The 56,790-nt window shown below is 63.0% G+C and carries 56 protein-coding genes (2 of these 56 cut by a window edge); 20 read left to right on the top strand and 36 right to left on the bottom strand.

Going from position 1 to position 56,790, the window contains the following annotated elements:
* A protein-coding gene (locus VGE08_RS00935) for a L,D-transpeptidase family protein (protein ID WP_331065968.1) crosses the window boundary here: on the top strand, positions 1-1,461 show its 3' portion. Its footprint begins 12 nt before the window's first position; the window shows 1,461 of its 1,473 coding nt (coding positions 13-1,473); its start codon lies beyond the left edge, outside the window; the stop codon is at positions 1,459-1,461.
* Between the two features lie 52 nt (positions 1,462-1,513).
* On the opposite strand, the gene VGE08_RS00940 is transcribed toward VGE08_RS00935, so the two are convergent.
* Together VGE08_RS00940 and VGE08_RS00945 are read right to left on the bottom strand one after the other, a co-directional pair.
* Entirely contained in the window at positions 1,514-1,852 is a 339-nt protein-coding gene (locus VGE08_RS00940) for a TraR/DksA family transcriptional regulator (RefSeq protein ID WP_331065969.1), read from the bottom strand.
* A gap of 141 nt (positions 1,853-1,993) precedes the next feature.
* Positions 1,994-2,473: a universal stress protein gene (locus VGE08_RS00945; protein WP_331065970.1), complete on the bottom strand. Its 480-nt coding sequence runs from the start codon at positions 2,471-2,473 to the stop codon at positions 1,994-1,996.
* Positions 2,474-2,682: 209 nt separating this feature from the next.
* Between VGE08_RS00945 and VGE08_RS00950 the strand changes: the two genes are divergently transcribed.
* The 3 genes from VGE08_RS00950 to VGE08_RS00960 all read left to right on the top strand — a co-directional run bounded on the left by VGE08_RS00950 (position 2,683) and on the right by VGE08_RS00960 (position 5,370).
* Positions 2,683-3,075 carry a GFA family protein gene (locus VGE08_RS00950; protein WP_349258581.1) on the top strand — a complete coding sequence of 131 codons (393 nt, stop codon included), beginning with the start codon at positions 2,683-2,685 and terminating at the stop codon, positions 3,073-3,075.
* Between the two features lie 220 nt (positions 3,076-3,295).
* Entirely contained in the window at positions 3,296-4,978 is a 1,683-nt protein-coding gene (locus tag VGE08_RS00955) for a phospholipase D-like domain-containing protein (RefSeq protein ID WP_331065972.1), read from the top strand.
* Complete coding sequence (locus tag VGE08_RS00960) at positions 4,975-5,370, top strand: c-type cytochrome (protein WP_331065973.1); 396 nt, start codon at positions 4,975-4,977, stop codon at positions 5,368-5,370. The genes VGE08_RS00955 and VGE08_RS00960 overlap by 4 nt, the downstream gene beginning before the upstream one ends.
* A 37-nt stretch (positions 5,371-5,407) precedes the next feature.
* Here VGE08_RS00960 and VGE08_RS00965 read toward each other — a convergent pair whose 3' ends face one another.
* Positions 5,408-5,599 carry a DUF2380 domain-containing protein gene (locus VGE08_RS00965; protein ID WP_331065974.1) on the bottom strand — a complete coding sequence of 64 codons (192 nt, stop codon included), beginning with the start codon at positions 5,597-5,599 and terminating at the stop codon, positions 5,408-5,410.
* Between the two features lie 388 nt (positions 5,600-5,987).
* Between VGE08_RS00965 and VGE08_RS00970 the strand changes: the two genes are divergently transcribed.
* Positions 5,988-6,359 (top strand): UrcA family protein, encoded by a 372-nt coding sequence (locus VGE08_RS00970; protein WP_331065975.1) that lies wholly within the window; start codon positions 5,988-5,990, stop codon positions 6,357-6,359.
* Between the two features lie 21 nt (positions 6,360-6,380).
* On the opposite strand, the gene VGE08_RS00975 is transcribed toward VGE08_RS00970, so the two are convergent.
* The 7 genes from VGE08_RS00975 to VGE08_RS01005 all read right to left on the bottom strand — a co-directional run bounded on the left by VGE08_RS00975 (position 6,381) and on the right by VGE08_RS01005 (position 13,544).
* On the bottom strand, positions 6,381-9,224 hold the full coding sequence (locus VGE08_RS00975; RefSeq protein WP_331065976.1) for a cation-translocating P-type ATPase: 2,844 nt from the start codon (positions 9,222-9,224) through the stop codon (positions 6,381-6,383).
* A 426-nt stretch (positions 9,225-9,650) separates the two neighbouring features.
* Positions 9,651-9,860, bottom strand: coding sequence for a hypothetical protein (locus VGE08_RS00980; RefSeq protein ID WP_331065977.1), 210 nt, complete (start codon positions 9,858-9,860; stop codon positions 9,651-9,653).
* Positions 9,861-10,013: 153 nt separating this feature from the next.
* Complete coding sequence (locus tag VGE08_RS00985) at positions 10,014-11,453, bottom strand: saccharopine dehydrogenase C-terminal domain-containing protein (protein ID WP_331065978.1); 1,440 nt, start codon at positions 11,451-11,453, stop codon at positions 10,014-10,016.
* A gap of 39 nt (positions 11,454-11,492) precedes the next feature.
* A complete protein-coding gene (locus VGE08_RS00990; RefSeq protein WP_331065979.1) occupies positions 11,493-11,774 on the bottom strand; it encodes a DUF2934 domain-containing protein in 282 nt (93 codons plus the stop codon).
* Between the two features lie 109 nt (positions 11,775-11,883).
* Positions 11,884-12,483 carry a cupin domain-containing protein gene (locus tag VGE08_RS00995; protein ID WP_331065980.1) on the bottom strand — a complete coding sequence of 200 codons (600 nt, stop codon included), beginning with the start codon at positions 12,481-12,483 and terminating at the stop codon, positions 11,884-11,886.
* Positions 12,480-13,130: an RNA polymerase sigma factor gene (locus tag VGE08_RS01000; RefSeq protein WP_331065981.1), complete on the bottom strand. Its 651-nt coding sequence runs from the start codon at positions 13,128-13,130 to the stop codon at positions 12,480-12,482. Before VGE08_RS01000 ends, VGE08_RS00995 begins: the two co-directional genes overlap by 4 nt.
* A 6-nt stretch (positions 13,131-13,136) precedes the next feature.
* The gene (locus VGE08_RS01005) at positions 13,137-13,544 is read right to left on the bottom strand and encodes a hypothetical protein (RefSeq protein WP_331065982.1); all 408 of its coding nucleotides are present in this window, start codon (positions 13,542-13,544) and stop codon (positions 13,137-13,139) included.
* 417 nt (positions 13,545-13,961) lie between these two features.
* Here VGE08_RS01005 and VGE08_RS01010 point away from each other — a divergent pair, with 417 nt between their 5' ends.
* The 3 genes from VGE08_RS01010 (at position 13,962) to VGE08_RS01020 (ending at position 16,451) form a co-directional block, all read left to right on the top strand.
* Entirely contained in the window at positions 13,962-14,159 is a 198-nt protein-coding gene (locus VGE08_RS01010) for a hypothetical protein (RefSeq protein WP_331065983.1), read from the top strand.
* 270 nt (positions 14,160-14,429) lie between these two features.
* Positions 14,430-15,605, top strand: coding sequence for a hypothetical protein (locus VGE08_RS01015; protein ID WP_331065984.1), 1,176 nt, complete (start codon positions 14,430-14,432; stop codon positions 15,603-15,605).
* 75 nt (positions 15,606-15,680) lie between these two features.
* Entirely contained in the window at positions 15,681-16,451 is a 771-nt protein-coding gene (locus tag VGE08_RS01020) for a ferritin-like domain-containing protein (protein ID WP_331065985.1), read from the top strand.
* A 75-nt stretch (positions 16,452-16,526) separates the two neighbouring features.
* Here VGE08_RS01020 and VGE08_RS01025 read toward each other — a convergent pair whose 3' ends face one another.
* Positions 16,527-18,497, bottom strand: a complete 1,971-nt coding sequence (locus VGE08_RS01025; protein WP_331065986.1) for a cytochrome c/FTR1 family iron permease — start codon at positions 18,495-18,497, stop codon at positions 16,527-16,529.
* A gap of 150 nt (positions 18,498-18,647) precedes the next feature.
* On the opposite strand from VGE08_RS01025, the gene VGE08_RS01030 reads away from it, so the two are divergent.
* Positions 18,648-20,243 (top strand): PAS domain-containing sensor histidine kinase, encoded by a 1,596-nt coding sequence (locus VGE08_RS01030; protein ID WP_331065987.1) that lies wholly within the window; start codon positions 18,648-18,650, stop codon positions 20,241-20,243.
* A gap of 84 nt (positions 20,244-20,327) precedes the next feature.
* On the opposite strand, the gene VGE08_RS01035 is transcribed toward VGE08_RS01030, so the two are convergent.
* Genes VGE08_RS01035 through napE form a run of 5 tightly spaced genes read right to left on the bottom strand, consistent with a single transcriptional unit; the run spans position 20,328 to position 24,431 of the window.
* Positions 20,328-20,960, bottom strand: coding sequence for a cytochrome c3 family protein (locus VGE08_RS01035; RefSeq protein WP_331065988.1), 633 nt, complete (start codon positions 20,958-20,960; stop codon positions 20,328-20,330).
* Positions 20,957-21,451: a nitrate reductase cytochrome c-type subunit gene (locus VGE08_RS01040; protein WP_414717435.1), complete on the bottom strand. Its 495-nt coding sequence runs from the start codon at positions 21,449-21,451 to the stop codon at positions 20,957-20,959. Before VGE08_RS01040 ends, VGE08_RS01035 begins: the two co-directional genes overlap by 4 nt.
* Complete coding sequence (gene napA, locus VGE08_RS01045; protein ID WP_331065990.1) at positions 21,451-23,943, bottom strand: periplasmic nitrate reductase subunit alpha; 2,493 nt, start codon at positions 23,941-23,943, stop codon at positions 21,451-21,453. The genes VGE08_RS01040 and napA overlap by 1 nt, the downstream gene beginning before the upstream one ends.
* Positions 23,915-24,256 (bottom strand): chaperone NapD, encoded by a 342-nt coding sequence (locus VGE08_RS01050; RefSeq protein ID WP_331065991.1) that lies wholly within the window; start codon positions 24,254-24,256, stop codon positions 23,915-23,917. Before VGE08_RS01050 ends, napA begins: the two co-directional genes overlap by 29 nt.
* 7 nt (positions 24,257-24,263) lie before the next feature.
* Positions 24,264-24,431: a periplasmic nitrate reductase, NapE protein gene (napE, locus tag VGE08_RS01055; protein WP_349258582.1), complete on the bottom strand. Its 168-nt coding sequence runs from the start codon at positions 24,429-24,431 to the stop codon at positions 24,264-24,266.
* Between the two features lie 220 nt (positions 24,432-24,651).
* On the opposite strand from napE, the gene VGE08_RS01060 reads away from it, so the two are divergent.
* The gene (locus VGE08_RS01060; protein ID WP_331065992.1) at positions 24,652-25,758 is read left to right on the top strand and encodes a glycoside hydrolase family 43 protein; all 1,107 of its coding nucleotides are present in this window, start codon (positions 24,652-24,654) and stop codon (positions 25,756-25,758) included.
* Between the two features lie 99 nt (positions 25,759-25,857).
* Here VGE08_RS01060 and VGE08_RS01065 read toward each other — a convergent pair whose 3' ends face one another.
* From VGE08_RS01065 to cyoA, 7 genes are read right to left on the bottom strand one after another with little or no spacing between them, the layout of a single operon-like run.
* Positions 25,858-26,418, bottom strand: coding sequence for a response regulator transcription factor (locus VGE08_RS01065; protein WP_331065993.1), 561 nt, complete (start codon positions 26,416-26,418; stop codon positions 25,858-25,860).
* Positions 26,411-27,748 carry an ATP-binding protein gene (locus VGE08_RS01070; protein WP_331065994.1) on the bottom strand — a complete coding sequence of 446 codons (1,338 nt, stop codon included), beginning with the start codon at positions 27,746-27,748 and terminating at the stop codon, positions 26,411-26,413. The genes VGE08_RS01065 and VGE08_RS01070 overlap by 8 nt, the downstream gene beginning before the upstream one ends.
* On the bottom strand, positions 27,745-28,497 hold the full coding sequence (locus VGE08_RS01075; RefSeq protein ID WP_331065995.1) for an SURF1 family protein: 753 nt from the start codon (positions 28,495-28,497) through the stop codon (positions 27,745-27,747). The genes VGE08_RS01070 and VGE08_RS01075 overlap by 4 nt, the downstream gene beginning before the upstream one ends.
* Before the next feature lie 2 nt (positions 28,498-28,499).
* Positions 28,500-28,892 carry a cytochrome o ubiquinol oxidase subunit IV gene (gene cyoD / locus VGE08_RS01080; protein WP_331065996.1) on the bottom strand — a complete coding sequence of 131 codons (393 nt, stop codon included), beginning with the start codon at positions 28,890-28,892 and terminating at the stop codon, positions 28,500-28,502.
* The gene (gene cyoC, locus VGE08_RS01085; RefSeq protein WP_331065997.1) at positions 28,889-29,521 is read right to left on the bottom strand and encodes a cytochrome o ubiquinol oxidase subunit III; all 633 of its coding nucleotides are present in this window, start codon (positions 29,519-29,521) and stop codon (positions 28,889-28,891) included. The genes cyoD and cyoC overlap by 4 nt, the downstream gene beginning before the upstream one ends.
* A 4-nt stretch (positions 29,522-29,525) precedes the next feature.
* Entirely contained in the window at positions 29,526-31,535 is a 2,010-nt protein-coding gene (gene cyoB / locus VGE08_RS01090; RefSeq protein ID WP_331065998.1) for a cytochrome o ubiquinol oxidase subunit I, read from the bottom strand.
* Positions 31,536-31,546: 11 nt separating this feature from the next.
* Positions 31,547-32,689: a ubiquinol oxidase subunit II gene (gene cyoA, locus VGE08_RS01095; protein WP_331065999.1), complete on the bottom strand. Its 1,143-nt coding sequence runs from the start codon at positions 32,687-32,689 to the stop codon at positions 31,547-31,549.
* Between the two features lie 154 nt (positions 32,690-32,843).
* Here cyoA and VGE08_RS01100 point away from each other — a divergent pair, with 154 nt between their 5' ends.
* The 3 genes from VGE08_RS01100 to VGE08_RS01110 all read left to right on the top strand — a co-directional run bounded on the left by VGE08_RS01100 (position 32,844) and on the right by VGE08_RS01110 (position 36,881).
* The gene (locus VGE08_RS01100; RefSeq protein WP_331066000.1) at positions 32,844-34,187 is read left to right on the top strand and encodes an MFS transporter; all 1,344 of its coding nucleotides are present in this window, start codon (positions 32,844-32,846) and stop codon (positions 34,185-34,187) included.
* Positions 34,188-34,328: 141 nt separating this feature from the next.
* The gene (locus VGE08_RS01105; protein WP_331066075.1) at positions 34,329-35,702 is read left to right on the top strand and encodes a PhoPQ-activated pathogenicity-related family protein; all 1,374 of its coding nucleotides are present in this window, start codon (positions 34,329-34,331) and stop codon (positions 35,700-35,702) included.
* A 21-nt stretch (positions 35,703-35,723) separates the two neighbouring features.
* Positions 35,724-36,881 carry an aminotransferase class V-fold PLP-dependent enzyme gene (locus VGE08_RS01110; RefSeq protein WP_331066001.1) on the top strand — a complete coding sequence of 386 codons (1,158 nt, stop codon included), beginning with the start codon at positions 35,724-35,726 and terminating at the stop codon, positions 36,879-36,881.
* Positions 36,882-36,891: 10 nt separating this feature from the next.
* On the opposite strand, the gene gorA is transcribed toward VGE08_RS01110, so the two are convergent.
* The 12 genes from gorA to VGE08_RS01170 all read right to left on the bottom strand — a co-directional run bounded on the left by gorA (position 36,892) and on the right by VGE08_RS01170 (position 49,461).
* Positions 36,892-38,235 carry a glutathione-disulfide reductase gene (gene gorA, locus VGE08_RS01115; protein WP_331066002.1) on the bottom strand — a complete coding sequence of 448 codons (1,344 nt, stop codon included), beginning with the start codon at positions 38,233-38,235 and terminating at the stop codon, positions 36,892-36,894.
* Positions 38,236-38,274: 39 nt separating this feature from the next.
* Positions 38,275-38,529 carry a YheU family protein gene (locus tag VGE08_RS01120; RefSeq protein ID WP_331066003.1) on the bottom strand — a complete coding sequence of 85 codons (255 nt, stop codon included), beginning with the start codon at positions 38,527-38,529 and terminating at the stop codon, positions 38,275-38,277.
* Between the two features lie 12 nt (positions 38,530-38,541).
* Complete coding sequence (locus VGE08_RS01125) at positions 38,542-39,489, bottom strand: OmpA family protein (RefSeq protein ID WP_331066004.1); 948 nt, start codon at positions 39,487-39,489, stop codon at positions 38,542-38,544.
* A 357-nt stretch (positions 39,490-39,846) separates the two neighbouring features.
* Complete coding sequence (locus VGE08_RS01130) at positions 39,847-40,626, bottom strand: TIGR04290 family methyltransferase (RefSeq protein ID WP_331066005.1); 780 nt, start codon at positions 40,624-40,626, stop codon at positions 39,847-39,849.
* 20 nt (positions 40,627-40,646) lie between these two features.
* Positions 40,647-41,780 carry a CgeB family protein gene (locus tag VGE08_RS01135; RefSeq protein WP_331066006.1) on the bottom strand — a complete coding sequence of 378 codons (1,134 nt, stop codon included), beginning with the start codon at positions 41,778-41,780 and terminating at the stop codon, positions 40,647-40,649.
* The gene (locus VGE08_RS01140; protein WP_331066007.1) at positions 41,767-42,903 is read right to left on the bottom strand and encodes a CgeB family protein; all 1,137 of its coding nucleotides are present in this window, start codon (positions 42,901-42,903) and stop codon (positions 41,767-41,769) included. The genes VGE08_RS01135 and VGE08_RS01140 overlap by 14 nt, the downstream gene beginning before the upstream one ends.
* Complete coding sequence (locus VGE08_RS01145) at positions 42,900-44,033, bottom strand: CgeB family protein (protein WP_331066008.1); 1,134 nt, start codon at positions 44,031-44,033, stop codon at positions 42,900-42,902. The genes VGE08_RS01140 and VGE08_RS01145 overlap by 4 nt, the downstream gene beginning before the upstream one ends.
* Complete coding sequence (locus tag VGE08_RS01150) at positions 44,030-45,202, bottom strand: glycosyltransferase family 4 protein (protein ID WP_331066009.1); 1,173 nt, start codon at positions 45,200-45,202, stop codon at positions 44,030-44,032. Before VGE08_RS01150 ends, VGE08_RS01145 begins: the two co-directional genes overlap by 4 nt.
* Positions 45,199-46,251, bottom strand: a complete 1,053-nt coding sequence (locus VGE08_RS01155; RefSeq protein ID WP_331066010.1) for a Gfo/Idh/MocA family oxidoreductase — start codon at positions 46,249-46,251, stop codon at positions 45,199-45,201. Before VGE08_RS01155 ends, VGE08_RS01150 begins: the two co-directional genes overlap by 4 nt.
* The gene (locus VGE08_RS01160; protein ID WP_331066011.1) at positions 46,248-47,231 is read right to left on the bottom strand and encodes an MDR/zinc-dependent alcohol dehydrogenase-like family protein; all 984 of its coding nucleotides are present in this window, start codon (positions 47,229-47,231) and stop codon (positions 46,248-46,250) included. Before VGE08_RS01160 ends, VGE08_RS01155 begins: the two co-directional genes overlap by 4 nt.
* Complete coding sequence (locus VGE08_RS01165) at positions 47,228-48,331, bottom strand: NAD-dependent epimerase/dehydratase family protein (RefSeq protein ID WP_331066012.1); 1,104 nt, start codon at positions 48,329-48,331, stop codon at positions 47,228-47,230. Before VGE08_RS01165 ends, VGE08_RS01160 begins: the two co-directional genes overlap by 4 nt.
* A complete protein-coding gene (locus tag VGE08_RS01170; protein WP_331066013.1) occupies positions 48,328-49,461 on the bottom strand; it encodes an SDR family NAD(P)-dependent oxidoreductase in 1,134 nt (377 codons plus the stop codon). Before VGE08_RS01170 ends, VGE08_RS01165 begins: the two co-directional genes overlap by 4 nt.
* Before the next feature lie 361 nt (positions 49,462-49,822).
* On the opposite strand from VGE08_RS01170, the gene VGE08_RS01175 reads away from it, so the two are divergent.
* The 7 genes from VGE08_RS01175 to VGE08_RS01205 are packed head-to-tail and all read left to right on the top strand — an operon-like array spanning position 49,823 to position 56,578.
* Complete coding sequence (locus VGE08_RS01175) at positions 49,823-50,968, top strand: inositol-3-phosphate synthase (RefSeq protein ID WP_331066014.1); 1,146 nt, start codon at positions 49,823-49,825, stop codon at positions 50,966-50,968.
* Positions 50,916-51,515: a histidine phosphatase family protein gene (locus tag VGE08_RS01180; protein WP_331066015.1), complete on the top strand. Its 600-nt coding sequence runs from the start codon at positions 50,916-50,918 to the stop codon at positions 51,513-51,515. The genes VGE08_RS01175 and VGE08_RS01180 overlap by 53 nt, the downstream gene beginning before the upstream one ends.
* Positions 51,512-52,696 (top strand): CgeB family protein, encoded by a 1,185-nt coding sequence (locus tag VGE08_RS01185; protein WP_331066016.1) that lies wholly within the window; start codon positions 51,512-51,514, stop codon positions 52,694-52,696. The genes VGE08_RS01180 and VGE08_RS01185 overlap by 4 nt, the downstream gene beginning before the upstream one ends.
* Before the next feature lie 2 nt (positions 52,697-52,698).
* On the top strand, positions 52,699-53,484 hold the full coding sequence (locus VGE08_RS01190; RefSeq protein WP_349258592.1) for a sugar phosphate nucleotidyltransferase: 786 nt from the start codon (positions 52,699-52,701) through the stop codon (positions 53,482-53,484).
* Positions 53,481-54,425 (top strand): hypothetical protein, encoded by a 945-nt coding sequence (locus VGE08_RS01195; RefSeq protein ID WP_331066018.1) that lies wholly within the window; start codon positions 53,481-53,483, stop codon positions 54,423-54,425. The genes VGE08_RS01190 and VGE08_RS01195 overlap by 4 nt, the downstream gene beginning before the upstream one ends.
* On the top strand, positions 54,422-55,642 hold the full coding sequence (locus VGE08_RS01200; protein ID WP_331066019.1) for a phosphopentomutase: 1,221 nt from the start codon (positions 54,422-54,424) through the stop codon (positions 55,640-55,642). The genes VGE08_RS01195 and VGE08_RS01200 overlap by 4 nt, the downstream gene beginning before the upstream one ends.
* Before the next feature lie 6 nt (positions 55,643-55,648).
* Positions 55,649-56,578 (top strand): hypothetical protein, encoded by a 930-nt coding sequence (locus VGE08_RS01205; RefSeq protein WP_331066020.1) that lies wholly within the window; start codon positions 55,649-55,651, stop codon positions 56,576-56,578.
* Here the strand turns inward: VGE08_RS01205 and VGE08_RS01210 are convergent.
* Positions 56,526-56,790, bottom strand: partial view of a sigma-54 dependent transcriptional regulator gene (locus VGE08_RS01210; protein WP_331066076.1) — the 3' portion only. Its footprint extends 818 nt past the window's final position; only the last 265 of its 1,083 coding nucleotides appear in the window; the start codon falls outside the window, past its right edge — the gene reads right to left on this strand; its stop codon occupies positions 56,526-56,528. The two genes, VGE08_RS01205 and VGE08_RS01210, sit on opposite strands and share 53 nt — an antisense overlap.

The following is a 56,790-nucleotide window of genomic DNA, read 5'->3' on the forward strand; positions in this document are numbered from 1 at the left end:
GCGGACTCACTACAGTGGGTCCGCAACGGTGCGCCCACGTCCCAAGCCCTGCAGCTGAGCAAGGCGCTCACTGAAGCCGAGCGTTTTGGCCTCGCCCCGAACGCGTACCAGAGCGGATTGACTGTCGCGCAGTTGCAGACGGTCGCCACTGGCGCTGCCAACGCCGACCTGCTGCATCGCTACGATCGGGATCTATCGCAGCGAGCGTCACGCTTCGCCACTCATCTGCGCTATGGACGCGTCAATCCTCGTCAGGCGGGCTTCGATCTGCCGGCAAGAACCGTGACAATGGATGAGGACATCATCGCGAAGCTGGCCCACAGCAACGATGTCGAGGCGGCATTGTCCGCGCTGGAGCCGACACCGGCGCCCTATCGAATGCTGAAGCAAGCGCTGGCGCGTTATCGGCAGTTGAGTGATGAACGACTGGAACCGTTGCCCGCGCTCGCCACTCGCGCCGTTCGGCATGGCGAAGCCTATGCGGACGCCGAGCTATTGCGACGACGACTCACCATGCTGGGCGATCTGCCCGCCGATGCTGCTCCCGGCGATGCCAAAGTGTTCGACGAGCCGCTGGTGCAGGCGCTGAAGAGCTTTCAAACGCGACATGGGTTGCTCGCGGACGGCATCCTGGGAAAACAGACCCACGCGGCGCTGAACGTGCCGTTGCAACGGCGTGTGCGACAGATCGAGTTGTCGCTGGAACGCTGGCGCTGGCTGAACGGCATGCCACGCCCGGACATCGTCATCAACGTTCCTCAATACATGTTGTATGCCCTGCCGCGAGCCGGCCGGCCCGGCGAAACGTTGCTGGAGATTCCCGTGATCGTCGGCCGTACCCGCGATCGCACGCCCCTCTTCACTTCGTCGATCAAGGAAGTCGTGTTCAATCCCTATTGGGACGTGCCAAGAAGCATCATGCGCAACGAGTTGCTGCCCAAGATTCGCAAGAACCCGAGCTACCTGCGGCGCAACCACTACGAGATCGTGCAAGGCGCGAGCGACAATGCGGCGGTCCAAGAGCCGACGCCCGAAGCGATCGCGGGCCTGGAGGAGGGAAAGTTCCGGCTGCGCCAGCGGCCGGGGCCGGACAATGCGCTCGGACCGGTGAAGTTCATCATGCCCAATCCCTATTCCATTCGCCTGCATGGCACCTCCGAGCCCGGCTTGTTCCAGTTGCCGGAACGCGCCTTCAGTCACGGCTGCATCCGAGTCAGCGATCCCGCGGCGCTAGCGGAGTATGTGCTGGTCAATGCACCTGGCGATTGGAATAGCGAGACGGTCGCGACCGCTCTTTGCGGGACCGAGCCACGACGCGTCGTGCTCGACGTTCCCGTTCGGGTTCTGGTGTTCTACGCGACGGCGGCGGCAACGACATCGCGCGGCATGCTGTTCTCAGCGGATGTCTATGGCTTGGATGCCCGGCTCGAAAAGTTGCTTGCGGCCCAGCCGCAATCCTGATCGATCGCGATCCTGATCGATCAGGATCCTGACCAATCAAGCGGCGGAGATATCATTTCTCTCCGCAGCGCTGACATACCGTGGCGTGCGGTATGGCTGCCAGCCGTGCCGCGGAGATTTGCTCGCCACAGGTTCTGCACTGGCCGTACAAACCCCGCGCCATTCGAGCCAGCGCCAGATCGATTTCCTCCAGCTCGCGAGCCGCGGCATGCCCGATGGCCTCCAGGGTTTCGTCGTTCTCCAACTGGATCGCCTGGTCGGAGAAGTCCTTGCTGAGCGGCTCGTGCTGTCTTTGCAGATCCAGATCGATCCGCTGCTGACGCCGCTGCAATTCGGCACGCCGGGCCAGCAGGCGGTCTCTTATCTGTTCCAGCGCGGTGTCATCGGTCATTGAACCTGCCTCATCGAAAGTCGCGCAGCACGCGATTGTACTATCGTCCCAGCATGAACGCAGGTCTCGCCATGCGGGCTTGGCCGTAGCGACTACGTGCCGCGCCCGGGCCCGAACGGCGCCGCTCAGCGTTGCAAATCGTCAAGCCGTGCTAACGCCTGGAACCCACGTCGACTCCGTGTGTTCGCGCACCAGCATGACCGGTACCGGAGAAGATCGCAGTACCAGCTCGGCATCGCTGCCCATGAGCAGGCGATTGATCCCGCGCCGGCCGTGGGTTCCCATCACGATCAGATCCGCAGGCCATTGCTTCGCCTGATCGATGATGATGTCGGCGGCACGCTTGCCGACGGTCTCGGCCAGAATGGCTTCCGCGTCCACGTGCCGCTCGCGGCAGAACGCCTGAGCTTCGCGCAGGATCTGCTGGCCCCGCACTCGCACGCTCTCCACCCATCGATTGTAGTAATCGGTCCCCAGCGGCACGTCGCCCATCAGCAACTCGTCCACCGAGTGCAGAATGCGGAGGGTCCCATTCACTTGTTTCACCAGGCTGACGGCCTCGGCCAGTCCGCGCATCGAAGTCGAGCTGCCGTCCACTGGAGCCAGAATCTTGCTGATCATTGAGGCACTCCTTTCGAAGTGACGGTGACTACGGTGATTCGATGCTGCATGCATCTACCCGACGGCGCAGCGTGTCTTCCCGCGAGGGACTAGGTACTACCCAGACAAATACCACCCCGGACAAATACCGACCAGGTGAGCGCGCCGCACGCGATTGCAATCCCGGGCCAGCTCGCCAACCATCGCTGGATTCCGCGAGGACACCTGGCATGGATCAATTCACCGGCGGCTGCCTTTGTGGCAACGTGCGAATCGTGGCGGCCGGGCGCCCCTATCGGGTGGGCCTTTGTCATTGTCTGGACTGCCGCAAGCACCACGGAGCGCTTTTTCACGCGTCGGCCATCTTCCCTCAGGAGGCGGTGACCATCGAAGGCGAAACTCGCGACTATGCCGGGCGGCATTTCTGCCCGCGCTGCGGTTCGTCCGTCTTCTCGCGCAGCCGCGATGAAATCGAAGTGAACCTGGGCGCGTTCGATGCCCCCAATCAATTCGAGCCCAGCTACGAGCTTTGGACGATCCGGCGCGAATCCTGGCTGCCGCCCTTTCCGCTGGCGAAGCGGTACGACCGCGATCGGGATACTGCCAGCCGTTTCGAGCCGTAAGACGAAGACCGACGCCCCCTATCCGGGTCTGGCTCGCAGCCAGCAAGCACTTGTAGGAAAGACCCTCGGTCGACCGCGATCATGGCTTGGCAAAGCCGGCGCAAAGCGTTGCCATGGAACGACTGCGGGCCGCTTGAGTTGGGATGACGTGACCTCGATTTCGCCGCTCGCCAGGCGCAACTCGAGGTAGCTGCCCACCCATCATCGCCGTCTGAGGGCCATGTCTGCGAACCGTCTCGACCAGGCATTCGAATCGCTGCTCCGCCCCGGAGAAACGTGCTGGCGCGCTTCGCTGGCCGAACGAGCCACGCTGCTGGTCGATGGACAGGAGTATTTTGCCGCGCTCAGGTCGGCGCTGCTGCGTGCCCGCAAGTTGATTGTCATCGCCGGATGGGATTTCGATACCCGCGTCCATCTGCCGCCGCGCGCGGCTGCGAGAGGTGAGTCACTGAGCGCGCCGGTGCAGTTCGGCGAGTTGCTGGGATATCTGCTGCAAACCCGGCCCGGGCTGCAGATTCACGTCGCACGCTGGAATTATCACTGGCTGTATCGCGACGACCGCGAGACCGACACGCGCCAACAGTTGGAATCCCGTGGAATCCGCTTCTATGAGGACTCCAATCATCCGACCACCGGCTGCGTGCACCACAAGGTCGTCGTCATCGACGACAAGCTGGCATTCATCGGCGGGATCGATCTGACTCACAACCGCTGGGACACGCGCGAGCATCTGCCTGGCGAAGCGCGCCGTCACAACGCCGATGGCGAGGCCTACATGCCGGTGCACGATACTCAATTGTGCGTCACCGGTCCGGTGGTCGCCGACATTGCCGCTTATCTGCGCGAAAACTGGCCTGAAGGACCGCCTCCGGAACGGGTGAACGTACCGGAAAATTGCTGGCCCGAAGGTTGGCCGGTGCATTTCGAGCACATCAATGCGGCAGTCAGCCGCACGTTGCCGGCGTGCGAATCCAGGCCGGCAATCAGGGAGGTCGAGGCGTTCTATCTCGCCGCGATCGCTCGCACGCAGCGCTCGCTGTATCTGGAGAATCAATACTTCACCAGCACTCGCATCGCCGAAGCCATCGCGCAGCGCTGTCGAGAAGTGCCCGAGCTGCAAGGACTGCTGGTCGGGATGGAGCGCCCGAAGACCACGGTCGAGCTGCACACGATGGGTCACGGCCTGCAGCGCTTCTTTCGCATTCTCACTGCCACTGGAGCAAGCGATCGCGTGCCGCTGGTCGGAGCCCTCTGTGACGGCCAAGGCATCAACCTGCACTCCAAGCTCGGGGTGTTCGACGATCGCTGGCTGACGGTCGGCTCGGCGAACTTGAATCGCAGGTCCATGGGCTTCGATGTCGAATGCAATCTGCTGCTCGAAGCCACCACGCCCGGGCACCGCGCGCGTATGTCCGAGCTTCGCAACGATCTGCTCGCCGAGCATCTGGGTTCGACATCCAACGCGATTGCCACGCATCTGAGCTCGAAGGGGCTGGCCAGTTTGCCCGATCTCGGCCGCGGTCGGCGGCGCTTGGTTAGATTGCGCCCCGACACGCTAGCCGCGCATTTCGGGCCATTGCTGGTGCCGCTGTTCGACCGCGATTGCCATTTGATTCCGCCAGCCCGAATACGCACAGCGCCGAAGTCACGGGTCGCCGTTCCGCAACGAGCCGCGGTTGCCCTGTTGGCAATCGGCAGCCTGGCTGCGTGGTGGGACAATGCACCTCCCCTGCATACGTTGACTCGCAGCGTCGATGCGGTACTCGGCGAAGTGATCCATCAGTTGCAGATCGAAGCCGCCGCTTCGCTGCTCCCCAAGACCAAGCCGCAGCCGGTGCATGCACACCAGCCTGGCACTGGCTGCGACAGATCGTGCGCAGCGACGCGGGAGGAATCTTCATGACTTCCATGATGTCCAGTGCCAACAGACTCGCACTGGCTCTGTGGCCGACGCTTTGGCTCGCCCTACCCGCCCGGGCTGCCGATAGCCCGCCGGCAGCCTTCAACAATCACTGCCGAACCTGTCACTCCGTGAAAGAAGGGGACAATCGGCTCGGACCGTCGCTGCACCAGGTCCATGGCCGCAAAGCCGGCTCGGTGGCCGGCTACGCCAATTACTCGCAAGCGATGAAAAGCGCCGGCATCACCTGGGACGAAGCCACCCTGGACAAGTTCATCGAGGATCCGGAGCAGGTCATCCCCAACAACAACATGAAACCCTACAAGGGCATCCCCGATGCGGCCGTGCGCGAGCAGATCGTGGCTTACTTGAAATCGCAGAGCACCGCAGAGTGAGCTCCAAGCGCTAGCGATTGCCGGTCAATGGCAAGGGCTATTGCGACGCGCGCGCATCGAGTGTCCCTTCCACCAAGCGCGCCTTGACCAACTTCGCCGCGCCTCGACTCCAGGAATAGTCGGCACCCATCTGCAGTCCGCTCTCCCCGGCAGCGATGACCGCACCCGTCCGGGTATCGCGAACTTTGAACCTCACGACGTACTCCGTGCGGCTGATTCTGCTGACCACACCGACCAGGGATCATGCAATCGCGGCTTTGATCTTGCCGATTTCTCTGTGCTGCTGAACCATGGCGACACTCCTTGCACGGCCTGCCTGGAAGTGAACTGCGTTCCTGCTGCCGCAGTCAAGCAGCGCGCGGTTGTTCATCGCTTCCCTGGCCATCGTGCTGACAGCGACACAGCAGGGATCGGCACTCACTAAAGTAATCTTCGCGCAACCCTCAAGTGCGACCGGCCAGCGCGTGACCACACGCGCTGGCGCCTGGTCGCGGCGGATTCACGAAGCTATCACGGCCGCCATCACGTCTTTCGCACGCCGCTCTCTGAAACTACTCCTGACTTGAACAGCCGCGCTGCTCCACAGCAGCACGGTCAACTCAACTAGGAGATCGATCATGAAGCGCATGTTGGGATCTGCATTGCTGACGAGCACGGCATCGGCGGCATTCTTGTTTCTTGCCATCCAGCCCGTCAGTCAGGCTGCGGTACCGTCGCAGGCAAAGCAGTTGGTGGGAAAGGTGCGTGTGTCGTTCGCCGACCTCGATTTGAGCCGGCAGGACGATGCCCGGACTCTGCTGGACCGCATTGAAAAGGCGGCCTACCTGGCCTGCGGCGGCAATCCTCGCCGGCACCCCGGCTATGGCTTGATGCCAGATCGCACCGAGGAAGTGTTCGAAGAGTGCCGACAGGAAGCCATCGCGCGCGCGATCCGAGACGTGGACGCACCCGTGCTGGCGCAGGCTCGCCTGCAGCCTGTCAGCAACTGAAGCAAGCAAGCGGGCTGCCAACTAACGTTGGCGGCCCGCAATCCGTCGCACGGCTTTCAGTCCTTCCATCAGCCAGATCACCGAGCTGCCCACGGCTGCACACAGCAACCAGTCGCTCAAACTCAGCGGCACGGTCGAGAATGCATGCTGCAGAAACGGTACGTACACCACGGCGACCTGGAGCGCCATGGAGAGCGTCAGCGCTCCCCACAACCACGGGTTCGTGAATATCCCAACGAATGCGCTGCGTTCATCCGAGCGCGCATTGAACACAGTGAGCAGTCCGAAGAAAACCAAAGTGGTGAACGCCATGGTTTGCGCATAGCGAATATCGCCAGCGCCAGCGATGAGGCCACCGGGCAGGCTGGCATCGATCACCAGCAAGGTCCCGACAGCCATGACGCCCCCCACGAAAGCGATGCTGCCCCACATTCGTTGCGTAATCACTCCTTCGGTGCGCGGCCGCGGCGGCTCGTTCATCGCGTCGGGATCGGCCGGATCCATGCCGAGAGCGAGCGCCGGAGCGCCGTCCGTCACCAGGTTGATCCACAACACCTGCGTTGCCAGCAAAGGCAGGACCACCGCGCCGTCTTGCTCCGCCGCCGACAACCCGATCACATCGGCCAGCAGCACGCCGAAGAACATGGTCAGCACTTCGCCGATGTTGGACGACAACAGATAACGCAAGAACTTGCGAATGTTGCCGAAGATGGCGCGGCCCTCCTCTACCGCCGCGACGATGGAAGCGAAGTTGTCGTCGGCAAGCACGATATCGGCCGCCTGCTTGGACACGTCGGTGCCCATGATTCCCATCGCGACTCCGATGTCGGCGGTCTTGAGCGCGGGCGCATCGTTCACACCGTCGCCCGTCATCGCCACGATCGCTCCCTGGCGCTGTAGCGCGTTGACGATGCGCAGCTTGTGTTCGGGGTTGACGCGGGCGAACACCGATGTGTCCCGCAACGCCTCGACCAGCTCGTCATCCGACATCTTTTGAATCTGCGCGCCGGCAAGAGTCCGGCCATTGTCGGTAATCCCCAGCTCTCTCGCGATCACCGACGCGGTTGTGGGATGGTCGCCGGTGACCATGATGGGCCGGACGCCAGCCTGCCTGGCGCGCGCCACCGCCGCTGCCGCCTCCTCCCTGGGAGGATCGATCATGCCGATCAGGCCCAGGAAAACCAGGTCGCGTTCGATCTGCTCGTCGATGTCGTCGCGATCGAACGCGTCCGCAGGCAGCACCCGCAAGGCCACTCCCAAAGTACGCAACGCCTCGCCAGCCAGGGCCTCGTTGATCTTGCGGATCTGCGCGCGACGCTCTTCCGTCAGCGGCCTCAGTTCCTCGCCAACCTGCTCGTGTGAGCAACGGGCCAGCAACTCGTCCGGCGCGCCTTTCGTGAATGCGATGTGAGATTGCCTGCGCCTGGCGTCGCTGTGAACCGTACTCATCAGCTTGCGCTCGGAGGAGAACGGCACTTCCGCGATCCTTTGGAAGCGCGCGTCGAGCATCTCCTCCGTGAAGCCCGCCTTGTGAGCCGCCACGATCAGCGCTGCCTCGGTCGGATCGCCTTGCACGACCCATTGCCCATCGCGCTCCTGCACGACGGCGTTGTTGGCACGATCGGCAGCGGCCAGCGCCCTCATGAATTCACTGCGCAGCGGACCTTCGATCGTACCGCCGCCCTCCGCTTGCACCTCGCCTTCCGGTGCATAGCCGGTGCCACTGAAGTTCACGCGTCCACTCGCTGTAACCACGACGCGCACCGTCATTTCGTTCTTGGTCAGTGTGCCGGTCTTGTCGGATGCGATGACGCTCGAGGAACCCAAAGTTTCAACCGCGGCGAGATGACGAACGATGGCATTGCGCTTCGCCATCCGTTGCACGCCAAGCGCCAACACCGCCGTAACTACCGCCGGCAGCCCTTCAGGAACCGCGGCGACGGCGAGAGCGACGCCAAGGATGAGCACATCGAAGATCGCAGCAAAGCTACGAACCTGTTCGACCACGATGATCGTGACGATCATGATCGCTGCAATCGCGACCACGACGATGCCCAGCAATCTGCCAACGGCGGCGAGCTCTCGCTGCAACGGAGTGACATCCGCCGGCGTCGCCTCGATCATGCCGGCGATCCTGCCCATCTCGGTCCGCATGCCCGTCGCTGTCACCACCGCCTTGCCACGGCCGTAGGTGACGGCAGTCCCGCTGAATATCATGTTGTGCCGGTCGCCGAGGGGGGCATCGTCCGTAAGCGGAGCAGGATCTTTGGACACGGGCTGGCTCTCGCCGGTCAGCGCCGCCTCGGCCGTATGCAACGCCGTTGCACGAATCAAGCGCGCATCCGCGGGCACCGTGTCGCCCTCTTCGACGATGATGATGTCACCGGGAACGAGCTCGGCGGCCTCGACGCTCTGCTGCGTGCCATCGCGGATCACTCTCGCCCGCGCAGCAGACATCTTGCGCAGGGCCGCGACCGCTTGTTCGGCACGCGATTGCTGCACATAGCCCATGACGGCGTTGAGCATCACGACCGCGAGAATCGCGATCGCCTCGTACGGCAGGGCCTGGTCGCGCTCCAGCCACCACAGCACGGCTGAAATCGCGGTAGCGATCAGCAGCAGGATGACCAGCACATCCTCGAACTGCGCGAGGAATTTACGCCAGGCCGGTACCGGCGCTTCCGCCTTGAGCTCGTTTCGGCCGTAACGATCGAGCCGCGCGAGCGCTTCTTCTTTGCCCAGCCCGAGCTGCTCATCCGACTGCAAGGAGGCCACCGCCTGCTCGGCCGTCGCTTGATACACCTCTGCCCGCCCCGTGCTGCCATCAAAAGTCGCCGCTGGCTGACTGGCGGTAGGACTCAGCATGTCTGACTGCCTGGTACGTCGCGGAGCCGCGAGTTGATCACACCTATCTGCCGGCGCCAAGCCGCTTGCAAGCGCCAGGCCGATTCGATGCCACGAAGGTACGCTCCTTTGCCCTTCCCTTGTGGTTCAGAGAGTTGGCGTAATAATTGCGTCCGGCCCACCGGCCGTCAACATTCGTCAGGGACAGCCCGCCCAGGGTCGAGGAGTGCTCCTCGGCTCGCCAGCAAGGTCCCTCGAACGACGCGCATCGATGCGCTGTACGCGCATCGTGCAGCTCAACGATAACAATCTGCTCGACGAGAAGTACTTCGTGCTGACGAATGCGACGTACACGGCACGCCCGTCGACCATGCCTCGAGCATCAACGTTGGATTGTATGTCGCGGGGTGCGACGCGCCCGCGTCCGTCGTGGACGAGGCCGTCGCGTCAATAGCGAGCAACGGCGTCGCTGGCGGGGAATGTGTCCATCAGGCGTCGATCGACGGCATCGTAGAACTCCGCCTCTTGCCGAGCGTCGTCCGCAGGCGCGCGTGATGTCGTGGATGCCGGCGACTTCCGGGGCCGTATGGCTTTGCTGACGGCGTCCACGAATTTCCGCCGGCCAGTACTGTGTTCCACATGTGTCGTATGAGCCATGATCTTCTCCACGTGTAATAGGTACCCGATGTAGCGGCTCCTCCCCGCTGGCTGAACGATTTCCAGCCCTTTCTACGCCGCAACCCGGGTTCCATCAATTGGAAATAATCATGCGCCGGCCAGTCTTTCTCGAAGCATGAGGGTCATCGACTCTTATGCAATCCACTGGCGGCCGCGAATGTTCTGCAGCTGCCAGGGATTGTTGACATCGAGCGTCTCCGGAAACAATTCGCCACGCCCCTGCAACGGCGTCCAATCCGTGAACTTGCCGGTGAGCTTGCCCAGATAGGGTGCGGCCACCTCCAGACATTCCTCGGGGTCCATTTGATCCGGCTCGACCAGCCCCTGGCGCGGATGACGTATCGCCCAGACGACCGCGGCCAACGCGCCAGCGACGACTTGCATCGTGGTCGCGTTGGCGAATTCGACGTGGCGCCGGGCCTCGTGGATCGATAGCTGCGAACCGTACCAGTAGGCATTCTTGGCGTGGCCTGCGAGCAGCACGCCCAGCTCGTCCATGCCATCGACGATGTCATGACTCAAGCGACGGCTCGATGGCTGCATGGTCCAGCCGCGTCCTTCCAGCTCGAGCGCGGAAAGCATGGCGTCGTCGCATGGGTGATAGACGAACATTACTGTCGGTCGATAGCTGAAGCCTTGCTCGTTCCGCAACGACAGATAATCCGCGATGGAGAACACTTCATCGTGCGTCACGAGCATGCCCTGATACCCACCCACCGACGGCACCCAGCTGCGCGCAAACGTGCCACCGCTCGGGCGCGGCAGGTACAGCGTGCCGGAGCCTTGTCGATGCTGACGGGCCCGCCGCGGCAGATTCAGCTCGTGCACGCCGATCGAAAGCTCGGCAGGCTGCAGCAGCTCATCGACGAAGCCGTCGATCGACCACGTGTTCACGAACTCGCCGTGGCGCTTGGCATGGTCGGCGACCTGGGTATCGCGCTCGGCGATCTGGATGACGCAGATCTTCAGATCTCGCGCCAGGGCCGCCCAGTCTTCGCGAACCTGCGGCCGTGCTTCGCCGGCCCGCAGGATTCGATCCAACTGCAGCAGCGCACGCTTCACGAAATGCGACACCATCCCGGGGTTTGCTCCGTGGTCGATGACTGCGGTGGGCGCATCCGGCCCGAGCTCGTTGGCAAGTTGCTGCGCCTTTTCACGAATGACGAAATTGGTTCGCTGGCGCATCTCCAGCATGGGATTGTCGTAGATGCCGGGCCACGGCTCGATGGAAGTGTCCACGTACAGCGCCCCCACCTCCGAGCAGAAGCGAACCAGGTCCAGGCTCGACACATTGATCGAGAGATTGAGGACGAGATCGCCGGCCTTGACGTGCCGGGCGAGAATGCGCCGATGATTGCCGGGAGTGAGATGCGTGTGCTCGAAGCGCGCGTCGCAGGCACCGGCAATACCGCGGCCCTGCTCGTCCGCGGCCAACACCGTGATCCGCCCTGCGCCTTCAAGAGAAAGATGGCGGCGCAGCAGTGGCAGCACTGCCTGACCGATGCTGCCGCAACCGATCAGAATGACTCGCCCCGAGAATTTTTCCTGCACCGGCCTGGCTGCGCCGGTCATCGATCCAGGCCCTTTTCTTGCTGCATTTTCACCTCTTCATCAATCCTCGTTGGAGGACGTCTTGACCGTGTCGAACGGATTGTCCGGCGGCGTGCTGCGCGCCGGCCCGGCTTCGATCTCCCGCTCCGCCTGCAACCAATCCTCCAGCTCGTGGCCGGGGCGAAAGTCGCGCTGCGCCGCCAGCTCATAGGCCCGCCTGGCGATTCTAGCGTGCTGTTCGGGCGGCATGCTGGCACTCGTGGGCGTGATCCCGGGTCCGGAGGCCGAAGCGTCGGACTTACTCTCGGGGGCGTCGGGGCGCTGCACGGATTGCGTGGCCATCGCATCATCTCCTGGCAAATCTGCTCGGCTCTGTGGCGTTAAGCGACCACAGCCGGGGATCGTTCCAGTGACAGGAGATCGCGGGCCTGGAGCCCGCGAATCACGAGCTTCAGCGCAGCTCGTCCAAGGACGAGGTAATGAGCAGGCACATGCAGCCGGTTTCGCTGTAGACGCGCTGGTCCGAGGTTCCCGGCGCGGCCCGGTTGAAATCCCCGGGCAGCAGCTTGCGGTCTTCGATCCACAGCTCGCCTTCCAGCAGAAACATCTCTTCGACGCCTGCATGACGATGCGGAGGATACGAGATGCCCGGCGCCAGCCGGACCAGCATGCTGGTCACCTTCTGCTGCTCATCGGTGGACAGCAGCTTGCACGTGATGCCGGGAGCGGCCTGCTGCCATTGTGGTTCAGACCAATCCGGCGCGAACGCCGCTCCGGGCGCGACTGCTGCCGGCGCCCCTTTTTGCGGCACCTTGGAGATACGCTGCAACAGGCTGTCCCACAGCGGCGCCGGTCGCGGCAAATCCTGATCGCGCCAGGCGGACAACGCGCTGGTGAGCCCCCCTACCAAGTCATACTCGCGCTGGCATTCCGAGCACACGGCCAGGTGCGCCGCCATCGAATCGGCTTCACTGCCATCGAGCATGGCCAACGCATAGCAGGCGACCAACTGCGCCTGCTCGCAACGTTTGTTTTCCGATCGCGCGCTCATGTCTTCTCGCCTCGCGCGAGCAATGCGGCTTGCAGCTTCGCCAGACCGGAGCGGATGCGGCTCTTGATGGTGACAACGGCCTGCCCGGACTGCGCAGCGAATTCGGCGTAGGACCAACCATCCAGAAAAGTGGCTTCGATGGCCTGGCGCTCCTCTTGTGTCAGCGCATCCAGGGCCCGTTGGAATGCCGGGTCCGGCGAGGAGCCATTGCCTCGCTCGCCCATGGAAGCAGGATCGGTCGGCACGCCTGCCGCGCCCCCACCCTGAGGACGTTGACTCGAATTGCGATGAGAATCCGCCGCCTGGGCAAGCGCCAGCGCGCGGGCCTGCCGCATGATCCAGCCGAGCACCGGTCCGTCCGAAGTATCGAACACCGGGGCCTCGCACCAGACCATCTGGAAGACATCGAGCAGCAGGGCTTGCGCCAACTGGCGATCGCCAGTGAGTCGCGTCAAGTACATGGAGACGACCGGGAACGCTTTCTCGTACAACAGGCGCAACGCCGCCTCATCGCCGGCGCCGATGGCGCGCACGACGGCGAGCCATTGCTTTTCAGATACCAGCGTGACGCCTGGGTCGGCGTAGAGCAGTTCCCCCAGCGTCAGCCTTTTGCCTGTGGTGTTTTGATCGGATGATGCAAGGCTCACGGGCGGTTATCGTGCCCTGTAGATTTGCGCCCTGCAAGATTCTGGCGGGCTGTCGGAAAACTCCGTGGTCTGGAGGTCTGGCCCGCCAGCGCCCCAATCGGTGCACATCGCGACCACTTCAATCGCTGCCGGCAGTGCGGTGACCACGACTGTGGCGAGCGTCCTGCCCTGCTCGGCCGACTCACTGCGCGGATCGAGCGCCGCGACCTGCACCGTCTCGCCTTCAGTCCTACTTTCCTCGGGCACGGCCTCTTGTGCCTGGGAAACTCCCGTGGCCATGAACAGCGCGCACGGCAGCAGGGAACCCGCGCTAGCGGCGATCCGCAAAGAGAGCTTCGGAAGAATGCGCCGATCTACTCCGGCGAGCTGTTCGAGAAATTTGTTGGATAGAATGCCAGAGGCTTGCTTTGCCATGATTGCCAGACCGATTGACCAAGATCAAATGTCGAGTCCCAATCAAAGCAAGCGATATACAAACGATCTGCCAGGAGGTGTTTGTTTGTTATTTCACGGACCGTCTCGTGACGTAAGCTCAAGAAGCATCACGCAGTTATGCCCTTCATGACAAAAGCGCATGTTGTTATAGCGCCGCGCGGAACCTGCATCCGACGACAAACAACTGTCCCGCTTCACGCAGACGAACTGCCTGCTTGATGAGTTTCGTGCAGCTGAGAGATCGAGCTGCGGACGGCAGCACTCGAGACTCGAGTCGCCGATCCGGCGATTTCGTTACCGTTCTGCTACTGCCGCGCGACTGACTGCATCACTCCTGATTCAGTACAGTGTCCGCAGCAGGCAAAACAGGGCCTGCGACTCGGACGGAGAGTGACAGTGCTTTACTCCTGGTTTCAGTGGCGCGCCAGCGTCGTCGCGATCATCCAATACGACTTCAGCCACGTGCTCCCGGATATCACCGACAAGGACATCGACTGGGACGCGTGGCGTCCTCTCTTTGAAGAAGGCCGCTCGCCCCAGGCCGCGGTCGATAGCGCCTTCATGCGCGACCTGCGCAGATCTCTTTGCGCATAGAGATCTTTTCTAGAGCGGCGGATTGCCGCGTTAGCCTTCGCCCGGACCTTCATCGTTCCAAGTCGGATCATCACCGGCCAGGTGTCCGTCTTTGGTGCATGCGGTGAACGCGATGCATGGCAGAACGCTGATTCCACCAGTATCGATTCTCGTGCCCGTTCCATAATCAGTTTGCGTCCCTTCGTTGGAACTGTTTCAGGCTCCAGCAGTTCTCTGTGCTTGCATCCCATCCACGCACCATCGCTGCATTCACTGCAAAAGGGACCCACCATGACGCTGGCACTTTTCGAAGATCGCGGCACGCCCATCAATCAGCAACGCTTCACCTGGCGCGAGCTGGCGGGCAAGCCGATCAGCAAACTCGATGACGACGCATTCACGCGCGTGCGCGTAATCCTGATGAACGGGATGGAAAACGAGGCGCTGCGCTTCTCGCACGCAGCGGCACGCTTCAATCTCGACCTGCGACGGCCGCTAGCCGAGATCCGGCGTGTCGAGCAACATCAGGCCACGATGATCAACTGGCTGCTCGGCGCCGACCACTCGCCGCTGGAAACGACCATTGGCTACGAGCAGGTCGCCATCGAGCTGACCGCGGCGCTGGCTCAACAGGAACCCGATGCCTACCTGGCTCAGGTGTATCGCTTCGGCCTGCTGGAAGATTTCGATCATATGTATCGTTATTCCGCGCTGCTGGATCGCCTCGAAGGCAAAGATTCGAACAACATCCTGCAGAGTTACACCGACGTACTCCCCGGCCGACCGACCGTAGTCGAACATCGCGCGCCAGAGAACGATCTGCGCCGGCCGTTCGACCGCAACACCGCGGCACCGCTGACCAAGTTGAACGCGTTGATCCTGACTGCCGCCGAGCATCAGACGCACGACTATTACATGAACATCGGACCGCTGTTCGCCGATCCAGTGGCGCGACAGCTGTATGCCGAGATCGCCTCCATCGAGGAACAGCACGTCACCCAGTACGAATCGCTGCTCGATCCTTCGCAGTCGCTGCTGGAAAACTGGCTGATGCACGAGGCGATGGAGGTCTATACGTATTACAGCTGCCTGCAGCAGGAGCTGAACCCGCGCATCAAGGCGATCTGGGAACGCATGCTCAACTACGAGCTGGGTCATTTTCACTCAGTCGCGGCGCTGTTCAAGAAACATGAGCGTCGCGACCCGCAGGAAATCGTCGGCACCAGCCTGCCCGAACCGATTCCGTTCGAAAGTCAACGCGAGTTCGTGCGCGCCACGCTGGCGCAGGAAGTGGATCTGCGGGCGGCGGGCACCGAGATCGTCAGCCTCGAGGAAGAGCCGCAAAGCTCGATCGATTATCGCAATCAACTGAACTCGCAAGGCTCGCCTTCGGAGACCGTTGCCGCCAGCTACAGCTGGCGCCCGGGCACCGAAGTGCTGAGCACCGCCCCGCTGCGGGCCGCGTAACCCTGCTAGCCGCGTAACCCAACGCCAACGCCAGCCAGCAAACTCATTTGAAACAGATCTATCGGAGAGCCCACCATGCCCGAATCCACTGACGCCACCCGCCTGGGAGTGAACCGTACCGGCCTGCAGATGTCGCCCTTCCACGCACAGCAGATGCTGTCAGGCAAGCAAGCCCTGGAAGAAGCCGCGCTGGGCGAGGCGCCTGACGAAACCGCTGCCGAAGCGATGGATGGACAAGCCTTGTCCGCCACCCGCCTGGAGTACATCGCCGATGCCGATCCGCTCGGCTCTGTGCCAATGCCCGGCACCCTCAAGGGGGCAGCTAAGAGCAGCGCGAAGATGCTCACCGGCAAGCGCCCGCAAGTGTTCATCGACAAGCTCGCCGAACGACTCGCTTTCGAGCGCGGCGGCACGCGGTTATACGACGCCGTCTACACCAAGGCGATCGCGCAACCCGAGCTGGGTGCGATGAATGCCGAGGAACTGCTCGAAATACGCAAGGCCGAAGCCCGCCACGCGCTGCTGATCAAGGAATGCCTGGAAAAGCTGGGCGCAGATCCGACGGCACAAACGCCGTGTGCCGACCTGGTCGGCGTTCAATCGATGGGCTTCATACAAGCAGTGACCGACCCTCGCACCACGCTCGCGCAGTCACTGCACACGGCGCTGTGTGCCGAGCTCATCGACAACGAAGGATGGGAGAACCTGATCGCCATGGCTCGCAAGATGGGGCACAACGACATGGCGAAGCGCTTCCATGCGGCACTCGAGGAGGAAGCCGTCCACCTCACCAAGGTGAGGAACTGGTACACACAGCTGACCGCGGAAGCCAGCGAGCTGGTTTGAGACCAATGGAGGTTGGCGGATAGCGGTTAGCCCATTCTGCCCTAACCGCTAACCGCTAACCGCTGCGACAAAGGTTCAAGACTGGGCTGTTTGCTCGATGCGCTCCTGCCTCGCGGATCGCGCGTTGTACGCGAATCCCGCGAGAGCAGCGAGTGCGACCAGTCCCTGCACCAGCAGTGTCTGGACAGAGGGATACACGCCCACCCACTCCCAACGCGGCAGGGGCAATGTTTGCACCGATAGAATGCCTGCTTCCTGCAACGCCTGCGCGCCCTTGCCTGCGAGCACCACGGCAAGGACGGCGATCAGAATCGAGCTGATGGAGAAGAACTTGCCGATCGGCAGGCGCGCGCTGAAGCGCAGCATGGCGACGGCTATCAGGGTCAGCACGCCGGCACCAGCGGCGAAGCCTGCCAGTAGCGCCGTCGTATTGCCTTCGCCGCCCAGCGCTGCATAGAAAAGAATCGTCTCGAACACTTCCCGATACACCATGATGAATGCCAGGCCGGCGAGCAACCACGCCGAGCGGCCACGCAGAATGCCAGTGAGATTGTTTTGTATGTAGCGCTGCCAATTTCCGGCGACGCTCTTCTGATGCATCCACAACCCCACCGTAAGCAGGACGAACGCCGCGAACAGCGACGCGTAACCTTCGGTGAGCTCGCGGCTCGCGCCGCTGATGTCGATGAGATATCTGGCGACGAGCCAGGTGATGCCGCCGGCCGCCAGCGCCGAGATCCAGCCGCCATGAACATAGGGCATCAATTCCTGGCGTCCGGACTTGCGCAGGAATGCAACGATGGCCACGACCAGCAGGAGTGCTTCCAATCCCTCGCGCACCAGGATGGTGAAGCTGGCGATGAAGGTCGTCGCCGCGCCCGTGTCGTTTCGTTCGAGGATGTCACTGGCCGAGGTCAGCAGATCTTCGACCGCTGCGAGTTGCTCCCTCGCCTCTGCAGGTGTGGCGCCCCGCTGCAGGCGGGCACGATATTCCGCCATCGCAGCTTCGACGTTCGTCAGCAGCTTGGCATCGCGTGCCGCCAGCCGCGGCTCGATGGGCTCGATTCCGTCGAGGTAGGCAGACAGCGCCAGCCGAGCGGCGTCATCAGCGTCGCCCTGCTCGTAAGCCGCGATGCTTTGATGCAAGCGTGCGCGCGCCAGCGCGACACCGGTCTGCTGAACCAGCGCCGATGGCGTCGCACGAAGATAGGACAGCACGGCTTCGGCACGACTCGAGCCCAGCTCCTCCGACAGGTCGTTCTGCGTCACCCGGACCAGACTGTCGAGATCGGGAATGCGCTCGCGCACCGATGCATCCTGGCGCCAAAGCTTTGCGCCCGCCTGACGCGTGCTCTCTGGATAGGCCAGCGTGCCGACAAAGAAGCTCAATGCCCATCGCTCTTCCGGAGACAGCGACGCGAAGCTCGCCATCGAGGTGCCTTCGACACCCTGGCTGATCGCTTCATAGAGCGAGTAGAGGCTGCGCGCACTGGCGCGCTCTGAATCGGTGAAGGCAACCGGCGGCGGATCGAGCTGAGCGGCGGCGGGCCCGTCACCATGGCCGCCAACGCCATGACAAGCGGCACACTGTTCCTGGTATAGCGCCGAGCCACGAGCGAGATCCGGAGCCGTCTGCGGCGCGATCGGCACTGGATAGGTGGCCAGCAAGTGGTTGGCGAGCCCGCGGGCGATCCGAGCCACTTCTGCAGCGGAAGCATGCTGAGCGACCGCCTTTTCCAGCACTTCGCCCTGCTGAGCCAGGACCTCCCGTCCGTCACGCGCCGGCAGCGCATCCACTCGCTGCCGGATCGTCGCCGTGAACTCCACCATCTCCTGAAATTCAGCGGCATTGCTGACCTTGCCGTCGACCACCGCGCCGGCATAGTCCACCGCGACATAATCGATGAGCTGCCAGAGCTGCCGAACCTCCAGATCCAGCTTGTCATCCGCCGCCGACGCGGCCGAAGCCAACCCCAACAGCAATAACGCAAACCAGCCCATGAGCCGCGGCGGCCTGCTCGTTATTGAGAATGAGACGCGCTTCATGCCCGAAGCGTAGCTGTCCCCGAAACCCGAATCAAATCGGGCCGGCAATCCCTGTCCCCGGGCAATAGCTTCCCTTTGCCGGAACCGCTGCTCCGACCCTGGCGTTACTGGTTGTTTGTACAAAGACTCGCGCAGCGCAAGGCGACCGTAATGGATCAAGAACCGGGAGGTTCGCTACCCGCCTCCTCCGACGACTCGGAGCTGACCACCCGCCTGGTGGCCAGCGGTCAGCATCTGGCGCGGCTGATCGAAGGCATCCGGGACTGCGCCATCTACATGATCGATCCCGCTGGCACGGTCATCTCGTGGAACGCCGGCGCTGCACGCATCAAAGGCTATGGCGCCGATGAAATCGTCGGGCGCAGTTTCACGCAGTTCTACACTCAGGAGGATCGCGACAGCGGTCTGCCCGCCCACGCGCTCGCCATTGCGCGCCAGACGGGCAAGTACGAAGGCGAAGGCTGGCGCCTGAGAAAGGATGGCACCAGGTTCTGGGCCAGCGTGCTGGTCGATGCCCTGCGCTCGCCGCAGGGCGAATTGCTGGGCTTCGCGAAAATCACGCGCGACATGACCGAGCGGCGCCTGATGCAGGAACAACTGCATCAATCGCAGAAGATGGAAGCCATTGGCCAGCTGACCGGTGGCGTGGCGCATGACTTCAACAACCTGCTCACGGTCATCCTCGGCAATCTCGACACGCTGTCGCAGAATCTGCCGCCGGAGCAGATTCGCTGGCGCCGCTGCGTCGACCAGGCGCTCAGAGCGTCAGAGCGCGCCGCCAACCTGACGCAACAGTTACTGGCCTTCGCGCGCCGTCAGCCGCTCAAGCCCAAGCCGGTCGAAATCAATCGCCTGCTCACGGGCTGGACGGACATGGTTCGCCGCACGCTGCCGGAGAACATCAACCTGCGGCGTATCGCGCACGACTTCAGCGCCATCACGGAAGTCGATCCCAATCAGCTCGAAAGCGCGCTGTTGAATCTGGCGGTGAACGCCCGGGACGCGATGCCCAACGGCGGCACGTTGACCGTCGAAACCTCGACTGCGCACATCAGTGAAGCGGATGTGCAGCTGCTATCGGAGCTGCAAGCCGGCGACTACGTGCTGATCAGCATCACCGACACCGGCGTAGGCATGACGTCCGAAGTCATGGAACGCGCCTTCGACCCGTTCTTCACCACCAAGCCGATGGGCCAAGGCACGGGCCTCGGGTTGAGCCAGGTGTTCGGCTTCGTCAAACAGTCGGGCGGCCACATGAAGATGTACAGCCGGCCCGGTCACGGCACCACGGTGAAGATCTACTTGCCCTGGCTGGCGGACAAGGAAGATGGCTGCAACGAAAAGGCCCGAGCACCGAACGTTGCCCAGCCGCGCGAAGAAACCATACTCGTGGTGGACGACAACGATGCCGTGCGCAGCTTCACCAGCGACACGCTGCGCGATCTGGGCTTCAATGTCATCGAAGCCGTCGATGCGTCGGAGGCGCTGAGAATTCTCGACCGCAACCGGCGCGTCGACCTGCTGTTCACCGACATTGGCTTGCCGGGCCTGAACGGCCGCGAGCTGGCGGCGACGGTGCAACGCAGATATCCGAAAGTGCGGCTGCTATTCACCAGCGGCTACGCCCAGATGCCCTCGCCCACCACGTCGAGCTCGCTGATGGACATTCCGCTGCTCTCCAAGCCATTCACGCGAGCGCAACTGTACGAGCGCATCGTGCGCTCGTTCGACGGGCGCGAGGAGTAGCCTTGCCGGATGACCCCGGAGGTCGAAGGCATCAAGCTCAAAGTGGTCGACGACGGCACCATCGAGCTGGCTTGACGCCAGCGCTCACTCGTTGGACGAAATCTGCTCCAGCGGCGCGCCGTGCAACATCTCGATGCCTTCCATGTTCGGCAGCCGGTGCGCGATGCCCTTGTGGCAATCGATGCAGGTGTAGTCCTTGCCGGCCAGCGCCGTAGAGTGGACATGCACGGCGCGTTGGCTCTGCCGGGTCCAGTCCATGAACTGATACGCATGGCAGTTGCGGCACTCGAGCGAGTCGTTGGCCTTCAGGCGCGCCCATTCGTGCTTGGCCAGCGTCAGCCGATGGTCCAGGAACTTCTCGCGGGTATCGATGGTGCCGAAGATCTTGCCCCAGACTTCCTTGGAGGCCTGCATCTTCCGGGCGATCTTGTGCGTCCACTCGTGCGGCACGTGACAGTCGGGGCAGGTCGCACGCACACCCGAGCGATTGCTGTAGTGAATGGTGCTCTTCAGCTCGGCGAAAACGTTATCCCGCATCTCATGGCAGCTGACGCAGAACGTCTCGGTGTTGGTGGCTTCCAGCGCCGTATTGAAACCGCCCCAGAACAGGATGCCGCCGATGAAGCCACCGAGCACCAGCAACCCCAGGCTGAAGTAGCGGCTCGGCGAGCTGAGCACGCGCCACCAGCTCACCACGATGTCTCGCAGCGCTTTCACTCCCTCTTTTCCTTGGCAGCGGGCGCCGGCGGGTCCGTCTGGCGCTGTTCCTCTTCGACCAGGTCATAGACATCGACGAAGCGGTTGTCGACCGGAGGCTTCGCGTCCGTCTGTACTACGTGACACTGCGTGCAGAAGTAGCGGCGCGGCGAGATCTCCGCCAGGAACTCGTAATCACGATCCATGTAGTGCGTGGCGCTGACCATCGGCGCGCCGAACTCCTGGTTGCGCACTCGCGAATGGCAATACATGCAGAAGTTCACGTTGCGCGTGAGCTCGTAGCGATCGATGGCGTGCGGAATGGTCGGCGGCTGGCTCGTGTATGCACGGCCGCGCTTGACATCGGAATTCTCCACCGTCGCCATGCGTGGCGCCTTCGATTCCTGATTGAGCGGCGTCGGGCCGCGCAACCCCTGCAGATTGTCGGCGGCCAGCGTGGCAGCGAAGCCCAGCAGGCCGACCAACGCCACTCTGCGCATTCGACGCATCATCACACCGCTCCCAGCGGCACGACCTTGACCGCGCACTTCTTGTAATCGGTTTGTTTGGAGATCGGGTCCGTCGCATCGAGCGTGAGCTTGTTGATCAGCTGCGAAGCGTCGAACCACGGCACGAACACCACGCCACGCGGCGGCTTGTTCCGGCCTCGCGTTTCGACTCGCGTGCGCATTTCGCCTCGGCGCGATACCAGTTTCACTTCGACACCACGACGCACACCGAGCGCTTCGGCATCATCGGGATGCATGAATACCACGGCGTTGGGAAAAGCCTTGTACAGCTCGGGCACGCGGCCCGTCATCGAGCCCGAATGCCAATGCTCGAGCACGCGACCGGTGACCAGCCAGAAGCCAAATTCTTCATCCGGTTCTTCCGCCGCCGGCTCGTACGGGAACGAGAAGATATAGGCCTTGCCATCCGGATTGCCGTAGAACTCGAAGCCCTTGCCGGGCTTCACGTACGGATCGGTGCCCTCGCGATAACGCCAGCGGGTCTCCTTGCCGTCCACCACCGGCCAGCGCAGGCCCGGCACTTCGTGATATTTCTCGAACGGCGCCAGGTCGTGGCCATGGCCGCGACCGAAGGACGCGTACTCTTCGAACAAGCCCTTCTGCACATAGAAGCCGAACGCCTTGGACTCCTGATTTTCGTAGTCGGGATGCAACTCGCTGTTCGGGAAGCGATCGACCTGGCCGTTGCGGAACAGCACCTCGAACAGGGTCTTGCCGCGATATCCCGGGTTGGCATTCAGCAGCTCCGCCGGCCACACCTCGTCGGTCTTGAAACGCTTGGAGAATTCCATCAGCTGCCACAGATCCGAGCGCGCCTCGCCGGGCGCGTTGACGAGCTGATGCCAGAACTGCGTGCGGCGCTCGGAGTTGCCATAGGCGCCCTCCTTCTCCACCCACATTGCAGCCGGCAGGATCAGGTCGGCCGCCTGCCCGGTCACCGTCGGATACACGTCCGAGACCACGATGAAGTTCTTCGGATTGCGATAGCCGGGCAGCGTCTCCTGGTTGAAGTTCGCCGCGGCCTGCCCGTTGTTGTTGACCTGGATCCAGTACGCATTGAGCTTGCCGTCGGCCAGCATGCGGTTCTGCTCGACCGCGTGAAAACCCGGCTTCGGATTGATCGTACCGTGCGGCAGCTTCCACAGCTCCTCGGCGTGTTTGCGATGCTCGGGGTTGGTCACGACCATGTCCGCTGGCAAGCGGTGCGAGAACGTGCCCACCTCGCGCGCCGTGCCGCAAGCCGATGGCTGACCTGTCAGCGAGAACGGACTGTTGCCCGGCGTGGCGATCTTGCCCGTCAGCAGGTGCAGGTTGTAACAGAGGTGATTCGCCCACACGCCGCGCGTGTGCTGGTTGAAGCCCATGGTCCAGAACGAAGTGACGCGGATCTTCGGGTCGGCGTACAGCTCGGCCAGCTGCTTCAACCACGACTCCGGGCAGCCGGAGAGCTTGGCCGCGTGCGACAGCGTGTACGGCTTCACCGAGCGGGCATACTCCTCGAAGGACATGTTCTCCGATTCGGTCGCACGGTCGGCGTTCTTGGCCTTCATCTGCAGCGGATGCGTGGGACGCAGGCCGTAACCGATGTCCACCATGCCCCGCTTGAAGGCCACGTGCTTGCCGACGAAGTCGCGGTTCACGCGGCCCGTCTCGATGATGTAGTTCGCGATGTAGTTCATGATCGCGAGGTCCGTCTGCGGCCGCATCACCAACGGAATGTCGGCCAGATCGAACGAGCGATGCTCGAAGGTCGAGAGCACGGCCACCTTCACGTGCGGCGCCGACAAGCGCCGGTCCGCGACACGCGACCACAGGATCGGATGCATCTCGGCCATGTTCGAGCCCCACAGCACGAAGGCATCGGCGGACTCGAAGTCGTCGTAGCACCCCATGGGCTCGTCCATGCCGAAGGTGCGCATGAAGGCGTAAGCCGCCGACGCCATGCAATGGCGCGCGTTGGGATCGATGTTGTTGCTGCGGAAGCCCGCCTTCATCAGCTTGTTGGCGGCGTAGCCTTCCCAGATGGTCCATTGCCCGGAGCCGAACATGCCGACGGCTTCCGGTCCGTTGGCCTGGAGGGCCTCCTTGAACTTCTGCGCCATGATGTCGAAAGCGGCGTTCCAGCTGACCGGCGTGAACTCGCCGTTCTTGTCGTAGACGCCGTTCTTCATGCGCAGCAGCGGCCGCGTGAGCCGGTCCGCTCCGTACATGATCTTGGACAGGAAGTAGCCCTTGACGCAGTTGAGGCCGCGATTGACCTCGGCGTTCGCGTCGGCATGAGTGGCAACGACTCGATTGCCCTTGACCGCGACGCGCACACCGCAGCCCGTACCGCAAAAGCGGCACGGCGCCTTGGACCATCTCAGTTTGGTGAACTGCGATTCGGTAATGATGTTCTGCGCAGGAGCGCTGCCGCTCGCCGCCGCGATGGCCGAAGCCGCCGCGCTACGCCGCAGGAATTGACGTCGATTCATGATTCTCTTCCAGAGCCGAAGCACTCTCCGTGAGGTGCGCGACGATCGAAACGGTGAGCACGCCGGACAGCTGCTGCAGCTCGGTCGCGGCGTTGGCTATGGCGCGGCTATCCGCCGATTCAAGGACGACGGCCAGCTTGCCGGGCTGCCCGGTCTCGTGCAGCTCGGCACCCGGCAGCGAGCTGATGGCACGGCGTACCGCCGCGCAGCCCGCGTCGGTGGCCTGCACCAACAGACTTGCGATGTGAACGATGGGATCGGCCGCCTCGGAGCGGCCCAGAGCAAAGAGCTCGCGGCGTGAGATTTCGCGCATGGCATTCCTAGACGGACGGCGGACCGGCGATCATCTGGTACATCCACACCAGAAAGCCGTAACCGGCGACGATGATCACCGCCAGCAGCGGCGCCAGCACGAACGTGAGAAACAGGAACGCGGTGAGCTCCCGGCGCTTTTCGACCTGCATGTCCCTCCCACCCTCGTCGCTCATCGTTTTCTTATTACCGGCGTTGTATTGAGCGTGAGCCTTCGGGTTAATCATGGGTTTCCGAAGGCTCCCTCGCGCTGGCACGGATAGCAACGGCGTTGCGCCATCCGAAACGCGCGCGGCGTGGAGCCTAGCACGCGCACCGCGTCAGTGTGGAGCGACGGCCCGCGGCAGGCTATGATGGCGGCCGCTGATGGTAGCGGTCACATTTTCAGGAGAACCCATGAACCGACCGTCGACGCTGCTGGTCGCCTGCACGGCCTTCGCCCTGCTCGCGGCCTGCTCTTCGGAAAACCAGACTCCCGCCGACGGTGGGAGCGCGGATCGCCAGCCTGCTGCCGCCAGGGAAAAACGCTATCTGTCCCAGCCATTGGTCTCCGAGATCTACACTGCCGACCCGTCCGCGCACGTCTGGGACAGCAAGATCTACGTCTATCCGAGTCACGACATCGATGGCTCGACGCCTGAAGACGACCTGGGCGCGCACTTCGAGATGCGTGACTACCGCGTGCTCAGCATGGACAGCATCGGCGGACCGGTGACGGTGCATCCGGTGGCGCTGGATCTGGCGCAGGTGCCCTGGGCCGACAAGCAGATGTGGGCACCGGACGCAGCCCGCAAAGGCGACACCTATTTCCTGTACTTCCCGGCCAAGGACAAGCAGGGAGCGTTTCGCATCGGCGTCGCGACGGCCAAGTCCCCTGTCGGTCCGTTCGAGCCGCGACCTGAGCCGATCAAGGGCAGCTTCTCGATCGATCCGGCGGTGTTCACCGACACCGATGGCCGCTCATATATGTATTTCGGCGGCATCTGGGGTGGCCAGCTGCAACGGAACGTGACCGGCACATACGATCCCAACGGCTCGAAGACCGACCTGCAGGCCGACGATCAGCCGGCGCTCACCGCGAAGGTGGCGCTGATGAGCGATGACATGCTGGAGTTTGCGGAGCAGCCGCGCGATGTGGTCGTTCTGGACGAGAACGGCAAGCCGCTGCTGGGCGGCGACCATGACCGCCGCTTCTTCGAAGCCTCGTGGATGCACAAGTACAACGGCAAGTACTATTTCAGCTACTCGACCGGCGACACGCACTACATCGTCTATGCCATCGGCGATTCGCCGTATGGCCCGTTCACCTACACCGGGCGAATCCTCGAGCCGGTGGCAGGCTGGACCACGCATCATTCCATCGTCGAATGGGACGGCCGCTGGTGGCTCTTCTATGCGGACAGCCAGCTCTCGGGACAGACGCGACTACGCAATGTGAAAGTCACCGAGCTGTTCCACAACCGGGACGGCACGATCAGGACCATCAGCCCGTTCGTGGAGTAGCGCTGCAGCTCGGCGCCAGGTTTGCAGGTGAGCCTGCAAACCTGGCCGCCGGAACGCATCAGGTCACATCCGCCCCTGGACGGCGCACGGACGATGCCGTCACTTGACCTGGCGTTTGAGCAGCTTGCGAGCCAGCGTGCGGCGATGGATGCCGAGGCGGCGCGCGGCTTCGGAGATGTTGAAGTCGGCGTCGGCGAGCGTCTGATGGATGCGCTCCCATTCCAGCGTCTTGATGGACGTGGGCCGGCCGTCGAGCTCCACGTCGGTATCGCCCTCGGACTTGCCGAAAGCTTTTTCGATGTCGTCGGTGTTCGATGGCTTGGCCAGGTAGTGGCGCGCGCCGAGCTTGATCGCTTCCACCGCGGTGGCAATGCTGGCGAACCCGGTGAGCACCACGATATTCATTTCCTCGTCGTGCGCATGCAGGGTCTGCACGCAGGACAGCCCGGACGCACCGCCGAGTTTCAGATCCACGACGGCATGGCTCGGCGACTCGGTCTGCAACAGCTCGAGCACCTGCTCGTGACTCGCAGCGTGCAGCACACGATAGCCGCGGCGCTCGAACGAACGCTTGAGAGTGCGCGCGAAAGCCTCGTCATCCTCGACGATGAGCAACAGCTTGTGCGCCAGAGAATGCGCTCGAGAGACGCCCTCAACCACGACCCTTCTCGCTGTATTTGACGGACGCCAGCGGCAACTCGACCATTACGGTCGCACCCCCGTCCGGACGATTGTGCGCGGACACCGTGCCGCCCAGTTTTCTGACCACATTCACCACCAGGAACAAGCCGAGGCCCGCGCCCGGACTGCCCTTGGTGGAGTGATAGGGCTTGCCGAAGTTCTCCAGCTGCGTCACCGAGAATCCCGGCCCCAGATCGAGCACTTCGATCCGCAGCATGTCACCGCGCCGTTCGGCATTCAATCGAATCCAGCCGGGCGAAACTTCGAAGGCATTGTCGAGCAGATTGGTCACCACCTGCTTGAGCGCCTGGTCCGACACGATCGCGATGTCCTCGCCCAACGCGCCGCTGCCGGCGTGATATTGCAGAGTCCCACTGGGCCTGCCGTCCGACCAGTCGCGAGCGATGTCGCCAAGAAACCGATGCAGAGTCGTGACCGCCGGTGCTTCGCCGCGTGCTTCGCCGGCTGACAACAGAATGCCGCGCAGGATGCTCTTGCAGCGACGAATCGCTGCTTCCATCTCCAGCAATTCCTCGCGCATCTCGGGATGCTGGGCAATTTCCGGCATGCGCTTCCAGTCACCGAGAATGACGGATACGGCGGCCAACGGCGTCCCCAACTCATGCGCGGCACCGGATGCCAGCAGTCCCAACCGCACGATGTGATCCTCTTCCGCCGCCTGCCGTTGCAAGTTCGCCAGATGGGTATCGCGCTCGGTCAGGTTCCGCGACACGCGCGTGACGAATGTCACCAGCAGCACGGCCCCGAGTGCGAAACAGACGAACATGCCGAAGATGTGCAGCTTCAGCAGACTCTCGTGCGGAACCGCCAGAGGCTGATGGATCTGCATGAGAGCAATGAACGCCAGCGACGTGACCACCACGACGCTCCAGGCCCCTATTGCATTCAGCAGCACCGCCGCGAGCGCGATCTGTAACAAATAGAGTGCGGTGAACGGATTGGTGGCGCCGCCACTGAAGTACAGCTGCACGGTGAGTGCCGCGACATCCAGCAACAGCGCGATAAACAGTGCCTGGTTGCTGACGTGCAAGCGTCGCTTCAGCCACAGCAGGCTCAGCCCGTTCAACAGCAGCAACGCACCGATCACCGCTGCCATCTGCGGCAGTGGCAGCGGAGTCTCCAGGCCATAGTGCACGACCAGAATGGTGACGACCTGCCCCGCCACGGCAATCCAGCGCAACTGGATCAACAGCGCCAGGTTCTTGCGATTGGCGGTGTCGATGTGCGACGGCACGGCAGGCGTTGCAGCCGAATGCTGGCTGGCCACGTTTGCGATCGATTGACTCACGATGCCGGCAGTTTACGCGAACGCCACTCGTGCCGGAGCACCAGAAAGGTCCCGGCCGCCACCATCGAGGCCAGGGCGAACCAGGTCAGCGCGTACTGCAGATGGTTGTTGGAGAACCTGATGACGGTCAGTCCGCCCACCGGTGCGTTGCCGGCCCGGGCTTCATTGGCAGTGGCATCGGCATCGATGAAGTACGGAGCGACGTCGGCCAGGCCCCGCGCCGCCGCGATGGCGGCCACATCGCGAGAGTACCAGCGATCGGCCGCAGGCTCGTTGCTGCGCAAATAGGCGCCGCCGCTCTCGCTGATACGCAGCAGCCCAGTAACGGTCGTGAGACCTTCGATCTGCCCTTCCTGGCGAGTGGCGGGATCGCGCCGGTTCGGGGGCACGAACCCGCGGTTGACCATGACAACGTGACCATCGGCGGTCTGCAACGGCGTGAGGACCCAGAACCCACCGCCACGCTCGGTGACAGCCTGCACGAGAGTTTCGCGGTCGTGGAGATAGTGCCCCTGGACGGACACGTGACGATATTCGCTATTGGCGACGTTGACCTGGGGCCACTGCTCGCGCCCCGGCGCCGCCACCGCGGGAGCGTGAACCCGCTGCTCGACGCGTTCGATCAGGTCGCGCTTCCATGCCAGACGATGCACCTGCCAGACGCCAAGGCTGACCAGCGTGGCAACGCCAGCCAGACCTGCAATGACAATGGCCGTCAGCTTTAGCAGCGGCCGCGTCGCGCCCGGCACGCTCAGAGCTGCTGGCGGCTCTCGTGCCTCGGCATCATGTTGCTGTCCAGGTGATACATCACCCATAGCGAGCCGGCGAGCGTGATGACGACCAGGATCAGCGTAAACACCAGCGAGGTCAGCGTCCAGCCGTCCTCGGATTTCGGCGACATGTGCAGGAAGAAGACCATGTGCACCACCATCTGCACGGCGGCGAAGCCCATGATGGTGAACGCGATGACCTGCTTGCTCAGCTCCGCCTCGCCCATCACCAGCCAGAACGGAATCGCCGTCAGCACCACCGACAGCGCGAAGCCGATCAGATACTCCTTCAGCGTGCCGTGCGGCTCATGGTCGGTAGCCAGGCCGATCTCGTGACCGGCCGCGTCGTGGCCAGAAGTGTGGTGCGCGCTCATCGCAGCATCCCCATCAAGTAGACGAACGTGAACACGCCGATCCAGATCACGTCGAGGAAGTGCCAGAACAGGCTCAGGCAGGCCAGCCGGCGCGAGTTCGGCTTGTTCAAGCCGTGCTTGCCGATCTGCACCATCAGCGTCACCAGCCAGACGATGCCGAAAGTCACGTGCAATCCGTGCGTGCCGACCAGCGTGAAGAAGGACGACAGGAACGCGCTGCGCTGGGGCGTCGCGCCCTCGTGAATCATGTGCGCGAACTCGTACAGCTCGATGCCAAGGAACGCGGCGCCGAACAGCCCGGTGATCGCCAGCCAGACCAACGTGCCGCGAATGTTGTTCCGGTACGAGGACAACATCGCGAAGCCATAGGTGATCGACGAGAACAGCAACATGGCGGTGTTCAGCGCCACCAGCGACAGGTCGAACAAGTCCCTGGGCCCCGGCCCGGCCGCGTAGTTGCCGCCGAGCACGCCGTAGGTGGCGAACAGCACGGCGAAGATGAGGCAGTCGCTCATCAGATAGATCCAGAAGCCCAGCAGCGTGCTGCCACCGGCTTCGTGATCGTGCTCGTCCTGCAGATAGAACAGCGTGCGATTGGCCGCTTGTTCGCTGGTTAGTGCGTGTCCCATTCGCTCAGCTCCGCGCCGCCGCCAGCAGCTGCGTGCGCTCCTCCTCGGTGCGGATGACTTCATCGCGCGGGAAGTGATATTCCCGCTGGTAGTTGAACGTGTGATAGATGGCGTAGCCCACGATTGCGGCGAAGCTCGACACCGCCAGCCACCACATGTACCAGATCATCGCGAAGCCGAAGGCGATGCTCAGCGCGGCGAGAATGAAACCCGCACCCGTATTGCTCGGCATGAGGATGGCACGGAAGCCCGCCGACGGGCGCTTGTAACCGCGCTGTTTCATATCCCACCACGCGTCGCCGTCATGGATGACAGGAGTGAATGCGAAGTTGTAAGCCGGTGGCGGCGACGACGTCGACCACTCCAGCGTGCGGCCATCCCACGGATCGCCCGTGACATCTTTCAGCTCATGGCGCTTACGGAAGCTGACATAGAACTGCACCAGCATCGCGGCAATACCCAGGGCGATGAGCACTGCGCCCAGCGCCGCGATCTGGAACCAGATCTGCAGCGACGGATCGTCGAAGTAACGCAAGCGGCGGGTCACGCCCATCAGGCCGAGGATGTACAGCGGCATGAACGCCACCCAGAAGCCGACCACCCAGAGCCAGAACGACACCGTGCCCCAGAATTTATCCAGCTTGAAGCCGAATGCCTTGGGGAACCAGTAGTTGATGCCGGCGAACAGGCCGAACAACACGCCGCCGATGATCACATTGTGGAAGTGCGCCACCAGGAACAGACTGTTGTGCAGCACGAAGTCGGCCGGCGGCACGGCCAGCAGCACGCCCGTCATGCCGCCGACCACGAACGTCAGCATGAACGCGACCGTCCACATCATCGGCAGCTCGAAACGGATGCGGCCGCGATACATGGTGAACAGCCAGTTGAAGATCTTCGCCCCGGTCGGGATGGAGATGATCATGGTGGTGATGCCGAAGAACGAATTGACGCTGGCACCCGAGCCCATGGTGAAGAAGTGGTGCAGCCACACGATGTACGACAGGATGGTGATGACCACGGTCGCGTACACCATGGAGCTGTAGCCGAACAGCTTCTTGCCCGAGAACGTCGAGGTGACTTCGGAGAACACACCGAACAGCGGCAGGATCAGGATGTACACCTCGGGATGACCCCAGATCCAGATGAGGTTGACGTACATCATCGGATTGCCGCCAAAGTCGTTGGTGAAGAAGTTGGTGCCGACGTAACGGTCCAGCGACAACAGCACCAGCGCCGCGGTGAGCACCGGGAATGCGGCGACGATCAGCACGTTGGTGCACAGCGAAGTCCACGTGAACACCGGCATCTTCATCAGCGTCATGCCCGGCGCGCGCATCTTGATGATGGTCGCCAGCAGGTTCACGCCCGATAGCAATGTTCCTACGCCCGCTATTTGTAGCGCCCATATGTAATAGTCGACGCCGACGTCCGGACTGTATTGGATGCCCGAGAGCGGCGGATATGCGAGCCAGCCAGTGCGCGCGAACTCGCCGACGAACAGCGAGAACATGACGAGCACCGCGCCCGCGGCCGTCATCCAGAAACTGAAGTTGTTGAGGAACGGAAACGCCACGTCGCGGGCGCCGATCTGCAACGGCACGATGTAATTCATCAGGCCCGTGACCAATGGCATGGCCACGAAAAAGATCATGATCACGCCGTGTGCGGTGAAGATCTGATCGTAGTGATGCGCGTTGAGATAGCCCTCCGAGCCGCCGAACGCGATGGCCTGCTGCAACCTCATCATGATCGCGTCGGCGAAGCCACGCAGCAGCATGATGATGCCGAGGATCATGTACATGATGCCGATGCGCTTGTGGTCGATGGTCGTGAACCACTCGCGCCACAGATAGCCCCACAGCTGGTACTTGGTCACGGCCGCGAGCAGCGCAATGCCGCCAATGGCGACGGCCACGAACGTTGCAACGACAATGGGCTCATGCAGCGGCAGCGCCGCCAGCGACAGGCGGCCGAAGATCAACTGCAGCAAGGGCGAATCGGCGTGAGGCATTTGCATCTGGGTTACTGCGGACTCGTCGACGACGCGTCGGCGAACAACGAACGGGACTTGAACGACGGGTTGGGCAATCCGGCACCGCGCAGCGGCGAACGGTCGACGCGCGAGAACGGCACCGGGTCATCAACCTGCTGAGCAGCCGGCGCCGTGCACAAACCGATCACATGCGCTTGATCCGCTCCGAACACGGCACGGGGCTGGCCCTCCGCCAGACGCGCCACGTTGTAAACACCCGCGAGACCCAGCCCGCCTCGTTCGTCGAGCGCCATCATGTCGTGCGTGCACATCTTGCCGGGCTCGACGCACATGCCGAGGATGGCGCTGAAAAGACCGGCGTCCACGGCGGAGAAATGCCGCACCGGCTCGCGCTCCGAAGGCTTGGCCAACTCCAGATACAGATCGCGCGTCAATGTTTCCTGACTGTCGCGGGCGCCGGCCAGCCAGCGGTCGAACTCGCCCTGCTCCAGCGAGTGCACCTTGAAACGCATGCCCGAGAAACCCGCGCCACTGTAGTTGGACGAAAAGCCTTCCGACTCCCCGGTCTGGTTCAAGACGCCGTGCAGCTTGGTTTCCATGCCCGGCATCGCGTAGATCATGCCGGCGAAATGCGGGATATAGAGCGAGTTCATCACCGACGAGGCGGTGATGCGCAACGCCACCGGTCGATTGACCGGCACCGCCAGCTCGTTGACGGTGGCGATGCCCTGCTCGGGATAGATGAACAGCCACTTCCAGTCGAGCGCCACCACGTTCACTTGCAAGGGCTGCACGTCCTCCGGCAGGTCCTGGCCGGGAGCCAGGCGGTCGAGGGGACGGTAGGGATCGAGCAGATGCGTGCCCAGCCAGGTGAGCGCGCCCAGGCAGATGATGATGAGCAGCGGCGCCGACCAGATCACCAGCTCCAGGCGCATGGAGTGATGCCAGTCCGGCTCGTAACGAGCCTTGCGATTGTTGTGCCGGTAGCGCCAGGCAAAGATGACCGTGAGCGCCATCACAGGCACGATGATGAGTAGCATCAGCCAGGTGGACATCACCAGCAGATCGCGCTGCTGGGCCGCCACGTCGCCGCTCGGGTTCAGCACCACCATGTCGCAGGCGGCCAGCGCCAGGAACAGCGGCACTATTGTAAGAATGCGCAGTCGGTTCATCGTCGACACGGGCACACGAAATCCAACCCCACGGTTCGGCACTGGCGGCGAAGAATACGGGCGCCGGCGGCGAGGTGACATTGGGCGTTTTGCCCAATGGTCGCAGGCGGCCGAACGAGGCTATAAGTGCGGCATTGTCACAATGGAGCGAGCTATGACGGTCGCGCAGTCCGGTGCGCCCACTTCATCGCTGGAGCGAGATGCCCGGCGCACTAATGAAGCGCATGCGGGCGAAGTCCGTCCGGGCGACATCGCCATCGGCGTGATCATCGGCCGCACCTCGGAATTCTTCGACTTCTTCGTGTACGCCATCGCCTCGGTGGTGGTGTTTCCGAAGCTGATCTTTCCTTATGTGGATGCGCTGACCGGCACGTTGTACTCGTTCGCCGTCTTCGCCCTGGCGTTCGTGGCGCGGCCGTTCGGCACCGTCATCTTTACCGCCATCGACCGCACCTACGGACGCGGCATGAAGTTGACGGTGGCGTTGTTCCTGCTCGGCTGCTCGACGGTGGCGATCGCGTTCGTGCCGAGTTACGAGAACGTCGGCATCGCCTCCGCTTACTTGCTGGGCATACTGCGCATCGGCCAGGGCATGGCGCTCGGCGGCTCGTGGGATGGTCTGGCATCGCTGCTGGCAACCAGCGCGCCGCCGAAACATCGCGGCTATTACGCAATGATTCCGCAGCTCGGCGCGCCGCTCGGCCTGATGGTCGCCAGCGCCTTGTTTGCCTACATCATCGGCAACCTGTCGGCCGAAGACTTCCTCGGGTGGGGCTGGCGCTATCCATTCTTCGTGGCATTCGCCATCAACGTGGTCGCGCTGTTCGCCCGTCTGCGTATCGTGGTCACGCCCGAATACACCAGGCTGTTCGAAACTCGCGAGCTGCAGCCTGCGCCGATCCTGGAGACGTTGCGCAATGGCGGCCGCTATATCGTCATCGGTGCATTCGCACCGCTGGCCAGCTTCGCGCTGTTCCATATGGTGACAGTGTTCCCGCTGTCGTGGGTGTTCCTGTACACCGAGGAAGGACCGGCACGCTTTCTCATGATCGAAGCCGTTGGCGCGGCCGTCGGCGTGGCGGCCATCATCGCTTCCGGCTGGCTGGCCGATCAGTTCGGCCGCCGCACTCTGCTGGCCAGCACTGCCGCTGCCATCGCCGCGTTCAGCGGCTTCGCGCCCCAACTGCTGGCCGGCGGCGAGATTGGTGAAATCGTGTTCATGTTGTCGGGCTTTCTGTTGCTGGGCCTCGCGTTCGGCCAGGCGTCCGGCGCCGTGGCCTCGAACTTCCCCATGAACTATCGCTACACCGGCTCGGCGCTCACCTCCGATCTGGCCTGGTTGTTCGGCGCCGGCTTCGCGCCCTGGGTCGCGCTGGAGTTGTCGAGCCGCTTCGGACTGGCCTGGTCCGGCGCCTACCTGCTGTCGGGCGCGGTAGGCACCCTGGTGGCGCTGTTCGTGAACCGGCAAATGGTACAAGACCACCGGCAACAGCCGTGACAGCGGTTCGCGGTTAGCGGTTGGCGATTGAATCGAAAGGAAGCGGCCAGTTCCGGCATTTCTGACTAACCGCCAACCGCTAACCGCCAACCGCCATTCGCGCTAGGATCGGCGCACCTGGCTCTGATTCGCGTGTCGGTCATGATGCAGCTCAATCTGCTTCGCGGCTTCTTGCTTGTCATGGCGCTGTGCTGCGCCCCTGCGTCCTGGTCCAGTGAAAACGAGCCGCCTCTCCCCGGCGAGCTGGCGTCCTATGTCGCGCGACCCGACGAGAGTTTCCAGTGGCACGAGATGACGTCCGGCCGGATCGGAAACGCTGAATACGTCGAGTACCTGATGACCTCGCAGACCTGGCGAGGCATTCCGTGGAAACATCAGCTGTTCGTGCTCCGTCCCGCGAACACGACCAGCGACTCACGTCATGCGCTGCTGTTCATCCACGGCGGCCGCTGGAAGCCCGAGTACGAAGCTGAACGAAGCTCGGCCCAGTTGCCGCGCGAAGCCCATCTGTTCGCACGTCTTGCAGAAGCTATCCGTGCGCCGGTGGCCGTGCTGCGGCAAGTGCCGTTTCAGCCACTGTTCGAGCGCCGGGAAGACGCGCTGATCGCCTATACGTTCGATCAGTATCTCGAAACCGGCGAAGGCGATTGGCCGTTGCTGCTGCCGATGGTGAAAAGCGCGACGCGCGCGATGGATGCCGTGCAGGACATCGTAAAGGAGCGTTGGGGCGGCTCGCCCGAATCGTTCACCGTTGCTGGCGCCTCGAAGCGCGGCTGGACCGCCTGGTTGACCGCCGCCGTCGACAACCGCGTCATGGCCGTCGCGCCCATGGTGATCGACGTACTGAATATTCCCGTGCAGATGGACCATCAACGCGCCACTTGGGGCGAATTCTCGGAGGAGATTCAGGACTATTCGACACTCGATCTGCAGACGCGATTGCATACCGGGCGCGGCGAAGCGCTGCTGTCCATGGTCGATCCCTTCCAGTATCGACGGCAACTCACCCAGCCCAAACTGATTCTGCTGAGCACCAACGATCGCTATTGGCCGCTCGACGCGCTCAAGTTCTATTGGCCGGAGCTGCCCAATCCCAAACACGTGCTGTATGTTCCGAACCAGGGCCACGGCTTGCGCGACGTCAATCGCGTCATCGGCGGCTTGAGTGCCGTGCATCGTTACGCGGCGGCGGACAAACGCCTGCCGGATACGACATGGTCGTTCGCGGCACGTGGCAATGACATTAGCATTCAGGTCAAAGCAGATCGCCCCGTTCATCGCGTGCTCGTTTGGAGTGCACATAGCAACACTCGCGATTTCCGGGACGCAAGATGGGTGCCTCACAGGTGCGCCAGATCAGGCAATGGGCACGTCTGCTCCGCCGAGCGTAGAGCGAAGGGATACACGGCCGCGTTCGGCGAAACATCTTTTCAGGATAGGGGTAGCCCCACCTTCTCGACGACGACGACGGTGTGCATCACCGGCCCGAGCGCGAGCGCACCGCTCGACTGCTGAGCTTTCGCCGGAGGGACCAGAGTGACTGCAACAGGAAATTCCACGCGTCCGGAGCGCGAAGCGTTCGAAGTTCCCGAACATGTCACCTATTTGAATTGCGCGAGCCTCGCACCCAGACTCAAAGTTGTTACAGCTGCGGGTCGCGCGGCGCTCGATCACATGGCGGCGCCTTGGGAAGTCGGCGCGGCGGACTGGTTCGACGGAATGGATCAGTTGCGCAGTTCCTTCGGACGTCTCATCAATGCCCCCGCGTCCAGCATCGCACTCGTGCCGGCGGCGAGCTACGGGATTGCCGTCGCGGCGCTCAATCTTCCAGTGAAGGCCGGCGACAACATCGTAGTCGTCGAGCAGGAATACCCCTCCAACTACTACAGCTGGCGCCGCCTCGCTCGACAACGTGGCGCCGAGCTGCGTGTTGCGACTGCATCCGCTGGTGGCACGCTCACCGATGCCATCGTAGCGGCCATTGACCGGCGGACCGCCGTGGTCGCAACCGCCAATTGCCATTGGACTGATGGTTCGTTCATCGATCTGCGTCAGGTGAGCGCCGCCGTCAAAGCCAACGACGCGGCGCTGGTCGTGGACGCCAGCCAGTCGCTGGGCGCCTATCCGTTGGATGTAGCGGAGATCCAGCCCGATTTTCTCGTGACCGTCGGGTACAAGTGGCTGCTAGGTCCTTACGCCCTTGGCTATTTATATGTTGCCGATCGCTGGCAATCGCAAGGCGTGCCGCTCGAAGAATCCTGGCTACACCGCGAAGGCAGCGAAAGCTTCGCCGGACTGGTCGAGTACACCGACAACTACAAGCCCGGCGCCGCCCGCTTCAGCCAGGGCGAGGCGGCACAGATGTATCTTTATCCGATGGCGCAGGCAGCCCTCGACCAGATCCAGCAGTGGACGCCGGCACGCATTCAACAGCGGCTCAGCGAGTGGACAACCGAGCTGGCAGCGCGGGCGCCTTCGCTTGGACTCACCTGTGAGAAGTCGCCGAATCGCATCGGTCACATCGTCGGACTCAAGGCGCCGAACGGCTTGCCGCTGAACCTTGTCGAGCGGCTGGCGGAGCGAGATGTATATGTAGCCGTGCGCGGCAACAGTATTCGAGTCGCGCCGCATCTGCATAGCACGGCCGCGGACATGGACTGTCTGGTCGCCGCCCTTCGCGACCTTCTGCGCTGAGCCGGCGCGGCTACTTCAGCAGCACCAACTCCTCCGCCATGGTCGGATGAATGGCAACCACATCGTCGAGCTGTGACTTGCGCAGGCCGGCTTTCACGGCGACCGCCATGACCTGCATGATCTCCGGCGCGTCGGGCCCGATCATGTGCGCGCCAACGATCCTGTCGCTGGCGCCGTCGACCACGATCTTGTACAGAGCGCGCTCACTGCGTCCCGCGAGCACATTCTTCATGGGCTTGAAGTCCGCGGTATACACCTTGACCGAGCCGAGCGAGTTGCGAGCCTCGCCCTCCGTCATGCCGACGCCCGCGAGCGGCGGATGGCTGAACACCGCCGAGGGAATGCAGCTGTAATCCACCTTGGTGGGCTTGTTGCCGAACACGATATCCGCGAATGCCTGTCCCTCGCGAATCGCCACTGGCGTGAGTTGCACGCGATTGGTCACATCGCCGACTGCGTAGATCGACGGACACGTGGACTTGCTTTCATCATCCACACGCACGGCACCGTGCTTGTCCAGCTCGACGCCCGCACTTTCCAAGCCCAGCCCGTCGGTGTTCGGTACGCGGCCGGTCGCGAACATGATCGCGTCGCACTCGACAGGGCCCGTCGCCAGATGCACGGTGAGTGCCCCGCTCGGCTCCTTCACGACTTTCTCGAGCGGCGAGTTGAACAGGAACTGGATGCCTTTGATCATCGAGATCTGCAGCAGCCGATCGCGAATCTGTGCGTCATAGCCGCGCAGGATGGCGTCCGAGCGGTTCACCACAGTGATTTTGACGCCAAGCTTGTTGAACACGCCCGCGAACTCGTTGGCGATGTAGCCACCGCCCGCGATCAGCATGCGCTTGGGCAATTGTTCGAGGTGAAACGCTTCGTTGGAGGTGATGCCGTGTTCGCATCCTGGAGCGTTGGGCACGTGCGGGCGGGCACCGGTCGCGATAAGAATGACATTGGCCGTGACTTCGCTCTCGCCGACTCGCACGCTGTGCGGCCCGGTGACGACGGCGCGCTCCTGAAATACTTTGACCTTGTGGTTGTCCAGGGTTTGCGTATAGAGCCCGCTCAGCCGCGTCACCTCGGACAACACGTTGTCTCGCAGCGTTGGCCAGTCGAATTTGGCGCCTTCCACGTGCCAGCCGAAGCGCCGTGCATCTTCGAGGTCTTCGGCGAAGTGGGCGCCGTACACCAGCAGCTTCTTGGGTACACAGCCACGAATTACACAGGTGCCACCGATCCGATATTCCTCCGCGATGGCCACCTTGGCGCCATGCGCTGCCGCCACACGCGCCGCGCGCACACCGCCAGATCCGGCGCCGATTACGAGGAGGTCATAGTCACGCTTGCTGGCCATGAGCGAGGATCCCGGAAGCTCTGCGGAACGGGCAGTCTACTACGAACGCCCCGCGAGCTTCCGGCGCTCCACGATAGCTACCGAATTCGACACCGGATCGAACATGATCTGCGCCTCGCCCCGCTCGAGCTGCTGCATGACCTGCGCCAGCTTTTCTTCAAGGGTGTACTCGCGTTCGCCGTACTCGGTCCCCTCGCGAAGCACGAACGATTCGATGACGCCGCGCAACGCCTCGGGCGACAGCTCCGTGTGCGGGACCGCCACGGGCGTCTGGTCTTCCTCGTCTGGATACATGTCGCCGGGAGCCTACCAGGCAACCAGCTCCACGCGGCGATTCTTCGCTCGCCCGTCCTCGGCGCGATTCGATGCCACCGGTGAGCTGTACCCGACGCCCCAAGGCTTGAGCCTCGATGCATCGACGGCGTGGCTGGCGACGAGCGCTTGCACCACGGCTTGAGCCCGCCGACGCGACAAATCGATGTTGTAGTCGAAGGTGCCTGCGGTATCGGTGTGCCCGACGACCAGCAGCTTGAGCGCGCCGTCTTGTTTCATCAGTTTCGCGATCTCGACCAGCGCGGACTGCGACTCGGGTTTGACATCCGCCTTGCCCGAATCGAAATAGATGCCGTACAGAGCGACACGCCCGGTCGCGGCGATCTCGCGAGCCATGGCGTTGGCGTCGACCACGACCTGCCCGGTCTGCATGGGCTTCGCTTCGATGACATCGAGCTGCGTGAACACCCGATTCTTGTTGGCGCCGCCGACGCCATACGCCGCGGTCGTGTACACCGACACATACACGTCGCCGGTCGGCCGCGACAGACGCGCAGCGAGATACTTCTGATCCTTGCCGCTGAAGTGCATGATGCTCGGCGGATTCACCGCGTAGCTGAAGTCATTGCCGCAAGCCTGATTCTCGCACTCGTACACCGCGGCGAAGCCGGCGCCCTTGAGCGACTGCGCATAGTTACGGAACACTTCGAGAGCACTGCGCCCTTCCGGCGCACGATAGTGAATGCGTGTAATGCGGCCTTCCAGGGCCTGGGACGCCGACGGGCCGCTGCGCCGATCGCGCACCTGCCCCGTCGGCAAGGTGAAGCTATCGAAATCCTTTTCGTCGTACTTGAGGATCTCCGACCCGGCATAGCGGGACACCACCGGATGATCCTTCGAACCCGCCACGTCGGCGGCATGCACCGCGAGTGAAACGACCAGCCCCATCAGCGCAGCCATGCCGAACTTCAGTGTTGTCATGCAAGCTCCTCTCCCGAGACGAATACAGCCGAGTACCGAGACCAACGCTCATACATGGAACGACGAGCGGCGCAGACCGCCGGACACTCCTGGTGTGTCTTCGTATTGTCGTCGCGCCGGCTATCTTGCCCGGTCGCAAGGCTACATGCACCTCCCGGAGGTGCATCGGGGTCGATGCGGGGTTTCGGTAGACCGGTGGCCGTGCGCCTGGCCGCCCACCAAGCGGGGCCCTACTACGTCAAGTTGTCCCGGACCGGGTCGGCCGGATCAGCCACACACGCTGATCCTGCGGCGATTTAGTATACGAAACTAAACGCCGCGCAGGGGGCATGGCAAACCAGCACGCGGCATGTTGGTTCAGAGGCCGGCAGGACGATCCGCAAGCAATGCTTGCAGATTGTCCAGATCGCGCCGTGATGCCGGTGGGATGAGCACCGGACGACACACATAGAATTCGTGCTCGGGACGTGCAATCACTGCGAAACCCGCCGACCGTAGCATGGCCTCGACGCACATGGCATTGGGCACCCACCAGTTGCTGTCGTCTTCGGCCACGCGATGCTCGACGAACGCCATCTTGGGCCAGGCTTCCGACAGCATCGCCTCGCGTCCGTGCAACGGCAGATCCCGAGGCACCGATTGCTGAGATTCGCCGGGCATGGACATGCTCTGAAACATCATCAAGCGTGAGGTCGCACGCCGCACGAGATCGAGGGCCAGCGTCGGATAGCGCAAGTGATAGAACACGCCGGTGAACCACACCAGGTCGAAGCGCTGGCGGCTGTTCAGCAGTCGATAGACATCGCCCTCGATGAATTCGATCTGCCCGTCCAAGCCGAATTGCCGGGCGGCCCAGCGTGCCTGTCGCAGATACAAAGGCTCGACATCGACTCCCACCACCTGCGCGCCGCGGCGTGCCAGCTCGAAACTGTAGAAGCCGCCGTTGCAGCCGATGTCCAGCACCGACCAGCCGCTCAAATCCTCCGGTACCGCCCGGGCCAGATGCCGCCACTTGAACGAAGGAAAGTCGCCGAACGGATGACCGGGCGAAGTCTGCGAGCCATCGGGCAGGTGCAGGTTGTGAAACCAGGGCCCCAGCGCGGCGATCTGCTCGTGTATCGAAGACTTCGCTTGCATCATCGTTTGATCGCCTCGCATCAACTGGTCGCGGCCATGGACCCGGCCGCGACCACGGCATGCCGGCCCCGGGCCGGCCCGCGAACATTGCTCTCGCTGAGATAACGCTCGAGCTGCAAGGCGCGCCGCTCGCTGCTGTGCTCCGCCTGAATCCGTTCCCTGGCCGCGTCCGCGATTCGTTGTGCCTCCCCTTGATCCATGTCGCGCAACAGGGAAGTAACATCGCCGGCGCAATGCGCCAGCAGAATTTCCTTGCCCGGCGCCAGCAGGTCGCTGAGCCCGGGCCAGTCATCCGAGATGATCGGCGTACCGCAAGCCGCCGCCTCGAACAACCGCACGCTCGGTGCATAGCCGGCGCGGCGCATGTCCGCGCGAGTCAGATTCAGCGTGAATCGCTGCCGTCCGAAGAAATCTGCATGTGCATCGGGCGCCATGTGGTCGATTCGTTGCACGTTGCGAGGCCAGCTCAAACCCTCGGGATACTGAGCGCCAACCACCGCGAATCGTGATCGCGGCAGGCGCCGCGCTGGCTGGTTCAACAACTCCTCCAGGGCCGCCTGACGATCATCGCTATAGGTGCCCAGGTAGCCCAAGTCGATCTCACGCCGGTGCGGCACCGGTCGATGCTGCTCGACATCGACACTGCAATAAAGGGCTCGGGCCTTGCGTGCGCCGAACTCCTCCTGCAGGCGTAGCAGCGTCGGGCCGCCGCTGAAGCTCAGCATCACATCGAACTCGGGCACCTGCGACAGCGCCAGATAGTCACATTGATCGTTGCGCAGCTTTGCCAGCGTCACCGGAGTGTCGATGTCATAGAACAGCTTGATTCCACCCGCATGCTCCAGCACCCAATCACACACGCGCCGGCCGTCGTATACATACGACCCGACCACGACCGCGCCTGCGGCACGAATGCGCTGCGTATACCGCTCGCGCAGCTCTTCGAAATCCGAATACAGCCGTGACTTGCAGTACTGCAGCACGGGCGCATCGCGATTGCTCGCGTACCACGGCTGGTCGCATTCCAGGAACAAGACTCGATGGCCGAGGCCGTGCAGGCCACGGATCAGCGAACGGTAGGTCGAGGCGTGCCCGTTGCCCCACGAGGACGTGATGGACAAGCCGATGAAAATGATCTCGTCAGAGGGACGCACTGGCTTGTTCCTTTCCACGGCGCGCGAAAGTGGCGCCGACTGCAAGCTCATCGAGCAACAGCCGCTGCACTTCTCGTGCACGGTTATTGTAAGTGTGCTCTGCAAGCACTCTGCGGCGTGCACGGTCGCCAATGCGGCGAGCCGTGTCTGGCGTCAACCCAAGCAGAAGTGCAACCACTTCTTCGCCACTGCTCACCCGGAGCACTTCGCGCCCTGGCTCCAGAAATTCCGCCAATCCATCCCACGCGTCGCAGACGAGGCAAGCACCGGCTCCGGCGGCCTCGAACACTCGCGTAGGTGGCGAATAACCCGTGCGAGCCATGCTGTCGCGATTGACGTTCAGCACCGCGAGCGTCGAGCAATTGAAGGCATTGTGTTCGTGCGTGTACACGTGACCGACATTGCAAACGTTGGCGCTCAACGCCACATCCCGCTCCCAGCCACTGCCGCCCATCACAAAGCGCAGGTCCGGCAGTTGCGCCGCCGGGTTCAGGAAAAATTCGCGAACGCGCGCCTCCCGATCCGGCAAGCGATTGCCTAGAAAACCGAGCGTTCCGCAGAAGCGTGGGTCGGGGTCCGCTGGGAAGTGTGTCTCCGGATCCAGTGCGTTGTAGATCGGCACGCACTGCCGAGCGCCGAATCGCTGATAGCCGTCGATGACGGGCGGACCACCGCCATAAGTCAGCACCAGATCATAACGGCGCACCTCCGCGTGAAACGGATCGCCGGCGTTCTCACGCATTCTCTCCAGCGTCGCCGGCGCATCGACATCCCAGAACACAATAGTGTTCGTCGCTCGCTTGAGCAGCGGCACCTCGGCTTCCAGTTCCTCATCGAACACGCCCACCCCGCTCGCTTTGACGACCACATCGGCGTCGCGCGCCTGTTCGAGCGCGGCCTCCATGCCGTCCTGCGTGGCGGGATAGACCACTACCCTCGCCCAATGCGGGTCGGCAATGTCGCGATGCTGCTGACGCTGATAGGCATCAGGCTCAAAGAACGTCACATCGAAGCCGCAGCGATCGAGCGCCCGAATAATGCCCCGGTAGTACGTGGCCGCCCCGTTCCAGTATGCCGACACGAGGCTCGAACCGAACATCGCAACCTTGACGCGCGCAGTCATGCTGACATCTCCAGCGCTTCTCTTGCCTTCGCGGGATGGGCCCTGCGTGCGCCCGGCGTGCCGACGATGCTCAGTAACTCGTCGACACGGTGGGCACACGAATGCCGGGTACGGATGGTCTCCAACCCGTGACGAACCAGGCTCGCCGACAACTCTGTATCCGTGAGTACCGCCCGCAGATGCCGCTGCATCTGCCTTCCGTCAGCCGCCATCAAGTAATCCGTGCCGGTGCGAAAAAGCTCCTCGTCGTCATACCAGGGCGCGCTGATCAACGGGATGCCGCAACTCAAGGCTTCGAACATCCGAATGGTGGGAATGCCTCGTAGCTGCTGCACATACGCTTGTCTTGGAACGTGCACGGTGCAGCGATACCGCGCGAACACCCCGGGCACCTTGTGATTTGGCAACCAACCGTCGTGACGAATGCCTGCACCACGCAGCGTGTGAAGGGCATGTTGTGGATAGCGCACGCCATGGACCGTTGCATTCAGTCCAAGCCGCTCGGCCGGCTCGATCAGAAATTCCACAAGCTCGGCGCCGCGCTCGTCATCACCCCAATTCCCCACCCAAACCAAATCGCCGGCGCACTCGGTACGCGGCAGTGGATGGAAGCGACGCAGGTCGGCCGCCTCGTGCCACACCCACGTCTCGCGCGCCCAGCCATGCTCGCGGTATCGCTCGGCCACCGTGCGACCGAAGGCCAGCACGCCGTGATAGTGACGCAGATCGAGCGACGCCATGCTCTCAACATCCGTCACGCTGCGATGGTGAGTGTCATGGAACAGGGCTTTGCAGCCGGTGCGCGCCGCATGCTCACCGATGCGAGCAATCAGCTCGGGTTCATTCCATTCATGCACGATCACCACGTCTGCACCCTCGAGTACCGCATCGAGATCGAGCGTCTCGAGTTCGTAGAACCGGCTGCTCAGCTCCGGAAAGGCCACATGAAACTCATCGATCGCCACGCCACGTTCCGTCCGCAGATTGCCGAGGCTCCAACCGTCAGCGGGTTCGTACACGTGCACAGTGTGGCTACGGTCTAGCAGCTCGCTGACCACTCCGCGCAGGAAATGGGCGTTGCCGTGATTCCAATCTGAAACGAGCGAGTGATAGAACAAGACGAACTTCATACCCGCACCGCCTGTGCCTGCGTGCTACGCGATGACGAAGGGGCCATGCCGAACCGCTCCCCTCCATCCTCCAGGCGGCGCTGCGACGCGCCGATCAGTGTTTTGTAAAGCTCGCAGTAGCGGCCCGCCATCGCTCGTGCGGAGTAACCGGCCGCGCGCTGGCGAGCAGCAATGCCAAGCTCGCGGCGACGCATTGGATCTGCAATCAATGCATTGACGGCAACGCTCAGCTCGCGTGCATCACGAGGATCAAAGAACTCGGCCGCGCCGTCCCAAAGCTCGCGCAAGGTTGGGATGTCCGCGAGAACAAGCGCACAACCCGACGCCGCGGCTTCCGCTACCGCGAGTCCAAACGGTTCGTATAAAGCCGGATGGACGAAGATGCTTCCCTGACGCAGCCATGACACGACTTCGTTGCCCGGCAGCGAACCGAGCGCACGCAGTGACGAACTGGCAAACCGCGAACCGTCTGGGCCTCTGAGATCACCTGCGAGATACACAGGCCACGGCAGCTCCCGGGCTGCTTCGTCGAGCACTCCCATGTTCTTGGCCGCATCCCACGGCCGTCCGCACGCGAATACGATGGGCCGGCGCCGCCCCGTATCGGCGGCATCATTGTCGGAGGCCATACCGTTGTAGATGACGCGCGCCGACCAGCTACCCTGCCAGCCTCCCTGATAGCAGCCTTTCAACTCGGCCAGAAATGCCTGCGTTGGCGCAACGACCTGGTCAGCGCTGTTCAATCCAGCCACGACGCCGCAGCGATAAGCTTGCCACTTGATGGATGGAGCAACGCCGTGCACTGCTCTCCACCAGGACGACACGCACGAGTGAGCAACGCAGACTGTCGGTCTGCGCCAGCGTAGCGCTGCCAGGGAATATCCATTCACATGCACCACATCGGCAGCTTCGGCGTCCGCCAGCTGCAGCAGCCATTGTCCGGCTGCGTCCTGATCCTTCCAGCCTTCAGGCATCCACTCCAGTCGATAGTCGGATTCGAACAGTCGCACGTTGTTCAATGCCGCCGCGGTCCGCGCTTGCTCCGCAGTAGGACGTGGCCCGAGCGTCGCGAGCGTTACATCGACTCCATGCGACTGCAGCGACGCGCACAGCGTCATCGCGTAGCTCCAGACGCCGCCCACCGCATCGGCCGTCATGAGCACTTTCATGCCCGATACACCTCTTCGATCAGCGCAGCGCTGCGAAGGTAATCCTCGGCTGCCGCATCGAAGCCCGCGTCGATCTGCAATTGGCACAACCATTGTCGCAACGCGCGTGGCCCCCAATCATCGGGATGCGACCCAAGCCGCTCGCACTCGGTGCCTCGAAACATTCGCAACTCGAAGTCATAGAAGGAACCAGCGACGTTGTTCCACAGCGCGCCGCCACGCGTTCCGCTCAATGCGACCTGGATCATTGCAGGTTGACCGATGTGCGCATGCCACGAGCACGCCAGCCGCACCATGGCACCGTTGGCCTGAATGAACTCCGCATACGCCAGATCCTCCATAGCATCGCCGCAAACCGGCGCACCCTGCGCGAATATGCGGCTACGGACTCGCTCCATGCATGGCATGCCTTGCAGCCATAGCGCGAGATCAAGCAGGTGCACGCCCAGATCCATCATGCAACCTCCGCCCGCGAGCGTCCGGTTCTGGCACCAGGCTTTATCCGGACCATAAGCGTTATGAAACGTCAGATCGATGCTGACGATCTGACCGATGGCGCCACTGAGCACACGGCGACGCAGCTCATCCATGCCGTCGACATGGCGGTAGCAAAAGTCGACTCCCAGCAAGCGATCGCTGCGTTGCGCGCTATCGATGATCCTGCCTACATCGCGAAGCGTCGTGGCAAGCGGCTTCTGGCAGAACACAGCAAGGCCGCGTTCCAGGCAGGCAACAGCTTGCGCCGCATGCAGACCATTGGGCGTGGCGATCACCACGCCATCCAGATCCTCGCCCAACATGCGATCGAGATCTTTAGTGGCAATAGCGTCTGGATATGACGTCGATGCCGCATTCAGGCGATGCGTATCGTTGTCGACCAACGCGGCCACCTCGATCTCGTCCGCGAGCGCATCCAGGCGTTTTCTTCCGATCCATCCCAGGCCCACGAACCCGACGCGCGGACGACGCAGTACTCGATGCACGACCCGCGAGGACGCAAGCCTGATGACGGGCTTCGGATCGAGCTCCGTCTGAATCTGGGCGCTCACGCGTTCACCTCGTTGATCAGCAGCGCTTTGACGAAGCCGTCGGGCCGCTCGCGCATGAGCTTGAAGCCCTGGTCCATCGATTGCAGCGTCACCGTATGCGTCAGTAAAGGAAAAGGATCGAGCCGCCCTGCCAGCGCCGCCTGAATGGCTTTGTTGACGCCGCTCACATAGCGATCCGTGGCGCGTTCGTGCGCGTTCACCACATCCAGGCCGCGCCAGTTCCACTGCTGCATGTTGACCTGGCGCGGTCCATCCTGGTGATATCCCGCGATGATCAGGCGTGCCCGCTCGGCGCAGATCTCGCTCGACAAATCCAGAGAGCGCTGCGTCCCGCCGACTTCGATCACGCGGTCGAACCCGATGCCATCGGCAATCCTGATGGCGCGTTCCGCGTCGCCGCTATCATCGGTGGTAAGCAATATTTCATCCGCGTCCATTGCCTGTGCGAGCTGCAGTGCGAACGGCCGGTGCGACAACACCAGGACCTCAGCGCCGGCGTCGGCGGCGAGCTGGGTGAGGAGCAACCCAAGAAAGCCCGCACCGACGACAGCGACTCGTTGACCCGAGCGGATCTCACTGCGCTCGAAAATGTTCATCGCGCAGCCGAGCGGCTCGCCCGGAAATGGCTCGTCGTCCAGCTCCTGGGGTAACGGTACGACACAGTCGCGCGAAGCTACGTCGTACTCGGCATATGCGTGCCCCGACATGAGCGCGACACGCTGTCCGACGTCAATATCGTCGACGCCAGCACCGACGGCATCCACCAGCCCCCAGCCTTCGTGACCGGGCGACCCCGCTTCCAGCGGATAGTTGAACCATTGACGGCCCTCCCACACCGGAATATTGGATGCACACACGCCGCAGCCTTGCAGCCGCACTCGCACTTCGTTCTGACCGGGCTTGGACAATGCCACTTCTTGAACATGGCTGGTCATCGGACGGACCAGTGTCGCCGCCCGCTGCGTGTGCCCGGCGCTCATCTGGTCGCTCCCGAAAACTGCATCGCTGCTGTCGTCGGCTCAGTCGGCCGCAATGCGAGTAGCGCCGACGCTCTCAGCCACTCGCACAGATTGGCGGTTCCCTCGTCCACTGATACACGCGGATGCCAGCCCGTGGCCGCTTCGAAGCGGCTCGTATCGGAAACGTAATAACGTTGATCGCCTATGCGCCATGCTCCGTAGGACACATCGATGGGATGATTCAGCTGCGTCTCCAGCCGCCCGATCAACTCGACCACGCTGGTGGTGTTCGTCGGACCGCCGCCTATGTTGAATGCTTGCCCGCTCAGTGCAGGCATGGCCCGGCGTGCGCAGTCGAAGGCATCCAGCAGATCGTCGACGAACAACACGTCCCGCACCTGCATGCCGTCGCCATAGATGGTGATCGGCTCGCCACCCAGCGCATTGCGCGCCATGTGTGCGACCCATCCCTGGTCTTCGTTGCCGAACTGATGGGGACCATAGATGCAGCTCATGCGAAACACTGCCGTCCGCAGGCCGTAGCCGCGCGAGTAGTCGAGCACATACTGGTCGGCCGCGCCCTTGGAACAACCATACGGGCTATGAAAATCCAGGTGCCGCCCCTCATTGATACCGCGCAGCTGCGTGTGCCGATCAACCGGCATGTAGCGAGTCGCGTGCGCTTCCAGCACCAGATCGTCGAGCGTGCCGTAAACCTTGTTGGTTGAAGTGAACAACAAGCTCGGCGCTTGCGGGCAACGGCGTAGCGCCTCCAGCAGGTTGAGCGTGCCGAACGCGTTGACGTCGAAATCAAAGGCCGGGCTGGTCAGGCTGCTGGTGACTGCCACTTGCGCAGCCAGATGAACCACGTGTTCGATCCCGTGTAACGCCGCATCCAGCGCGCTCGCGTTCCTTACGTCGCCGTGAATGAAGCGCATCTGCTCGCCGTAGCGTTCGCTCAGCCAGGCGAGATTCTTTTCGCTGCCCGCGCGATCCAGGGAGTCGAAAATTCGCACTCGTTCGCCCCGCTCCATCAGCCGTGCCGCGAGATTGGTGCCTACGAATCCCGCCCCGCCGGTGATCAGAACAGCGCAACCTGCGCCTGAGGCCGACGCGCTCACAGCGTCAATCCCCTGCGCTCGAGCTCGGCATTCGCGATCATGAACTGATCCAGCGCTGGAGCGCGCGACAACCATTCGGCCAGCTCTCGCAGGCCGTCCTCGAAGCTCACTCGAGGCCGATAGCCGAGCAGCTGGCGTGCCTTGTCGATATCGGCGTAGCAGTGCCGGATGTCCCCCCAGCGACACTTTCCCGTCACCTGCGGTTCGACGCCGGCCTGCAGCACATCGATCACGCTGTTCGCTACATCGAGCACCGACCGCGACTCGCCAGACCCGACATTGAACACTTCTCCGCAACTGCTACTCGCCAATGCCAATCGGCACGCCTGCGCGATATCGTGAACGCTGACGAAATCGCGGCACTGCCTGCCATCTTCGAAAATCAGCGGAGGATTGCCGTTGAGACAACGCGACGCGAAGATCGCAAGCACGCCCGTGTAGGGATTGGACAACGCCTGGTAGGGGCCGTAGGCGTTGAAGAAGCGCAACGCCACCGTCGGCACGTCATAGGCGGCGCCAAACATCAGGCAGAGCTGCTCCTGATCGTACTTGGTCAATGCATATACCGACGCGGGAGACACTTGCTTGGTCTCCGGTGTCGGCAGCGGTTCGAGGATGCCGCCCGTCGAGCGCAGCTCCCACTCGCCACGGCGCAATTGCTCGCGTGAGCGCAAGGGCGGCTCCCAGGTTGGGAAATTGCCGCTGACACCGTGGCAGCAGTACAGTCCCTCGCCGTACACGCTCATACTGGAAGCGACCACCAGCTTTTGCACGGGCTGCTCGATCAGCGCCTCGAGCAATAGTGCGGTCCCACGATTGTTCACATCGACGTAGTGGTTGATCTGGTACATGCTTTGGCCGACGCCGACCGCGGCAGCCAGATGACAAACGTGCGTCACGCCCGCCAGCGCACTACGCAACGTATCGCGATTTCGGATGTCGCCCTCAATGCGCTCGACGTCGGAATGTAGATGTTGTGGAAAGCCCGGTTCGGCACCATGCACCTGCTCCGCAAGCGAATCGATCACACGCACGCGCCAACCGCCTTCCGCAAGCGAGTTAGCGACATGCGAGCCGATGAATCCGGCACCGCCAGTGACCAGCACGACTGCATCAGAGGTCAATCGCATGCCGTCACTGGTTGCACTGGCAGGTTCTGAATTCCAGGATGGGCTCACTACGATCTCCTCGCAGCTCGAACGCTGCGCCTTGAGCTGCGTGAGTGAAGTAGCAACAAGCGTGCCGCAGCTTCTCTGTAGATGAAGATGCAGAAAACTGGCGTGCATTGCCCCGGCGAAGTGGATTCAACCACGGCCGCAGCTACACACCGGGCAAAAAAGTTACAGGGACACGCACCTTCTACATGCCATTTTCACAGCCTCACTCCTGATCGGCCGATTCGAGCCAGCGGCGCGACCTGTGCATGCTTCGTGCATACATGTATTGCGCATATTGCGCATCTAGCGCGGCGGCATCGCGAAGGAGACGACATTGGGCGCACCCACGGTAAGAGTCGGAATCGTCGGCGCCGGCAACTGCGCCTCATCCTTCGTGCAAGGTCTCCACTACTATCGCGAGGCGCACGACGATGAGGACATTCCCGGACTCATGCATGCGCGTGTCGGCCGCTATCACGTCCGCGACATCGAAGTGACATCGGCCTTCGACATCAGCGCTCACAAGGTCGGCAAGGATCTCGCCGACGCCTTGCTTGCGCCGCCGAACAACACCCGTGTATTCACCAAGCTGCCCAAGCTCGGCGTCACGGTCGAACGGGGACGCACGCTCGACGGCATCGGCCGCTTCATGGAGCACGACCTGATCGAATCGAACGCGCCCGAGGCGGACATCGTCTCGACCTTGCGGCGCACCGGCACGCAGGTACTGGTTTCGTATCTTCCAGTGGGCTCGCAACACGCCTCCGAGTGGTATGCGTTGCGAGCCCTGGAAGCGGGCTGCGCATTCGTCAATTGCATTCCGGTATTCATCGCCTCCGATGCCGACTGGCGTCGGCGCTTCGAGCAGGCCGGCCTGCCCGTAGTGGGCGACGACATCAAGAGCCAGGTCGGCGCCACCATCGTGCATCGGGTGCTCGCCAATCTGTTCCGCGATCGCGGCGTGCGGCTCGACAACACCTACCAGCTGAACTTCGGCGGCAACGCCGATTTCAAGAACATGCTGGAGCGCGAGCGATTGGAATCAAAGAAGCTGTCCAAGACGCGCTCGGTCGCCAGCCAGGTCGACATCGCCCCCGGACACATCCACATCGGCCCCAGCGATCACGTCGAATGGCTCAGCGATCGCAAGTGGGCCTATATCCGCATGGAGGGCACGGCGTTCGGCGGCACGCCGCTCAACATCGAGCTCAAGCTGGAAGTGTGGGATTCGCCCAATTCCGCCGGTGTCGTCATCGACGCCGTGCGTTGCGCGCAGCTCGCGCTGGACCGCGGCGTTGGCGGCGCCTTGCAAGGACCTTCGAGTTATTTCATGAAGTCGCCGCCCCAGCAGTTCGTCGAGCACATCGCACGGCAGCTCACGCTGGAGTTCATCGCCGGCCAGCCGGCGTCGACGCAGGACACGGATCATGACCAACGAGCTCATCCTGGTACGACACGCCAGGTGCGAGCACATGGATGAGATGCTGCTCGGACGGACAGTCGACGCGCCGTTGGACGCGCAAGGTGTGCGGCAGGCCGAAGCGACAGCGAGCGCCCTGCGCCACCGCGACGATCTGCTGATCATGGCCAGCCCCCGGCGACGAGCTCGGCAGACAGCAGCGGCCATCGCCGCCCTGACTGGCGGTGAGGTCGTCAGCTCCGATGCGATCGACGAGATCGACTTCGGCCCATGGTCGGGCCAAACGTTCGCGCAGCTTGCCGGGGATGCCGGTTGGCGCTACTGGAACGAACACCGCAGCTCAGCGGCAACGCCCAGCGGCGAACGCATCGCCGACGTGCAAGCACGAATGCTCCGTCAGCTGAACCGCTGGCGGGAAGACTTTCCCGGACGAGTTATCGCCATCGTGACGCATGCGGAAGTCATTCGCGCGGTGCTCATGCACTGGCTGGACGCTCCCATCGATGGGTATGGTCGGCTGGCGATTGATCCTGCTTCGTACTCAACGGTGAGCCTCGGCGACTGGGGCGTGCGCATCGAGGGCATCAATCAGCGGGTGGCGGCATGAGGCTTGCGATCTTCGGCCTGACGATCAGCTCGTCGTGGGGCAACGGCCATGCCACGTTGTGGCGCGGCTTGGGTAAAGCGCTGGTGGCACTGGGACACGAGTTCATCTTCTTCGAACGCGATGTGCTCTATTACGCCAACACGCGCGACTGGTCATCTCTGCCGGACACGTTTCGCAACTGTGAGCTGGTGTTGTATGGCGATTGGTCATCGATCCGCTCCCGGGTGCGGCGCGAGCTGGAGAACTGCGATTGCGGGATGGTGACCTCATACTGCGCCGACGCGATTCCGGCCACGGACGAGATCCTCGATGCGCTTGGACCTCGCGCTGTCTTCTACGATCTGGATACCCCCATCACGCTGGATCGCCTGCGGGCCGGTAAAGAACTGGCATACATTCCCGCCAGAGGTCTGCGCGATTTCGATCTCGTGCTGAGTTACACGGGCGGTGCGGCGCTCGAGCAACTTCGCGACGTTCTCGGGGCCCGGCACGTGGAAGCTTTGTACGGACACGCCGACCCGGACACTCATCGGCCGGTGCCACCCATCGCTGACTATCGTGCCGACCTGTCGTGGCTCGGAACGTATTCCGCCGACCGGCAAACGGCGCTCGAAGAGTTGTTCGTATCACCGGCACGGCTGCGACCCGCGGACAAATTTCTGATTGGCGGCGCGCAATATCCCGAGCATTTTCCCTGGAGCGAGAATGTTTATTTCGTTCATCACGTGCCGCCCGCCGAGCACGCCGCATTTCTTTCATCCAGCCGGCTGACCCTCAACGTCACCCGCGAGCCCATGGCTCGCATGGGATGGTGTCCGTCGGGCCGCCTGTTCGAAGCCGCCGCGTGCGGCGCAGCCGTGCTGTCCGATCAATGGCGTGGTCTCGATTCGTTCTACTCGCCGGGACAGCAGATTCTTACTGCGTGCGGCGCGAACGACACGCTTGCTGCCATGGACATGAGCGACGCGCAGCTGCAGTCCATCGGTCGAGCTGCGCGAGAGCGCACGCTCGATGAGCACACGAGCCGACATCGCGCCGCTCAGTTGATTTCCTGTCTCGAACGATCGTCCACAGCGCTGCCGCACTCAACACCCGCGGGCACCCGCATTGAACATGCACATGCACATGGACATGAACATGAACATGACTGGGACCGGGACCGGGACAGGATGTGGCGATGAGCATGTGGGGCATCGTTCCCGCTGCCGGACAAGGCAGCCGCATCCAGCCGCTGGCCTTCTCCAAGGAGTTGCTGCCGGTGGGCTCCCGGGTGCTCGACGACGTTCATCGTCCGCGCGCCGTCAGCGAATATCTGCTCGAAAGAATGATCCGGGGCGGCGCCGCCAAGATCTGCTTTGTCATCGGTGCCGGCAAGTCAGACATCCTCGAATACTTCGGTGCCAGCTTCGGCAGTGCCGGGCTTGCGTACGTGGTGCAGCCCCGTCCCGCTGGGTTATGCGATGCGGTATTTCGTGCGGCGCCGCTGATCGCGCCGGACGACACGGTGGCGGTCGGCTTGCCTGACACCATCTGGTTTCCCGAAGACGCGCTCGCCACGCTGCCCGACGATCGTCTGTCGTTCGTGCTGTTCCCTGTCGAGCGGCCCGAACAGTTCGATGCGGTGGCGCTCGCCGAGGACGGCACGCATGTCACCCAGATCAAAGTCAAGCAGCGCGATCCCGGCACGCGCTGGATCTGGGGCGCATTCAAGATGCCGGCATGCGTGTTTCACGAGCTGCACGAGTTGTGGCTGCGCCCCGAACGCAACGACGAGTACTTCGGCACGCTGGTGAATGCCTACCTCGAACGAGGCGGCGAAGCTTTCGGCTGCAAGGCCGGCGAAGCTTACGTGGACGTGGGCACGTTGCAGGGCTATCACGCAGCCATGCGAATGCTGAACGAACCGGCAGCGCCGGCACCGCCGCGACACTCTCAACCGAATCCGGCCCCCGAGGAACTGCGCTCATGATCGAAGCGGCGATGATCTGGAACGAGCCCAATAACAAGTCGCATTGGGATCTCGAAGTCGATCCGGACTGGAGCCGGTTCGCGCGCCTCGCCAGCCTTGCCGGTGAAGCGATCCGCTCGGCGCACGCCACGCTACCACGCGTGCTCGGCGGCATTTCGCCCATCGATCCAGGATTCATCAGCAACCTCGAGGCGCGCGGCGTGCTCGATCATGTCGACGTGGTGGCGGTGCACGGCTTCCCGCTCGACTGGAATCTGTGGCGCATTGACGAGTGGCCGGCCAAGATCGAAGAAATCCGCGCGGTCACTCATCTGCCAGTCTGGGTCACCGAGGTCGGCGTATCCAGCTTCGGCGCGGAAGAAGTGCAGGCATGGGGCGTCGAGAGAACCGCTGAATTGCTGATCGGCCGCACGCCACGCATTCACTGGTACAGCCTCTACGATCTGCCCAGAGCCTGGCCGGCGACCACGCGTCATCGCGAGGCCGAAGGCTCCTCGTACTATCGTCACTTCGACATGGGCCTGTTGCGAGAGGATGGCACGCCGAAGCTGGCGCTGGAAAAGTTCGCCGACTACGCCCGTGAGCTCGGCCTCTGTCAGTGGTTTCATTATCAGGATCATCGTCTCGAGCCGAGCGTGGCCTGGTTGAAGCGCCTGGGCGTGCGGCACTTGCGCACCGGACTCTCCTGGGCCGACAGCTTTCAACCGAACGCGCTCGCCTGGTTCGACCGTCAGATGCAAGCGCTGCAGGACTTCGACGTCACCGTGACCTTCTGCTTCACGCCCGAACACATGGGCATCCTGCCTCATCACACCAGCGCGCCACGCGAGCCGGAACTATTCGCCGAGTTCTGCGCTAGCATGATCGAGCGCTATGCGCCGGGCAAAATCTCCTTCCATCACCACGAGGCCACCCTCGAATCCAGAGTGGCAATCTCATGACACGCGCATTCATCCTCGTGCTCGATTCCTTCGGCGTTGGCGGCGCGCCAGACGCCGCCAGCTTCGGCGATGAAGGATCGAACACGCTCGGTCATATCTTGGAGCGTTGCGCCGCTGGCGATGCCGATCGCAGCGGAGTGAGACACGGACCACTGCGCGTGCCCAACATGGCTTCACTCGGACTCGGCGAATGCTGCCGGACGGCAACGGGAGAAGTGTCGCCGGATTTGGCCGCAGAGCATTGGCTCCAAGGCCGCGCCGGCGCCGCCGCGGAAGTCTCGACGGGCAAGGATTCGCAATCGGGTCATTGGGAGATCGCCGGCAACCCGGTGCGCTTCGACTGGGGCTATTTTTCCAGAACCGAATGCAGCTTCCCCGAGTCGTTGCTCGAGGCCTTGTGTGAACGCGCCCATCTCGACGGCATTCTCGGCAACAAGCATGCCTCGGGGACCCGCATCATCGAGGAACTGGGTGACGAACACGTGCGCACCGGCAAGCCGATTTGCTACACCTCGGCGGACAGCGTCTTTCAGATCGCCGCCCACGAACAGGCATTCGGCCTGCAACGGCTCTATCAGGTTTGCGAGATCGCGCGAGAATTGCTCGATGAACTGCGCATAGGCCGCGTGATCGCCCGACCTTTCGTAGCGACTGCCGAAGGTTACCGGCGCACGGCGAATCGACGCGACTACGGCGTGCCGCCGCCCTTCCCGACCCTGCTCAGCCGCGCCTGGGAGCAAAGCCGCGAAGTGGTCTCGGTCGGCAAGATCGGCGACCTGTTCTGTCACGTGGCCACCGGCAAGGAACTGAAGGGGCGTGACAATCACGACGTCTTCGATCACGCCCTGGAAGCGCTGCCCCGCCTCGGCGATGGTGGCTTGATGCTGGTGAATCTGGTCGATTTCGACGCGTTGTATGGTCATCGCCGCGATGTCTGCGGATATGCCACGGCGCTGGAGGAATTCGATGCCCGCCTGCCGGAGTTCCTGTTGCAGCTTCACCCCGGGGATCTGGCCGTCATTACGGGCGATCACGGCTGCGACCCCACCTGGCCCGGCTCGGACCACACACGCGAATGCATCCCGGTGCTCGCCTTCGGACCTTCGATCGCGCGTGGCGAGATCGGCAGGCGCGCCAGCTTCGCCGACATTGGCGCCACTCTCGCCGACCATCTCGACTTGCCGGCAGTCGGGCCTGGCCGTTGCTTCGCATGGTAGCGTGTCATGGACGCATGGGTGCAGGCCATGCGGTGCGGAGATTTCCCGACCGCCTGGCGTATCAGTGACGGCGTGCTGAAACAGCGGCTGCGCAAGGGCGAGCTGTGCGACAGCTGGCCCCGTCATCTGCAATTCATCTGGCGTGGCGAACCGCTAGCTGGACGGCGGCTGTTCGTTCGCTGCTATCACGGGCTCGGCGACACGCTGCAATTCGTCCGGCTGCTCGCGACACCAAGATTGCGTGCCGCCGAAATCACTCTGTGGGCCCAGCCGCAGTTGCTGACGCTGCTTCGAACGGTGCGCGGCATCGACCATCTGCTGCCGCTGCATGAAGGCGAGCCGGATGTGGACTACGACGTCGACGTGGAGTTGATGGAACTGCCGCACGCCCTGCGCATCGACAGCAGCGACCTACCGGGTCCGCTGCCCTATATATATGTATCGGCGCCGCCTTGCAGCAGCTTGCGGACACGGCGCATCGGCATCTGCTGGCGCTCTGGCGACTGGCGCACGCAACGGTCCATTCCCGTGGAGACGCTGCGGCCATTGGCCTCACTACCCGACATCCGATGGTTCAATCTGCAATTTCCTTCCGAGCCGTGCGAGCTGCCAGCGGCACCGATTGCGTGCCGTGACCTCGCCGAGATGGCCGTTCGCCTGCGCTTGCTGAATCTGGTCATCACGGTCGATACGATGACCGCACATCTCGCCGGCGCCCTGGGACTGCCAGTATGGCTGCTGCTGGATCACGACCCCGACTGGCGCTGGATGAGCGGCCGCGACGATTCGCCCTGGTATCCCACCATGCGCTTGTTCCGCCAGCGCCGGCCCGGCGACTGGGCTGGTGTCATCGAAGAGGTGCGCAGCGAGCTCGGCAGCGGCGCTACGCCAGTGCGCGGTATTGGTTCAAGCGGTTATAGAGCGTTTTCAGGCTGATACCCAGCACGGCGGCGGTCTTGGTCTTGTTGTCGTCGCAACGGCGCAGGGTCTCGATGATCACCACCTGCTCCACTTCGGCCAGCGACATGCCATCGCGGAACGTCACGGCAGCATCCCCGTCTGCGCCCGGCATGGCGAGATCCGGACCGCAATCCGCAGCGCTGCGCAGATCGAGCTGCTGGTCGGCAAGGATGAAAGCACGTTGCACG

It is taken from the genome of Steroidobacter sp., assembly GCF_036406195.1.
Lineage (GTDB): Bacteria > Pseudomonadota > Gammaproteobacteria > Steroidobacterales > Steroidobacteraceae > Steroidobacter.

Bases quoted from the DNA above. Each gene is read 5' to 3' on its own strand.
- VGE08_RS00940 (WP_331065969.1), bottom strand. From the start codon at position 1,852: ATGACCGATGACACCGCGCTGGAACAGATAAGAGACCGCCTGCTGGCC.
- VGE08_RS00945 (WP_331065970.1), bottom strand. From the start codon at position 2,473: ATGATCAGCAAGATTCTGGCTCCAGTGGACGGCAGCTCGACTTCGATG.
- VGE08_RS00950 (WP_349258581.1), top strand. From the start codon at position 2,683: ATGGATCAATTCACCGGCGGCTGCCTTTGTGGCAACGTGCGAATCGTG.
- VGE08_RS00955 (WP_331065972.1), top strand. From the start codon at position 3,296: ATGTCTGCGAACCGTCTCGACCAGGCATTCGAATCGCTGCTCCGCCCC.
- VGE08_RS00960 (WP_331065973.1), top strand. From the start codon at position 4,975: ATGACTTCCATGATGTCCAGTGCCAACAGACTCGCACTGGCTCTGTGG.
- VGE08_RS00970 (WP_331065975.1), top strand. From the start codon at position 5,988: ATGAAGCGCATGTTGGGATCTGCATTGCTGACGAGCACGGCATCGGCG.
- VGE08_RS00975 (WP_331065976.1), bottom strand. From the start codon at position 9,224: ATGCTGAGTCCTACCGCCAGTCAGCCAGCGGCGACTTTTGATGGCAGC.
- VGE08_RS00980 (WP_331065977.1), bottom strand. From the start codon at position 9,860: ATGGCTCATACGACACATGTGGAACACAGTACTGGCCGGCGGAAATTC.
- VGE08_RS00985 (WP_331065978.1), bottom strand. From the start codon at position 11,453: ATGACCGGCGCAGCCAGGCCGGTGCAGGAAAAATTCTCGGGGCGAGTC.
- VGE08_RS00990 (WP_331065979.1), bottom strand. From the start codon at position 11,774: ATGGCCACGCAATCCGTGCAGCGCCCCGACGCCCCCGAGAGTAAGTCC.
- VGE08_RS00995 (WP_331065980.1), bottom strand. From the start codon at position 12,483: ATGAGCGCGCGATCGGAAAACAAACGTTGCGAGCAGGCGCAGTTGGTC.
- VGE08_RS01005 (WP_331065982.1), bottom strand. From the start codon at position 13,544: ATGGCAAAGCAAGCCTCTGGCATTCTATCCAACAAATTTCTCGAACAG.
- VGE08_RS01015 (WP_331065984.1), top strand. From the start codon at position 14,430: ATGACGCTGGCACTTTTCGAAGATCGCGGCACGCCCATCAATCAGCAA.
- VGE08_RS01020 (WP_331065985.1), top strand. From the start codon at position 15,681: ATGCCCGAATCCACTGACGCCACCCGCCTGGGAGTGAACCGTACCGGC.
- VGE08_RS01025 (WP_331065986.1), bottom strand. From the start codon at position 18,497: ATGAAGCGCGTCTCATTCTCAATAACGAGCAGGCCGCCGCGGCTCATG.
- VGE08_RS01030 (WP_331065987.1), top strand. From the start codon at position 18,648: ATGGATCAAGAACCGGGAGGTTCGCTACCCGCCTCCTCCGACGACTCG.
- VGE08_RS01040 (WP_414717435.1), bottom strand. From the start codon at position 21,451: ATGATGCGTCGAATGCGCAGAGTGGCGTTGGTCGGCCTGCTGGGCTTC.
- napA (WP_331065990.1), bottom strand. From the start codon at position 23,943: ATGAATCGACGTCAATTCCTGCGGCGTAGCGCGGCGGCTTCGGCCATC.
- VGE08_RS01050 (WP_331065991.1), bottom strand. From the start codon at position 24,256: ATGCGCGAAATCTCACGCCGCGAGCTCTTTGCTCTGGGCCGCTCCGAG.
- napE (WP_349258582.1), bottom strand. From the start codon at position 24,431: ATGAGCGACGAGGGTGGGAGGGACATGCAGGTCGAAAAGCGCCGGGAG.
- VGE08_RS01060 (WP_331065992.1), top strand. From the start codon at position 24,652: ATGAACCGACCGTCGACGCTGCTGGTCGCCTGCACGGCCTTCGCCCTG.
- cyoD (WP_331065996.1), bottom strand. From the start codon at position 28,892: ATGAGCGCGCACCACACTTCTGGCCACGACGCGGCCGGTCACGAGATC.
- cyoC (WP_331065997.1), bottom strand. From the start codon at position 29,521: ATGGGACACGCACTAACCAGCGAACAAGCGGCCAATCGCACGCTGTTC.
- cyoB (WP_331065998.1), bottom strand. From the start codon at position 31,535: ATGCCTCACGCCGATTCGCCCTTGCTGCAGTTGATCTTCGGCCGCCTG.
- cyoA (WP_331065999.1), bottom strand. From the start codon at position 32,689: ATGAACCGACTGCGCATTCTTACAATAGTGCCGCTGTTCCTGGCGCTG.
- VGE08_RS01100 (WP_331066000.1), top strand. From the start codon at position 32,844: ATGACGGTCGCGCAGTCCGGTGCGCCCACTTCATCGCTGGAGCGAGAT.
- VGE08_RS01105 (WP_331066075.1), top strand. From the start codon at position 34,329: ATGATGCAGCTCAATCTGCTTCGCGGCTTCTTGCTTGTCATGGCGCTG.
- gorA (WP_331066002.1), bottom strand. From the start codon at position 38,235: ATGGCCAGCAAGCGTGACTATGACCTCCTCGTAATCGGCGCCGGATCT.
- VGE08_RS01120 (WP_331066003.1), bottom strand. From the start codon at position 38,529: ATGTATCCAGACGAGGAAGACCAGACGCCCGTGGCGGTCCCGCACACG.
- VGE08_RS01125 (WP_331066004.1), bottom strand. From the start codon at position 39,489: ATGACAACACTGAAGTTCGGCATGGCTGCGCTGATGGGGCTGGTCGTT.
- VGE08_RS01130 (WP_331066005.1), bottom strand. From the start codon at position 40,626: ATGCAAGCGAAGTCTTCGATACACGAGCAGATCGCCGCGCTGGGGCCC.
- VGE08_RS01140 (WP_331066007.1), bottom strand. From the start codon at position 42,903: ATGACTGCGCGCGTCAAGGTTGCGATGTTCGGTTCGAGCCTCGTGTCG.
- VGE08_RS01145 (WP_331066008.1), bottom strand. From the start codon at position 44,033: ATGAAGTTCGTCTTGTTCTATCACTCGCTCGTTTCAGATTGGAATCAC.
- VGE08_RS01150 (WP_331066009.1), bottom strand. From the start codon at position 45,202: ATGAAAGTGCTCATGACGGCCGATGCGGTGGGCGGCGTCTGGAGCTAC.
- VGE08_RS01160 (WP_331066011.1), bottom strand. From the start codon at position 47,231: ATGAGCGCCGGGCACACGCAGCGGGCGGCGACACTGGTCCGTCCGATG.
- VGE08_RS01170 (WP_331066013.1), bottom strand. From the start codon at position 49,461: ATGCGATTGACCTCTGATGCAGTCGTGCTGGTCACTGGCGGTGCCGGA.
- VGE08_RS01180 (WP_331066015.1), top strand. From the start codon at position 50,916: ATGACCAACGAGCTCATCCTGGTACGACACGCCAGGTGCGAGCACATG.
- VGE08_RS01185 (WP_331066016.1), top strand. From the start codon at position 51,512: ATGAGGCTTGCGATCTTCGGCCTGACGATCAGCTCGTCGTGGGGCAAC.
- VGE08_RS01190 (WP_349258592.1), top strand. From the start codon at position 52,699: ATGTGGGGCATCGTTCCCGCTGCCGGACAAGGCAGCCGCATCCAGCCG.
- VGE08_RS01195 (WP_331066018.1), top strand. From the start codon at position 53,481: ATGATCGAAGCGGCGATGATCTGGAACGAGCCCAATAACAAGTCGCAT.
- VGE08_RS01200 (WP_331066019.1), top strand. From the start codon at position 54,422: ATGACACGCGCATTCATCCTCGTGCTCGATTCCTTCGGCGTTGGCGGC.
- VGE08_RS01205 (WP_331066020.1), top strand. From the start codon at position 55,649: ATGGACGCATGGGTGCAGGCCATGCGGTGCGGAGATTTCCCGACCGCC.